We start from the raw sequence: 54,009 nt of genomic DNA on the forward strand, positions 1-54,009 counted from the left end.
GAGGAAAATATTTCAGCAGTTACTTCTGTGTCGGCAAGCTTCATAGAGCCAAGTAAATCCCTTGTCCGGACAAAGTAAACATCGCTTGTCAGCCCGCATTCAATTTCTGAGGCTGTAGCTGAAAATAACCTGTTGTCCACTTCGAGTTTAATTGATGCAATATCCTTCAAGGTAACAAAATCATTTGAGTTCATAAGATTCCTCCGGGTATCTTCAGATAAGAGTTACTCCCAGCGTTTTTTCCATTTCTCTAAGGGCAAAATTATGTGCGTCGTGATCAAAACTGGCTACAGCCTCAACCGGAACCGTTACCCTGTAGCTCAGCATGCGGGCCAGAGCAGCAGTGTATAAAATACAAATATTTGTTACGCAACCAACCAGTTCTACATCTGAAACACCATGATCTCTAAGTGTCAAATCAAGGTCAGTGCCAAAAAAAGCGCTATACCTTCTTTTATGTATTATTTGTTCATTGTCAAGTGGAAGCAGTTCAGAGACTATTTCATCTCCCCCGGATCCTTTCAAACTGTGTGGGGGAAACATCTCAAACTCACGATCATCATTAAGGTGGCGATCGCATATGTATATTACTAATTTATTTTCTGAACGGTATATATCAATTCTTTCCTTGACAGCAGGGACAAGTATATCAGCAACCGGGCCTATATATAAAGCTCCTCCAGGATCAATAAAATCATAAATCATATCAATTACCAACAGTGCTTTCATCTGTCTACCTCCTTCGCATCAATCACTAATTGTCAGCCCTATTTTTCGCTATTCTACAAAAGCATTTATAATCCTGCCCATATGGCTTCCGGTACTCGCTTACTTGTATTCATAGAAAGCTTTACCTGTCTTTTTTAACAAAATAAAACCGGATCTTTAAATGACCCGGTTTAAATTTAACTCATCCTTGTGGAGGCACCCTATATCCATTTTCTTTCTGCGGACTGGGCAGTTGATCATAATTTCTCCTGCTTATAAACTACAATCCCACTGATCGCCTCATGCTTCCTTCACCAAAACTCAGTTCCACAGTTTCGGTAAGTACATCTGCGTAACTGAAAGAAAGCCTTTGATAATAATTGTTCTCATCTACTCTTACAATAAAGATTGAAGGGTAGATACTTTCTAACACACCTTCTTTTTCATACGTCTTACGACGACCGCGGTTGGCGCGAAGCTTGATCTTTTCACCAAGGTGTGATTCCAGCTTTTTGCGGATTTCAAATAGGACATCTTTAGCCACCATTTAAAACCACCTTATAAGTATTCTAATCGTAATTATAACATAATTTCAGACAATTAGTCAAGAAAGACCAAGTTAAAGGACGTAAGCAAAAGAAGGCGGGTAATAAACCGTGGATCAGAATGGAAATAAGCCTCAATAGGCCATACTATCCCTTATTTGGTAAACCGATCTGCAACCGTAGTGGCTCCAAATGAATCTGGCTTGATACAGGCCTGGTAGCCGCTGCCGATGACAATCCCAACAACTTCTTTGATTATATCTCTGGTTTCACCCTTTTCTCCGACATCCAGGTGAATTTCAACATTAAGATGAAGATCACTGTTCTGGGCTAACTTTTCTGTCAGGCGGGTCGCCACTTCCAGGCTTAAGAAAGTTTCATAGTAAATACGCTGCCTCAGGCTTTCCATATAGCGTGTTTTCTGTTTATGATAATAAAAACGTCCACCTTTACCAATACGGTGAACGACCACAGCAGTAACAAATATGACACAGTCATTTAAAAAGGAATGTGAATCGGTTCCGATGATCAATTTGTAGGAGTCATCAGGGTATTCATTGGTATATTTTACTAATTCAGCAAATAAATCTTCAAACTCAATCTGCCCTCTGGACGGGCTGGTAAAAAGCATTAAGGTAACGACCTTTCAGCTTAATTTGCTAAGAACATTATAAGTGATTCTGGATAGCAATGCAAACTGTTCAACCGACAGCTGTTCCGGCCTGATTCCGGGATCTATTGCTGCTTCACTCAATAGAAGATGAATCTGTTCTTTTGAGAGCGGCATATTTTCTTTAAGACTGTTAAGGATTGTTTTTCGACGCTGCTGAAAAGCAGCTTGTACTATTTGCCAGAATAGCTTTTCTTCACCTGCATTTACTGTGTGAATTTTCGGATGTAAATTAATTACAGCCGAACTTACTTTTGGTTTCGGCCAAAAAACATTCTTTGAAATGTCAAAAAGATACCGCCCTTCGGCATAATAACTGCATATTACAGAGAGACTGCCATAATTTTTCTCTCCCGGTTTTGCCAAAAGCCTATCTGCAACCTCTTTCTGAAACATCAATATTGCATTTGAAAAAGGAAATGACGCCCTGAAAAGATTATACATAAAGGGTCCGGAAATATTATATGGCAGGTTGGAAATTAGCTTAACAGTTGCCGGTATATTAAATAGCTTAAAAAAATCTGTCCAGTTTATTTTGAGAACATCCTTTTCTATAATGCGAACATTATCCTCATGTCCGTAGAAATCATCCAGTAGATTTACAAGCCCACTATCTATCTCAATCACAAAGAGATCTGCTCCCACACCGGCAATTGCACCGGTAAGAGCACCTGCACCGGGACCGACCTCAATAATTGTATCATCTGCAGATATGTCGGCAGCATCAACAATTTTTCGTACAACATTGGAATCAATCAAGAAATTTTGCCCATACTGCCGCAGAGGGTGTAATCCATATCGGTCAAAAAGCATTACGATTTCTCGCGGTGAAGTAACATTTGGCTTTTGAGACATGCCTATACTCCTCCTGAATCCTGCTGAACTGATTTTTATTCTACATTCTAAGCTTTGCTAGAGTCAAATATATTATTAATTATCGCAATTGCTTTAAAATTACTATTTGGGATTGATTAATCTCAAAAATATGATGACAAATCAGCTTAAATGCTTTATAATATATTTTACAATAGTAATAATTCACCTGTTTAAGCAATTTCAGTTCCGAAAGGAGGGCAGTAATTCGCTTTAAACTTATTCCAAACCGTTATACTTGAAATTATTTTAAGGAGGCGTTATTTTTAATGGCAGACTTAAAAGAAATATTAGGCAACCTTACTACAAAAATTGAAGCAGCCGACCCGGCAAAAATGAAAGGGGTTAGTGCTGTATACCAGTTTGACCTTACTGGAGACTGTGGAGGAGTATTCCATGTCGCTGTAGATGATGGAAAACCAACCGTGGTTGAAGCTGCTCATGACAACCCGAATATAACCATTTCCATGGCCGCGGAAGACTTCAACAACATGCTGGACGGCAAGCTAAATGCTACTTCTGCATTTATGGCCGGTAAACTTAAAGTAAAAGGTGATATGTCTCTGGCAATGAAGCTTCAGAGCCTGCTTGGTTAAGTATCTGCTTCAGAAAGGATTGAATTCCGTGTTCAACCTGGAAGGCAAAGTTGCCCTTGTAACAGGGGGGTCCCGAGGCCTGGGCAGAGCAGATGCTCTTGCTTTAGCCAAAGCCGGAGCAGATGTGATCATTACAGATATCTTACTGGAAAGCGATCAATCTAATGATGTTAACCGGTTTGGACCTCTTGCCCAGGTGATGAAAAGCAAGGGCATAGTTTATACAGAACAGACTGCGAAAGATATTATAAAAATGAACCGCCGGGCAGCTGCCTTTAAAATGGATGTTACCAACCGGGAGCAGGTGGCTGAGGTTATATCCGGGGTTGTGGAAGAATTTGGTCGCATTGATATACTGGTCAACAATGCAGCTGCTCTGGATCATGTAGCTACCATTGAAAATCAGAGCGATGAGCTTTGGGAACGAGATTTGAAAATTAATCTAACCGGTGCATACAACTGTGCAAAAGCTGTCTGGCCATATATGAAATCACAGCAATGGGGCAGAATAATAAATATGGCTTCTGTTGCCGGCACGATGGGTGGCTTTGGCCAGGCCAGCTATTCTTCAACAAAAGCTGCTGTGCTTGGTTTAACAAAGAGCCTGGCCCTGGAGGGTGCACGATATAATATTACTGTCAATGCTATAGTTCCAGGCATTATTGGAACGGAAGCATGGAAAAGCGGTAACCCTAAAATGAATGAACGAATGATCGCCCGCACTGCTTTCCGAAAGCCGGGCGAGCCGGAAGATATTGCTCATGCCATAGTATTTCTGGCTACAGAAGAAGCCCGTTATATAACCGGCGTAGGCCTCAATGTTTCCGGAGGCATAGAGCTTTTTACTTTTTGAACTGGTAAAAACTAATTTTCTGTTTTTTAAAAACGCTTCTCTTTTTACTTTGAAAAGAAGAAGCGTTTTTATATGTTCATCATACTATGCCGTTTTCTTAAGTATTACCTAATCCCGATCCACCAGATTATCAGAAAAAAGACGTATAGCATTTAAATATACTTGCCCGGCAAGTTTATCAAGATCTTGATGCAGTTCCAGTGCAACCCTTTCATAAGTGAGAAGTATGTATGCAGGTTCGTTACGCTGACTGCGATAAGCCTGTGGTGGCAAATACGGTGCATCTGTTTCAAGCAATAACCTGTCCGGGGGAATATGTTTCAATAGATCACGAAGTTCGTGTGAACGAGGATATGTAACCGGGCCGGCAATAGATATATAAAAACCCAAACCGAGAAATTCCTCAGCCTGCTTGATACTGCCTGAAAAGCAGTGCATAACTCCCACTTTATCAGGCAGGTACTCTTCTTTCAAAATTTGCAAGGTCTCAGGATGAGCTTCACGGCTATGAATAATTAAAGGTTTATTCACCCTACAGGCTAAACGAACATGATCCCGAAAAACCTCTTCCTGTTTTTCCCGGGGTGAAAGATTACGGTAAAAATCCAGGCCCGTTTCACCAATAGCTAAAACTATATCTGAACGAGCCATCACTTCCAGTCTCTCAAACCACCCGTAAGCTGCCCTTGTTGCACTGTGTGGGTGTATACCAACTGAAGCGCTGATAAATGGGTATTTCTTGCTTAGTTCAACTGACTTCATCGAACTGGTTTCATCAGCTCCGGCATTAAGTATTGCTACTATTCCGGCACCTCTGGCTCGATCAATTACCTGGTCCAGATCATTTTTGTACTGGGGGAAATCCAGGTGGGCATGTGAATCAATGAGAACAGTCAAATCAGCTAACCCTGCTTCCGGGACTGATCGGTTTTTCAACAGCGGTTAACGCAAGCCGGCCTTCCTGGTCGGTAGCAGCTAAAAGCATACCCTGGGAAAGGACACCGCGTAGTTTAACCGGCTTAAGGTTTGCCACAAAAAGCACCTGTTTCTCGATCAGTTCATCGGGTTTATAGTGTTCGGCTATTCCAGCCACAACCTGCCGCCGTTCACTTTCCCCCAGAGAAACTTCTATTTTCAGCAGTTTATCAGACTTTGGAATTTTTTCTGCAGCTATTATTGTCGCTACACGCAAATCAACTGTCTGAAATTGATCGAGGCTGATCAAACCTTCATCCTTTTCAACAGTATCTGAAGATGCTTCTACATCTTGTGTTTGTCCACCCTGCATTTCCCTGATTTCTGCCTGTAAGTTGAGGCGGGGGAATAAGTCTTCGCCCCTCTCTACGATAGTACCCGGCTGCATAAGTCCCCAACTCATCAAACTTTCCCAGCTCTGCAATTCCTTTTTATCTCTCACTCCGAGCTGACTCCAGATCAATTCCGGAGATCTCGGTAAAAATGGCTGTAACATAGCAGCAATGAAACGGATACTTTCAATCAGATTATATATAACGGTGCCAAGACGCCCCTGTTTCGCTGGATCTTTAGCCAATTCCCATGGCATGTTCTCATCGATATATTTATTGCTGCGTCGGACTAATTTCCAGAGTTCAGCTAAAGCATCACTGGTTTTAAGTTGATCCATAAATACTTCCATAACTTTAGGAGTCTCCAGTGCCAGATTTTTTAATTCTCTGTCGCTGGTTTCATTATCAATTTCCGGAGAAGGAAGTTCTCCATCGAAGTATCGTTCTGCCATTGTCAGAGTCCTGCTGACCAGATTGCCCAGATCATTTGCCAGATCACTATTAATTCGTGTAATAAACGATTCAAGACTGAAAATACCATCCTGTCCGAAAGGAATTTCTCTTAAAAGAAAATAACGCAGAGCATCAGAGCTGTAACGCTCTGCCAATACAAGAGGGTCAACCACATTGCCTTTTGATTTTGACATTTTCCCATCCTGTAGCATCAACCAACCATGGCCAAAAACTGTTTTTGGCAAAGGTTGATCGAGGGCCATTAGGAAAATAGGCCAATATATAGTATGAAATCGCAAAATATCTTTTCCGATTAACTGAACATCAGCAGGCCAAAAAGTTTCGTAAATACTACCCTCTTCACCAAAACCTAAAGCAGTAATATAATTACTCAGAGCATCAAGCCACACATAGATTACATGAGATGGATCAAAAGGAACAGGAATGCCCCAGTTAAAAGAAGTTCTCGATACACAGAGATCCTCTAATCCCGGTTTAAGAAAATTGTTGATCATCTCGTTTTTTCTTGATGCAGGCAGGATAAATTCAGGATTATTTTCTATATGCTCCATCAGTCGATCGGCGTATTTAGACATCCTGAAAAAGTATGCCTCTTCAGCAATCAGTTCAACATCACGGCCACAATCAGGACATTTACATTCAACTAACTGCCGTTCTGTCCAGTATGCTTCACAGGGTGTACAATACCATCCTTCATACCTCCCCTTGTAAATATCACCCTTTTCATAGAAATGGGTAAATATACGGGCAACTTTTTCCTTATGTCGTTCTTCTGTAGTCCTTATAAAGTCATCATAGGATATATCAAGCTCTTTCCATAAACCCTTTATCCAGGCCACAATTTCGTCAACAAAAGCCATGGGGGGTTTTCCTGCTGCATCAGCCTGGCGCTGTATTTTCTGCCCGTGTTCATCGGTTCCTGTAAGAAACCAAACCTTATAACCTGTCAGGCGCTTAAACCGGGCCATCGCATCAGCAGCAACCGTGGTATAGGAATTCCCTACATGAAGTTTGTTACTCGGATAATAGATGGGGGTTGTTATATAAAATGTTTTATTTCCCGCCAATTTCCGGCCTCCTCCACTGCCATAAGATGTCGTTATTATATCAGAGCATAAATTACTGTCAAGGTAATCAGAAATTGGGAATACTTCCATGTAATATTTTTGTAAAGCTGAATATATTGGGAAAAAAACTATTGACTTGCCATGTCAATTACTGGTATAATATCCAAACCAGCCTTGCTCCATTATGAAGAAAAGGAGGAAATGATTTGAAATCAACAGGGATTGTAAGAAAAGTTGATGAACTTGGCCGGGTAGTTATTCCTATTGAATTACGACGTACACTGGGGATAGAAGTCAAAGATGCTCTTGAAATTTACGTAGATGCTGAAAAAATTATCCTTAAAAAATATGAACCTGCCTGCTTATTCTGTGGAAATGCCGATAATGTTAAACACTTCGGAAATCGTATCGTTTGCCGGGAGTGTATTGACAAATTAGCAAAAGATTAATATTTTTGTTAAATCCTAAGGGGCACGGTCTTACCGTGCCCCAGTCATTATGGCATATCAACCTCTTCGACCGGAAATTCTCTTATATAGCCCGACTCAGATAATTTTACTATAACAGTTTGTTTTCTATGGTTTATATCCTTTACTTCCCCTTCTCCATCAGGGGTTAGTACAAGTGATCCCTGCTTGGGGAGTTCTGCACGGGCATCTTCATACGAACTTGCTTCATAACGAAGGCAACACATTAACCTACCGCAAACTCCCGATATTTTTGTAGGGTTTAGTGATAAATTCTGTCCTTTTGCCATTCGAATCGACACCGGTTCAAAATCTTCGAGAAATGTACTGCAGCAAAAAGCCCGCCCACAGGGGCCAATACCACCTTTTATCTTGGCTTCATCCCGAACTCCAATTTGCCTCAACTCAATACGGGTTTTAAATATTGAAGCTAAATCTTTTACCAGTTCTCTGAAATCTACCCGCTCTTCAGAAGTAAAATAAAAAATGATCTTATTACGATCAAAAGTATATTCAACAGTGACAAGCTTCATATCCAGTCCGTGTTCTTTAATTTTTTGCTGACACTTTTCGAAAGCAGCAGCTTCCTTCTCAACATTCTCCTCCGCCTGACGGCAATCAGCTTCGGAAGCAACTCTAATCACTTTTTTCAGGGGTAATACCAATTCTACTTCAGGCACTTCCCTGACATCCAAAACAACATTTCCTATTTCCTGACCCCTTGCAGTTTCAACAATAACCCGATCACCCTGCGTTAATCTATCTGATCCAGGCTCGAAATAATAAACCTTTCCGGCTGGTTTAAACCTAATCCCGACTACTGTTGGCATCTGCTTAACCTCCCCTGAGTAATAATAAGCATTTTTTCTATCAATAAGCGACGATTAACATTGGTTTCTGCAAGTTGATTGGCGGTTTCGTTAATCAATAGTATGGTCTCTTCCAAAATATCCGGAGTCAGATTATCCAGCCCCGATGATGTTTGATCCGGATTTGCTGTAAATCTTTCATTTTTAATAAACAGCCTGACTATGCTATCGCGAAATATCATACATAAAAGCTCTAAAAAAGATATAAGATCCTCTCTCTCTGCCAGGGTGGCAGCCCAAGAGATTAGCTGGCGGACTGAATCGCGTCCTGAGGCCAGGTTCGAAACAAGTGTTTTTGCCTCTTCAAACCGATTTGCAAAATCTTCATTGTGGGCAAGATTCAATGCATAGCCCGGTATACCGCCTGAGATACCGGCCATTAAATAAGCGTGCTCTTCTGAAACATTAGTTCTGTCCTGCAATAACTCTATTATTTCAGTTCTGCTCAACGGCTGCAAGGTATATCGTTGGCACCTTGATAAAATGGTATCAATTATCTTCCCGGGCTGTTCAGATAGCAAAATAAAATATAACCTATCCGGCGGTTCCTCGAGTATCTTCAGCATCGATGATGAAGCTTCAGCTGTCATGGTTTCTGCCTGTTCAATCAGACAAACCTTATTTCCGCCAAGCAGAAAAAATTTTTCACGAAGATTTCTAATCTGATCAATCTTTATATTACGTCCATCAGGTTTAACAATAAAATATTCAGGATGATTCCCACTAAGAAAACGACGACAGGGATCACATACCTGGCATGATTCAACTCCATCACGGTCTTTACAGAACAAGGCCTGGGCAAGCGCACTGCCCCAACTTTTCTTTCCAATTCCTGCCTGCCCGGTTATTAATATTGCATGGCTTACTTGGTGTAAATCTAGATTTTTTGACAATAATTCACGAGCTTCTGGTTGCCCTATTAATAAAGTTGAATTCATTTAAACTTCCTTTGTTAACCTTTTATTTGTCAATTCTTTCACATAACCGCCGATCAGTTTTTCCTGATCCTCAATTCCCTTAGAGGCATTGATAACGATAAAGCGATGTGGTTCCATCCGGGCCAATTCCAGATATCCATCCCTTACTCTATGGTAATAAGCCAGATCATTTTGCTCCATTCTGTCATTATTATTACCTCTTCTGGAAAAAGCTTCGGAAACCGGCAAATCGAGCAAAAAGGTCAGGTCTGGAGAAATTCCCCTTGTTACCTTGTGATTTAATTCACGGATCCAAGAAATATCAGCGCCTCCACCATATCCCTGGTAAGCAAGAGTAGAATCAGTATAGCGATCACAAATAACCAGTTTGCCGGCCAACAAAGCAGGAATTATAATCTGATCGGCTAATTCAGACCGTGCGGTCATATAGAGGAGTAGCTCACACTGCAGTGAAAGAGGGTAATCATTCTGTAATAGTATTTTCCTGATGTCTTCTCCGGCGGGAGTTCCACCCGGTTCACGAACTGAAACAAATGGGATATTTTGCCATGAAAGAAATTGCTGCAACCTGCTAACCTGGGTTGATTTTCCGCAGCCGTCAATTCCTTCAAGAGTTATTAAGTATCCTCGCGAGATAAACACCCTTTCATCTAGCTATTTGTTCTTTTATCCGATAATCCAATTATCTTCAGTTTACCAAAAAAATGCAGACTTATACAGTCTGCAGTAGTAAGTAGATGAAAACAGATTTTAAAAACTGTAGTTAGGAGCTTCCTTGGTAATTTGAACTCCGTGCGGATGACTCTCTTTTAATCCGGCGCCGGATATCTTGATAAATCTTGTTTTCTGCTGTAACTCATCAATATTGGCCACACCACAATATCCCATCCCGGCCCGCAGACCACCAGCCATTTGAAAAACCATATCACCAACAGTGCCTCTAAATGGAACTCTACCTTCAATCCCTTCCGGAACCAATTTCTGCTCATATTCCTGAAAGTAGCGATCACGGGATCCCTCTTTCATCGCTCCCAATGAACCCATACCCCTGTAAACTTTATAACTGCGACCCTGGAATATCTCAAATTCACCGGGGCTTTCTTCAGTTCCAGCCAGCAAGCTTCCAATCATGACTGTCGAAGCTCCAGCTGCCAGGGCTTTAGTAATATCTCCCGAATATTTAATTCCACCATCCGCTGTAACCGGTATTTCAAACTCCCTGCTCGCCCGGGCTGCTTCAAAAACCGCAGTTATTTGAGGAACTCCGATACCGGCAATTATCCTGGTTGTACAAATTGAACCCGGACCGACTCCTACCTTAATTGCATCTGCTCCGGCTTTGATCAGATCCCTTGCTCCATCAGCAGTAGCAATATTACCCCCCATAAGATCTATATCAGGAAAGAGCCTTTTAATCTCTTTTACCGTATCAAGAACCGGCTGGGAATGACCATGAGCAGAATCGACGACGATAAGATTAACTCCCGCTTCAGCAAGTACCTCGGCCCTGGCGACAGCATCCCTGCCAACCCCAACTGCTGCTGCTGCCAGCAATCTTCCGTTGCGGTCTTTGGATGCCCGTGGAAATTGAATAGTTTTCTCAATATCTTTGATTGTGATCAATCCTTTTAAATTAAATTGATCATCAACGATAGGTAATTTTTCTATTTTATGGTGCCGCAAAATTTCCTGTGCTTCTTTGAGGGTTGTTCCTTCAGGAGCTGTTACCAGTTTATCATGTGTCATTACTTCTCCAATCGGTCTTGAATAATCTTCTTCAAAACGCAGATCGCGATTGGTTATAATACCGACCAACTTTTCACCAACAGTTACAGGTACGCCTGAAATTCTGTATCTCTCCATTAATGCTGCAGCATCATTAAGAATATGTTCTGGGGTTAAACGGAAGGGGTTAGTGATTACCCCATGCTCGGAACGTTTAACTTTATCCACCTCTTCAGCCTGTTTCTCCATGGGCATATTACGGTGAATTACGCCTATACCTCCTTCGCGGGCAATGGCAATAGCCATTCTGGACTCAGTAACCGTATCCATACCTGCTGACATCAATGGCAAGTTCAGTTTTATATTTCGGCTTAAATGAGTTGATATATCAACATCCCGAGGTAAGATTTTTGACCGGGAGGGAACCAGGAGAACATCATCAAAAGTAAGACCTTCCCACGCGAATTTGTCAGCTTGCAAGTTATTCTCCCCCCGTATTTTAATCAGGTTGTTAATTTCAATGATCATAACAAACCACTTACCCAGTGTCAATAATGTATGTGTGGAGTTACAGCAGGATAAGCCTTATTTTAAAGCGAATTCATTTATGAGTATCTAAACTGGAAGAGGTGAATGCATGCCGTATATCGAGATAAATTCGGTACGCTGCTATTACAGCCAAAGAAATGGAACGGGAACGCCGATACTTTTTTGCCATGGCTCAGGTGGAGGACATCACCACTGGCTTTTCCAACTGAAGAATTTACCTGACTCATTAGAGCCTATAGCAGTTGATCTGCCCGGTCATGGTCGCTCGGAAGGCCCACCGGCAAGTAATATTGAAACATACAGAGACTGGCTGCACCAATTTACAGAAAGCTTGAAACTCAAAGATTTTCTGTTAGCCGGCCATTCAATGGGCGGAGCTATTGCTATGGCTTATGCGATGAAATACCCTGATCACGTTTTGGGGCTTGTACTTATCGGCACCGGGTGCCGTTTAAAGGTATTACCTGAATTGCTCAGTTCTCTTAAAAAAGAAACTATGCCAGCTGATTTTATTCAATATCTATACGGGGAGAATGCGTCGGATGAACTGCTCAACCGTGCCAGAGAAGAATTAACTGCTACTAATCCTGTTTTATTATATTCTGATTTATCAGCCTGCAATAATTTTAACATCACTGACAAACTAGCCCTAATAATGCAGCCATCATTGGTAATCTGTGGCAGTAAAGACTTACTGACTCCGGTTAAATACAGCAGATTTCTTAGCGATAAACTGCCCCGGGGAGAAATTGATATAATTACTGACGCGGGACATATGGCAATGATTGAAAAACCCGATGAAGTTAACAATTCAATTGTTCTTTTTCATAATAAATTGCACAATTCGGGGGAATATTAATATGAGCAAAAAACAAAGCTTTTTTAACCTGGATGTCACTTTGGAGCATGCCGTTAAACAGTTTAGCAGGAATGTTCCCGATAAAATGGCTGAACAGGCTGATGTCCCTTATGACCAACATGACTCAATTCATACAGTCCGTTTTATCGATTCAGATTACCTGGTTCAATATCCATCAGGAAATGTAACCTTGAAAAACGGCGAACCCGCTTCCACATATGTTGCAATAATAATTCTACACTATATGATCACAGCAAACGGTCAGAAGCTGACCGGACGTTGGATTGCATACAGGCATTTACCAGGCGGTGATATATATATCGATCCTTTTAACAACAAGGCTGTGAAACCTTTTCTCAGGACTTTCGGAGAAATTCCCGATGAATATGAAAAGTCTGCTCTTGCCATGGGAGGGACCAGGCTCTCAATGAGCGGCATCAGTATAATGATTCCTGTATTGCCGAGAGTGCCTATATGCTTTCAATTATGGCCGGGTGATGATGAAATGCCTGCATCTGCAAATATTCTTTTTGACGAAACAGCTTCCGGTTATCTTCCAACCGAAGATTATGCCCACCTGCCGGCAATGGTAGTTGGAGCGATGAAAAATTATATGAAGACTTAAAATGTTTTTTTACATTTCCCTGCGCCCTTCAAGAGCTCTGCTAAGCGTTAAATCATCTGCATATTCAATATCCCCACCAACCGGCAAGCCAAAAGCAATTCTTGTAACTCTTATTTCCAGTGGTTTCAAAAGCCTTGCCAGGTAACCTGCAGTTGCATCTCCCTCTACATTTGGATTGGTGGCAATAATAACTTCATTAATACCTTCTTCTTCTATTCTGTTCACTAATCTATCCAGCTTAAGTTCTTCCGGGCCAATACCGTCCAAGGGAGAGAGGGCACCATGTAATACATGATAGAGCCCCCTGTACTGACCGGTTCGTTCAAGGACTAATACATCCCGTGGTTCCTGTAACACACAGATCAAACTTTTATCACGTTTCGAATCCTGGCAATAAGCGCATCCTTCTTTTTCGGACAAACACCCGCAAACTTCACAAAAGGTGAGCTTATCTTTTGCGTCAACCATCGCCCTGGCTATAGTAACTACTTCTTCCCTTGAACAGCCAAGTAAGAAAAAAGCCAATCTTTGAGCTGTTTTTGGTCCGACTCCCGGGAAACGGCATAATACCTCGATCAGTCTCTTGAGCGCATTTGGAAAAGCCATTGACTGTTTCAACTGCCTTTCTGATAATTACATCAAGCCGGGAGGAAGACCAAGACCGCCAGCCATTTTCTGCATCTCTTGTGCAACCATTTCATCAACTCGATGAAATGCTTCATTGACCGCTGCAATGATCAAATCTTCAAGCATTTCACGGTTCTCCTCAGATATAACTTCCGGATCTATCTGAATTGACACCAGATTTTTCTGGCCGTTGGCAATAACCTTTATCGCACCACCACCGCTAGTACTCTCAACAGTTCTTTTTGCAATTTCTTCCTGAAGCCTGCTCATATCCGCCTGGGCTTTTTGCAGTTGTTTCATCATTTTGGCCATACCACCATTGGACATTATTCTCCAACTCCTTTCAATCGGAATCTATTAATTCACCACCAAATAGTTTTACAGCATCTTCAGCGCTTGTTGATTTTTTTACAGCCTCTGATACCTTCCTGTCAGAAATCTTTTCGCTAATATCTTTTTCAGCTGTATTCTCTGTTTCCTCTGTCAATATTGCTTTAATATGAACAGATTTACGGCAGAACGCAGAGAGCGCATCTTCAACCAATTTACGATGAGCATCACCCATTATTCGCTCCCGGTGAATAGCATATTCAGGTTTATATGACAGAGAAATCAAATGTCCTTTAAAATCTTCTATTTCTGCCGGTTCCAACCAGGCCGCAGTACTCTTCTGTTTTCTTTTTAATTGATGAACTATTTCGGGCCAGGCCTCTCTCAATTTATTAAGATTTTCGGTAAGATCAGGAGTAGCTGTTTTTTCAGTTGAATTTTCATTTGAGATATAAGCAACCTCAGGTATTTTGCCAAGGTCAGTATCCGAAGAACTTACCGGGGGCTCCTCTGAAAGTTTGGTACTTTCCATTTTGTCCCGGGATGAAACTTGCTCCACTCTCCCATGTAGAAGCCTGATTAGCCGGATCAGGGCAACTTCAAGAATATACTGCGGAAAATGAGCATGCCGAAGTTCTCCTCCTACCATATGAAGCATCTCTATAACATCTAAAATCGATTGGCGGGACAATCGTTTTTTATTAACGTGAATAATATCTTCGAACCCATACATACTTACGACTGTTTTTTTATCTTCTTTTTCATCTGCCAAAAGCATCCTGCTAAATACAAAAATTAAATCGCGAATAAGCAGCTGTAGATCACGGCCGCTGTATACAATATTTTCAAGAGACTCCAAGCCGGTATCCAGATTGTCGTTTACCAAAGATTCAACCAGAGTCCTGATTGTTTCAACCCTGGTGGAACCGGTAACGGCACGAACATGATCAGCGGTAATTCGTTCTTCTCCGTATGCAGCAGATTGTTCAAGGATTCCCAATGCATCCCTAAGTGAACCATCCGCCAATCGTGATATCAATATCAGGGCATCATCTTCGGCTTTCCATTTTTCCAATTCAAGAATCTGTAATAGCCTTGTCTTAATTTGCTCAAGTGATAAAAGGTGAAAATCAAACCGCTGACAACGTGATACAATTGTCGAAGGTAGGCGTGACGGATCAGTGGTAGCCAGAATAAAAACCACGTTTTGAGGAGGTTCTTCGAGGGTTTTTAAAAAAGCATTACAAGCCTCGGGTGTAAGCATATGGGCTTCATCTATAATATATACTTTATAGCGGCATTCTCCGCTGGCAAAGCGCGTTCTTTCTCTTAATTCACGTATTTCATCAATCCCCCGGTTTGAAGCTGCATCCATTTCAATTACATCTATCGAAACACCGGCTAAAATGTTTTTACAGGTTACACACTGCCCACAGGGTTCTGCCACCGGATACTTTTCACAGTTCATGGCGCGTGATAATATTTTCGCTGCAGTAGTCTTACCCGTGCCCCTGGGACCACAGAAAAGGTATGCATGGGCCAGGTTATCCCTCCTGAGAGCATTGCTCAATGTCCGGGTTATATGTTCCTGGCCAGTCATCTCTGCAAATGTCATCGGTCTTTGTCGCCTGTACAAGCTTAGATATGGCACCTTATCCACACCTCAGATCTTAATTGGTTCCCGGTTATGTTAAAACTTTTTCTTAGCAGTATATGCCCTAAGATGAAAGCATTGCGATTCAATCGAAAGATGCCCAGAGTTTCGGGTAACAGGGATAGCTGAAGCTTTATCATAATATTAAAGGCCGTGCACCTGCCTTTGACCGGCAACCCCAGGCGCCTTCCAGGCAGTTAGCTCCAACCCGGCGCTCCCGTGGCACCCGCAAATACTCACTTACCGCTGCTTCCTTCCGGACCTGACGGGGTTCATAAGCTTGCGCCGCACGGGACCAGGCCTTCGACACCACTTACCCGGTGCTGACCCTAAAGCTGCACGACCGGGGGCAGGAATTCAACCCCGCTATAGCGGATTGCGGGTTCAGGGCACCGCTACCTCCCCGTCTAGCACGGCCAAACCAAAAAAATTGGCGGAGAGAGAGGGATTCGAACCCTCGAGACAGGGTTTTGCCCCATCTACTCGCTTTCCAGGCGAGCGCCTTCGACCAACTCAGCCATCTCTCCACGCCGGACGAAATACTCAACTGTCATATTATACAATGAAAAAGCCACCCATTCAACTGTTACAATTTAACATAAAATGCTTTTACAGAGGTGGCTTAACCAATTAGATAAATATGCAGTTAGCTATTTTACGGGTTATAGCAGGCAACCCACTGTCCGTTTCCAAGATCGGTTCTTTCCGGTTCAACCTCACGGCATATGGGCAATACCCGACTACAGCGGGTATGGAAATAGCATCCACCCGGTGGATTTACCGGGCTTGGCACATCACCTTCGAGGATTATTCTCTTTCTTTGCCGTTCGACAACAGGATCGGCAATCGGAACTGCAGAAAGGAGAGCCTTCGTGTAGGGGTGCTGTGGGGTTTTATATAGGTTATCACTGGTCAGCAGTTCAACTATTTTGCCAAGGTACATAACCGCTACCCGGTCAGAAATATATTTAATCATGGACAAATCATGGGCAATAATCAGATAAGTTAAACCCAGTTCGTCCTGCAGCTTTTCAAGCATATTAATAATCTGAGCCTGGATGGAAACATCTACTGCTGATATTGGTTCGTCACAAACAATTAAATCAGGCTCAACTGCAAGTGCCCTGGCTATTCCAATACGCTGTCTCTGACCGCCACTGAATTCGTGAGGGTAACGGTTTATATGTTCGGGGTTCAAACCAACCAGTTCAAGAAGCTGCTGTGTTCTTTCAAGTCTTTCGGATTTACTGCCTGCAAGATGGTGGATATCAATTGGCTCTCCCACTATATCGCCTACGGTCATTCTTGGATTTAGTGAAGAGTAAGGATCCTGAAAGATCATCTGCATCTGACGCCGGTAAATAGCCCATTTATTAGTATCAGCTTTAACCAAATCTTCACCTTTATACAGTACACTACCTGAAGTCGGCTTGTAAAGTCCAATTAAAGTCCTGCCAACAGTTGTTTTTCCACATCCGCTCTCTCCGACTAAACCAAGAGTTTCTCCATGGTAAATATCAAATGAAACTCCGTCGACAGCCTTGACTGTGAGCGGTTTCCCGATCATACCCGATGTTTTTACAAAATGTTTTTTTAGATTTACTGTTTCAATCATTTTTTGCCCGGTTAATATGGCTGTCACTTTTCAACAACCTCCCTGGAATACCGATCTACTTTTGGAGCCTGGGGATGTTCAAGCCAGCAGCGGACCTTGTTTGGGCCAAAAGGTTCGGGCATCTCGATATTGCAGATCTCCATTGCGTAGTCACAGCGTGGAGAAAAAGGACAGCAATTAAAACTCTGCAAAAGATCCGGAGGTTGACCCCAGATGGGAACGAGTTTCTTTGATCGATCCATATCAAGCCGGGGAAGTGAACGAAGAAGCCCCCACGTATAAGGGTGAGTAGGTGTTTTCAGCACTTCGTCAACTGTTCCGGTTTCAACAATCTGACCGGCATACATAACCATAACGCGATCTGCTATCCCTGCTACAACGCCCAAATCATGGGTAATCAGGATCAAAGACATATTTAAACGCTCTTTAATCTCTTTGATCACCTCCAGAATCTGAGCCTGAATAGTAACATCCAGTGCAGTTGTCGGTTCATCGGCAATAAGAAGTTTGGGATCACAGGTAAGGGCCATGGCAATCATCACCCTTTGCCTTAACCCTCCACTCAGTTCGTGGGGGTACTGCCTTAACCTGGTTTCAGGAGCCGGAATACCGACAAGACTTAATAGAGCTAGAGCATGTTTTTCTGCAGCACTGCTGCTCATAGAAACATGCTGTCTCAGGCTTTCTATGATCTGGGTTTTCACAGTCAGCACAGGATTAAGGGATGTCATCGGGTCCTGGAAAATCATGCTGATTGTATTACCCCTGATTGAGCGCATCTGCCGCTCGGATAAGTCAAGGATTTCACGACCGTCAAACATTACTTTTCCATTCGTTATTTTTCCCGGCGGTTCAGGGATCAGTCGCATGATCGATTGTGCTGTAACACTCTTTCCACAACCTGATTCACCGACTATCGCTAAAACTTCACCGGTATCAAGCTCAAAGCTGACTCCGCGAACTGCCTCAACAACTCCGGCATAAGTTTTGAACTGAACATGCAAGTTATCTACCTCTAGTAGTTTACCCACAGCCATATCCTCCTATTTACGCATACGCGGATCAAGAGCATCGCGTAAACCGTCACCAAGAAAATTAAAAGCCAGCAGAGTCAAACAAATTGCTAACGCCGGGAACAAGAGCAGGTGAGGAAAAGAACGAAGTGATGTTAAGGCGTCTGAAGCCAGCATTCCCCAGCTGGCTCGTGGCGCTGAAACACCAAGACCGATAAAACTTAAAAATGCTTCGGTAAAGATGGCTTCCGGGATTGACAAAGTTGCAGTAACAATTATCGGACCCATAGCATTGGGTATCAGGTGCCGGAACAATATTTTCCATTTTGGAGCACCAATTGTCTGGGCGGCAAGGGCAAATTCCTGTTCTTTTAAAGATAAGATTTGACCCCGGACTATTCTGGCCATGGGTAACCAGAAGACGAGACCGAGTGCGATGAAGATACTGTAGAGTCCGGCACCACCTCCGGTTGCCGGGAATAGTTCCCTGAAGAGAACCATGAGCATAATGACCCAGAGTAGAAATGGTATGCTGTACAATATATCGACAATTCTCATCATTACATTATCCACTTTCCCACCAAGGTAACCGGATATCCCCCCATAGATTACCCCGATAAAAAATGTAGTTATGGAAGCAACAAATCCAACGGCAAGGGAAATCCTCGCTCCGTGCATTACCCTGACCAGCTGATCTCTACCAAGTGTATCTGTACCAAACCAGTGTTCAGCGCTCGGCCCCTGGTTTCTGCGATCAAAATCCTGGTCGGAATAAGTATATTGGGATAAGAAAGGCCCGATCAATGCCACGATCAAGAGCAGAACAATAAATGCCAGACTGACAATGGCAACCGGGTTTTGCTTCAAGCGCCGCCAGGCGTCCTGCCAGTAGGTAATACTGGGGCGCACCATTTCAGCTTGAACAGTTTTTTCTGCAACAGGCCTGAATAATTCTACAGGGTACTGCATAGCTTACTCCTTCCCACCCAGAAGTTTAATCCGTGGATCAATCATTGTATAAGCAAAATCAACGAACATATTCAACCCGATTAAAAGAATGCTGTAAAATATGGTCAACCCGAGAATAACTGTATAATCCCTGTTGTATATGCTTGTTACAAAGTGTTTGCCCAAACCTGGGATGGCAAATATGTTTTCAACAATAAAGCTACCGGTTAAAATTGCTGCCAGCAAGGGCCCGGAATAGGTTATTACCGGGATGATCGCGTTTTTTACTGCATGAATCCAGATGATACGCCAGCGGGGAAGTCCCTTGGCCAAAGCTGTTCTCATATAATCCTGGTTCAGGACATCGAGCATGCTGGAGCGGGTCAGGCGGGCGATAAAAGCAGTAGGCAGTCCGGCAAGTGCCATGGCCGGCATGATTATATGTTGTGGGGTACCCCACATTGCTGCCGGAAGCAAGCCCCATTTAAAAGCTAAAAAGTACATTAATAAAGTACCTAAAATAAAACTGGGAACAGATATTCCGATGGTTGAGAAAAACATGGTGATATAATCGGGAATCCTGCCCTGGTAAAGCGCGGCAAGAATACCGGCGCCCACTCCGACGATTATTGCAATGGTAAAGGTAAGCAAACCGAGCTGCATTGATATCGGGAACCGTTCGGCAATAATTCCGTTTACAGTCTGGCCGCGGTATTTAAAAGAAGGACCGAGATCACCTCTCACAACATGGCTGAGATAATCAACATACTGAATATGAAGCGGTTGATCCAACTTGTAACGGGCTTCAATATTCGCCTTTATGGCCGGAGGAATTGCTTTTTCTGTTTGGAAAGGTCCACCTGGAATAGCATGCATAAAAACAAAGGTAACAGTTATAACAATCCAAACAGCAAAAATCGCTGATAATATTCGTCGAATAAGGTAGCCAAGCATCGGTGCAGGCACCTCCAGAGGTAAATAAGAGGTATACCGAGGAGAATTAACGGCCCCTGGTATACCTCTTTAAGCTTATTTCAAATGGGTTTATTTCTCAATATAAGCAGTCTTAAAGTCCAAACCGCCTACGGCTGCTTTGCTGTAACCTTTCACATAATCTTTAATCATAATCGGTAATGTATAGTAATAGATTGGTGCTATTGGCATCTCTTCCATCAGGATGTCCTCAAGCTGGTGCATCATTTCCATGCGGGCAACTTCGTCATCAAGCATCCGCACCTCGGTTAAAATGCGATCGTAATCTGCATTGCTCCAGCGGGAGTTGTTGTTACCACCACCAGTTACCCACATATCGAGGAAGGTGTAGGGGTCGAGGTAATCACCAATCCAGCCGGCGCGGGCGATCATGAAGTCACCCTCGTCACGGGTATTCAAATAAACCCCCCATTCCTGGTTAGTCAGGGTTACATTTTCAATGCCCAGGTTCTGCTTCCACATTTCCTGAATGGCCTCAGCTATTAATTTATGCATTTCAGAGGTGTTGTATAGAATTTCCACTGAGGGGAATCCAACCCCATCCGGATAGCCCGCATCAGCAAGCAGCTGTTTGGCTGTTTCCGGATCATAAGTGAAATAATCGCCACCGTTTTCACGGAAGTCACTGCCGTCAGCTTCGGGAATTCCACTCGGCACATATGCATATGCTGGAAGCTGGCCACCCTGGGTTACATTGGTAACCAGAGCATCCCGATCGATCGCCAGGGTTAAAGCTTTCCGGACCCTGACATCATCAAGCGGCGGCTTTTCAACCTGGAAGATGTAGTAGTAGGTACCGAAATAGGGGAAAATATAAAGCTCACCGGTTTGCTGTAGACGTGGTATTTCAGGTCCGGGTACGGTATGGGTAACATCAATTTCACCGGTTTCATACATAGTCAGTTCGGTGCTCTCATTCTCGACCATTGTGAAGACCAGGCGGTCCAGAATAACGGCATCTGCATCATAGTAATTTTCATTGGGTACAAAATCCATCTGACCCTGGGCCCAGCTTTCGAGTTTAAATGGCCCATTACCAATGATTGTATCAGCGCTTAGATGCCATCCTTCCGGGTCCGCTTCTATGGCCGGTTGATACAATGGATAGTATGTTTTAAATGCTACCAGTGACATGAAAAACGGTGTTGGCGCTTCAAGGGTAACCTGAAGGGTTTTCTCATCAAGCGCTTCGACCATTACGCCATCTACACTGCCTGTTCCGGTATTATATGCTTCAGCTCCTTTAATATAGTAGAGCATGTAAGCATAATCAGCAGCCAGTTCAGGATCAAGAGCACGCTTCCAGGAAAGCTCAAAATCTTCGGCTGTCAGCTGTTCGCCATTCGACCAAACCAGACCATCGCGAAGATGGAAGGTGTAAATCAGATCATCCTCACTGACTTCGACAGATTCGGCAAGGGCCAGTTCAGGTAAGCTGTCATTATTTAACCTTGCCAACCCTTCATAGATCTGAAGCATTATGGTTGCTTCCGGAACTCCGGTAGAAAGATGTGGATCCATTGTTTCCGGCTCAGTTCCCACATTATGCACAAGGACCATTTCCTCGCCAGGTGCGTCTCCGCCATCTCCACCATCCCCGCCGGTATCACCGCCGCACCCGGATGTTAACAAAACCACACTTAGCAATAGAGCGATCAGTAAAAATGAAAAACGTTTCAAATCAAGAACCCCCCTAAAATTTGAATTGCAAAACCTTTCAAGTTTAGCAATGCCGTCCCCGCATCACCTCCATATAAGCGAATCCAGCAAATACAGTAAAGAGGTTCAATCAGCTAGATTATCCTCCTTTTGTGATCATTATGCAATATTATTTCAAAAGACAAATATTAATTACATTTTTAAGTAAAGTAAAGGGATTGCGGATATAACCGCAATCCCTTTATCCATAGTGCTTGTTGGCGGAGAGAGTGGGATTTGAACCCACGGTGCCTTTCGACACACACGATTTCGAGTCGTGCGCCTTCAGCCGGACTCGGCCATCTCTCCACAATAGTCAGTTAGCAACACATAAAATATTATATCAGTTAAGACATCTTTGTAAACCCGCAGACGTTATCAAACATAATAAGATAATCATTCTCTTTTTTCACGGAAAAACTCCTTTAAAAGCCCGGAACACTCTTCCTCCATGACCCCACCGGTGACTTCCATGGTATGATTCAGTCGGTCATCCTGCACAATATTCAGAAGAGTCCCTGCTGCTCCTCCTTTTGGATCATGAGCACCGAATACCAGTCGATCAATACGGGCTAATACCAATGCTCCAGCACACATGGGACATGGTTCCAGGGTAACATATACCGTACAACCCGGCAGCCGCCAACCAGCAAGCATATTGCCTGCCTGGCGTATCACCAGAACCTCGGCGTGAGCTGTAGCGTCATTCAGTTCTTCTCTTCTGTTACGGTCTGCTGCAAGTATTTTACCATCCTGGACGATGACAGCTCCAATCGGCACTTCTCCACAACGACCAGCAAGTATTGCCTGATCAACTGCCTGGCTCATGTAAAGTTCGTCTTTTGTCAACTTAAATCACCACTATCACCTATTATAGCATTCCACAAAGAGAGTGATCAAAAAAGCCCTTTTATTAAAGGGCTTTCCTGGCAAGATGATACTTAAAGATAAAATTTTTAACGTTCAAAACGCAGATCATTAATAACATTTCTGAAATCTGCGTCAGTCACCCTTTCCAGGTTGATCTCAATCCCATCCCATGTGTCGATGATGTTGACAAATTCATTGTCGATAAAAATCACCTGGGCAATTCGTTCCCATTCTGCCAGTCCGCGATGATAGAGCTCAAGGTAAGTATTTGCTTCACCTGAAACCAGTCGATACTGGGTTCTGAACCAATAACCTTCAGATGGAACAGCAAGATTCACCATCTCGTTTGGCAGAAACTGAAAATATACTTCATTATCTGCACTCGTCCCCTTCCAGGAACCGACAAGATCGCCGGTAACAGTGCCTCCTGCAGAAGGTACATCACCGCTGCGGAATAAGAACCAGTAACCGGCACCGGCGCCGACAACAAGGAGCAGGACAAGGATTATTACAGGTATTACCCAACGGTTACCCTTCTTTACCGAAGCTTTTTTGTAGGTTTCACTCTGACGGGGAGCTAAAACCTTTTTCTCCCGATCACTTTTAACCGATCCTGTTTGTTCAGCCTTAACGGCAGCGGGTGCCGGGGCATCTTCCAGCATTGATTCACAATATCTACATTTTATAGCCCTCGAAGGGATATCTTCTAAGCAAAACGGACAGGTTTTAAAATCAGCCATTCTCCAACCTCCTGAACCTAATATAACAAAACTATTATCCTGATCAAACTATAGATTACATTATAACATAATCTGATTAATGGCAACCAACTATTGCATTTATGATTTTATTAAGTTATAATTCATAACGATAAGCCCGTTGCTTTAAATCAAAGAGCGGGCTTGTAATTTCAGAAAGGTCTTTTCTAAGGAGGAACCTGCATGCCTAAACTCAAGACCTTATTTATCCTGATCCTGATTCTCGTGCTTTCTTCTTTACTAATCGGTTGTGGGCTGCTTGCATCCGACAGCAGTGAGCCGGGAAATCAATCAGGAGTGCAAAATGGAGACCTGCCCGGATGGCTATTACTGGCCCATCGTTCTGTTGAAGGAGCCGGAAGTGATATTGATGATCCTCTGAACCCGAAGGATCCCGAAGTTGAGGATAATGGAGAAGAACCTGAAGCAACACCGGAAGATTCAGGCACATCACCCACACCGACTCCCGCCCCGGCAACGCCGGCACCGGCAACACCGGTTCCATCACCGACCCCCACTCCCGGTGGAAGCGGACGCTTAAGCCCATCGGAGCAGGCTGAAGTTAACCGTGCTCTTGCAGCGCTTGACAGCATTATTGCTGATTATAAAAATACAACAGATTTCACCGAAAGATCAGAACTGCAAAGTCAGTTTGATCAAATCGTCAGGGCGCTTAAAACCAAATATGATATTAATTATCCTAAAAAAATTGATGGATCCGGAGATAACATCAGTGACTGGTGGGAAGTAAATTAACTGCAGCAATTTAAAGGTCATCAATGAAATAAAAATGAATTAGAAAATGTTAAAGGCCTCATCACGATGCGATGAGGCCTATTCCTAGATATTTTTCCAGTACTAATTATTCATAACCATTCTGCCACCACCTATCTCTATAAAAAAGTGGCAGGCAGCCATATGCCCCGCTTTCATCTCCCCTGCAGAACGTAGTTCGGGAGCTTCAACACCGCATCTCTCGACTGCATAGGGGCAGCGGGTATGAAAACGGCAGCCTTCAGGTGGATCTATTGAAGATGGAACATCTCCCTTAAGCACAATCCGTTCTCTTTTTCGCCCCGGCCTGGGTACCGGTATGGCAGACAACAGCGCCCGGGTGTAAGGATGTTTGGGGTTATCAAAAAGTGAATATTTATCGGCTATTTCCACGATTTTGCCCAGGTACATGACCAGGATCCGGTCCGAGATATGACGGACTACCCCTAAGTCATGAGAAATGAATAGATAGGTCAACTGAAAATCTCTCTGCAGCTGCTTCAGGAGGTTTAAAATCTGCGCCCTGATCGAAACATCAAGAGCAGAAACTGCTTCATCACAGACAATTAGCCTTGGATTTAGCGATAGCGCCCGGGCTATTCCGATGCGCTGCCTCTGCCCGCCGCTGAATTCATGGGGATAGCGATCTGCATGATAAGCAGCTAAACCAACAGTTTCAAGCAGTTCAATCGCACGCTTCCTTCGTTCTTCCCGGGGAACTATATTTTGAATCTGCATCGCCTCTGAAAGAACCTGGGCCACCATCTGCCGCGGGTTGATCGATGCATAGGGATCCTGAAATATGATTTGCATATTTTTTCGCATGGCACGCATAGCTTTTTTATTCAGGGATGTAAGATCAATCCTATCAAAATATACCTTTCCGGAGGTTGGTTTTTCCAAGTACAGTATTGCCCTGCCGGCAGTAGATTTACCGCATCCTGATTCCCCCACGATACTTAATGTTTCGCCTTCAAATACTGTAAAAGATATATCATCTACAGCTTTCACCTGATTAACTGTCCGGCCGAGAAAGCCACCCTTGATCGGATAGTATAATACCAGGTTTTCGACTCTGAGCAGTTCATTAATCACCGGATCTGAGCACCTCCCTGCGGCCTTTCCAGTTACTGCTGTAAATCCAGCAGCGGACAAGGCGGTTGGATGTAAGATTTTCTAATCCAGGTAATTCCTTAATACATATTTCTTCAGCATAAGGACAGCGGGGAGCAAAACGGCACCCTGCAGGGAGCTCCGAAGGGCTGGGCACCGATCCCTTAATAGCTTCCAACTCATCCCGATCAATATCATGCCGTGGAAGCGAATTAAATAAACCAGCTGTGTAAGGATGCTTCGGATCATTAAAGAGCGAATCTACATCGGCGTACTCAACTATACTACCGCTGTACATAACAGCCACATAATTGCATGTTTCCGCAACAATCCCAAGATCATGGGTAATGATTATAACCGACATACCCAATTTATCCTGAAGCTCCTTGATCAACTCCAGGATCTGGGCCTGGATTGTTACATCCAAAGCTGTTGTAGGCTCATCTGCTATAAGCAGTTCAGGAACACAGGCCAGAGCCATGGCGATCATCACTCTCTGTCTCATACCACCTGACAGTTCAAAGGGATACTGATCAATTCTTTTTTCCGGAGTGGGGATGCCAACCAGTTTAAGCATCTCGACAGACTTAGATCTCGCTTCTTTGTTACCCATATTCTGGTGTACATGCAGTGCTTCCCTGATTTGCTCTCCCACCGTTAAAACCGGGTTCAGTGATGTCATCGGCTCCTGGAAAATCATAGAAATCTGGTTGCCCCTTATCGATAGCATTTCCTTTTCACTCTTATTTATTATATTCTCACCTTTGAAGAGTATTTCTCCCCTGATAATTCTACCGGGTTTTTCAACAAGCCTGAGAACTGACAGGGCCATTACGCTTTTCCCACATCCGGATTCCCCGACAACACCTAATGTTTCTCCTTTTGGTATATCGAGCGAAACACCGTCAATCGCTTTTATTTCACCTTCATCGGTAAAAAACGAAGTGCAGAGATTATTGATTTTTAAAATTGGCTCAACCCGGGACACTTAACACACCTCTTTTTAAATCTTAGTTGTATATTAATTAAGATCGATTCTTTTATTCAGATAACGATATGAAATATCAACGAGCATATTAACCAGGACGAATGTCAGGGCAAAAACCAGAACAATACCCTGTACAAGGGGGAAATCGCGAGCCCTGATGGCATCTATCGCCAGGCGTCCCATGCCATTTATAGCAAATACTGTCTCGGCAAGCACTGTTCCGGAGAGCAGCATACCAGCTTCAATTCCGATAACCGTGACTACCGGGATTAGGGCATTCTTCAGACCGTGTTTATAGATCACTACCCTCTCTTTGAGCCCCTTCGCCCGTGCTGTCCGGATATAATCCTGGTTGATCACATCCAACATACTCGACCTGGTCATCCGGGCAATGATAGCCGCGCCTCCCGTTCCAAGTGTTAAAACCGGCAGTATAGCCTGCTGCCAGGTTCCCCAACCAGAAGGTGGCACGAGAGCCAGCTCAATTGCAATATACTTGATCAACATCAAGCCCAGCCAAAAATTGGGCATGGATAATCCGAATAAGGCAACAACCATCAAAAGGGAATCAAGCAAGCTGTACTTACGGACAGCCGATATAACACCGGCGATCAGGCCGATAAAAATGCTTACTACCATGCTGTAAATGGCAAGCCTCATTGTGATCCAGAACCTGGCCTGTATCTCACCTGTTACAGGCCTGCTGCTCCGGATCGATTGCCCCAGATCACCCTGCAGTAGGTTGCCCATGTATCTTAAGTACTGGATCGGTATGGGATCATTTAAACCCAACCTCTCCCTGATTGCTTCCACCTGGGCTGCGGGGGCTGCTTCACCGGCTATGATCTGGGCCGGATCACCGGGGATAAGGTGCATCAGGGAAAAAACCAATATGGTTACGCCGATGACGACGGGGATTGTCTGGATAAGTCTCCGAACAAAAAATTGAAGCAAATATTACACCTCTTTTCTACGCTTTCATTTTAGGATCAAAAGCATCCCGTAATCCATCACCGAAGAGATTAAAGGCCAAAACAACTGTCACAATAGCCAACCCGGGAAATAGAGCCACATGTGGATGATCGAACATATAACTACGCCCCGAGCTTAGCATGGCTCCCCATTCAGGAGTAGGCGGTTGTGCGCCCAGACCGAGAAATGATAAGCCGCTGGCGATTAAAATAGCGATTGCAATTCGGATTGTAGCCTGAACAATAATTGGCGATAAGATATTTGGTAATATGTGTAAAACTATAATACGCAGATCGCTTGCGCCCAGAGCTCTTACAGCATCAATGTATTCCAATTTACTCACAGCCATGGTAGAGCCTCTTACAATCCGGGCAAACCCGGGGACAGAAAAAACACCAACAGCGAGAATCACGTTGAATATGCTCCCACCAAGAACTGACACAAGGGCAATTGCCAGTAATATACCCGGGAATGCAAGCAGTACATCAATGCAGCGCATTATTATGGAGTCATATATCTTTCCGTAGTAACCGGAAATAATACCCAGGGGAACGCCTATCACCGCTCCGACCAGAACTGATAGAAATCCAATATAGAGGGTAATGGATGTTCCGTGGACAAGTCGGGTAAAAATATCCCGCCCGTTGTGATCCGTTCCAAGCCAGTGTGTTGATGACGGGCTGAGCAGTTTGGTAGAATAGTCAACTCTGAAAGGGTCGTACACAGTTAAAGAAGGACCGATTATGGCAACAACTATTAACAGCAGAATTAGATATCCACCGATTAGAGCTGCTTTATTCCTGCTTAATTTTTTATAAATCACCTTCCAGCCTGAATTACTTTTCAGATCAGAATTAGAGGCTGCAGGGTTTTCGGTTGACAGGCTGCGCATAAAATTTATTATTCCCTTCTGAAATGATCAGATCCGGGCCTTTAAATCTTTAAATATGTCTATATTTCTATACAATTAAATCATAATATGCTTTCTATACTTTCCAAAAGATGTTACTCTATAGTATAATCAATTATGCTGCATTTTTGTAGGTTAAATTTTTTTAAATCAAATTTACATTAAATTACATAAAATGCGGCACATAAAAAGTAAACCTTAAAGGGGGAAGAAAAGATGAGAATTGCTCGTGTTTTTGGGATTGTATTACTCCTGGTATTGGTGCCCTTTCTGGTGGTAGCCTGTGGACCTGCAGACGATGTAGGTGAAGGGGAACCAATTCCTGAGGGTGGCGGAGACCTGATTATTGCTACTCTATCAGACGCCGTCTCTATGGACCCGCATGGTTCCAACGATGTTCCTTCAAGCAACATAGCCTATAACATCTATGAATCACTGGTTTATTTTGATATGAACAGTGAACTGCAGCCTTTACTGGCAACAGAGTGGGAAGCTTTAGACGACACAACATGGGAATTTACCCTGCGCGAAGGGGTTAAATTCCACGATGATACTGACTTTACCGCTGAAGCTGTAAAAGCTACCTTTGACCGTCTGCTGGATCCCGACATCGCATCACCCAGGCTCTTCCTGTTTGGAATGATCGAAGAGGTAATTGTAGTTGATGACTATACTGTTCAATTTGTAACCCAATTCCCGTTTGCCCCGCTGCCGGCTCACCTTGCTCATAACGGAGGCGCTATTATCAGTCCGGCAGCAATCGAAAAAGATTATGCTGAAATGGCAGCAGGAAATGAACCGGGGACTTACCTGTCACAAAATCCCGTAGGTACCGGCTTTTTCCGGTTTGAGAACTGGACACCGGGTAGCGAATTAACCCTGGTCCGCTATGAAAATTACTGGGGTGAACCTGCTCAACTGGAAAGTGTTACATTCAAGGTTGTTCCTGAAAACCTGACCCGCCTGTCCGAACTGGAAACCGGCTTTGCTCATATTGCCGATCCGATTCAACCCAGTGATTTAAGCCGTGTAGAAAATATGCCAAATGCACATATCTATACGCAGTCAAGCACCTCATTGGCTTATATAGGCTTCCAGTGTGAGAAAGAACCTTTCAATGATGTTCGGGTACGTCAGGCAATTTCCATGGCAATCAACAAAGATGATATTATTGAAGGGGTTTACGAAGGAACAGCTATTCCTGCAGTTGGTCCTATTGCTCCAGGGGTTTTCGGATACGATCCTTCCGTGAGCACAATTCCTTATGATGTTGACCAGGCTCGTGAATTGCTGGTTGAAGCAGGTTATGCAGATGGATTTTCAACCTCAATCTGGACCAATGATAACCCTGCCCGTATCCAAATTGCCGAATATGTGCAGTCTAAGCTGAGTGAGTTAAATATTGATGTAAGTATCGAAGTAGTTGAGTGGGGAGCCTACTTGGATGGCACAGCAGAAGGTAACCATGAGATGTTTATCCTCGGTTGGTCAACTCCCACACTAGATGCAGATTATGCAACTTATGCACTATTCCATTCCAGCAATATTGGCGCTCCCGGCAACCGTTCATACTTCAGCGATCCCGAAGTAGATGAATTGCTGGATCTGGGTCGCCAGGAATCAGATCCCGATCTGCGTCTTCAGTACTATCGGGAAGTACAGGAAAAACTGGTTGAATTAGCTCCCATGCTTTATCTCTTACACATTGAAGATTTGGTCGGTGTAAGTGACAGTGTCAAGAATTTTGAAATGACTTCAGCCAGAATATTCCAGCTTCGCAATGTATATATTGAGCAATAAATGCTGATTATCAAGGGGGGCGGCAAAATGCCGCCTCCCTTTTTTATTTATTTTTTATCAACAAGGAAGGTTATTTTTTTTGTTTATTGAATGATTTTAATCAAGAAACTATATAACTATATTCCACGCTGTGATAAACCGAATGCGGACAATAACAGTCAGATCTTCGGAGGGTTATGGTATGAATGAAATCCATAAGATCCTGGCTAATGTAAGCAGAGTAATCATCGGCAAGGAAGATAAGATAAAAATCTTACTGGCCGCAATATTTTCCAACGGACATATCTTGATTGAAGATGTTCCCGGCACAGGAAAAACCACCCTTGCCAAGGCAATAGCCAAATCTCTGGGTTGTACTTTTAAACGAATACAATTCACCCCGGATCTAATGCCCTCGGATATTATCGGCTTATCGGTCTATGATAAACATAAAGACGATTTTATTTTTAAGCCCGGTCCTGTACTTAGCCAATTTATTCTTGCCGATGAGATAAATCGGACATCCCCTAAAACCCAGTCCGCTTTGCTGGAGGCAATGGCTGAAAAACAGGTAACTGTAGATGGATTTACCCACCTTCTGCCAGTACCGTTTATTGTGATCGCCACTCAGAATCCTATAGAATACGAAGGAACATATCCTCTTCCTGAAGCCCAGCTTGACAGATTTATGCTCTCCATATCAATCGGCTATCCTGATCCCCTGGATGAGCAAAAAATCTTAAAACTTCAACCCGGCAGCGACCTTCTTTTAGAAGTTGATACTGTTATACAGTCAAATGAGCTAATCAGTATTCAGGAAAAGGTTACAACCGTTCATATTTCTATGGCGGTAGAAGAATATATTGTTAAACTGACCCAGGCAACCCGTATTCATCCGGATATCTTACTGGGTATCAGCCCAAGGGGTTCTCAATATCTTTATAGCGCTGCCAGGGGCTTTGCCTTTTTGCATAATCGGGAGTACGTATTACCTGACGACATTAAAATGCTGGTTATTCCCGTTTTTTCGCATCGCCTGATTCTCAAGCCACAGGCACGTTTGAAAGGCAAAACCGCTTCAGATGTTTTGGGTGAGATTTTGGATAAAACCCAGGTGCCGGTGAGTTTCAATGTTACAGATTAAAAAACCGGTTTATATTTATGGAGTCATTTTATTGGGGATTATCGCTCTAATGGTTGGTGGCAAATTCCCCTATCTTTTTTTCTATATCTCGGTTTTAATCTTCCTCTTTCCTTACTTATGGCTCTCATTCAGCTTACGCAATTTAAGCGGATCAATCCGTGTATCTTCTACCCATGCCGAAGTCGGCCAATTTATTACTGTGACTTATGAAATAAAAAACTCACGTAACGGTAGATTTCCTTACCTGGAATTAACGGATATTATCGGACAAACTTTCCAGGTTCCCACTGAAAAGAAATTTGTCAGCCTCAATTCGGAAGAAACAATTATTGTCGAAAAAGAAGTTATATGTTCACGCAGAGGAAGATACGACCTTAAGGAATTTCAGGTAAAAACAGGGGATCCTTTTAACTTTTTTCAGTTAAGCAAACCGCTTGCTACAGGTGAAGAAATAAGGGTCTACCCAAAGTTAAAAATTCTCCAGGGCATAACGCCGAGCGCAAAACAGCATTTTGGCAACCTGGCTGTTCAGGAACTGTACTATGAGAGCTACAGCCAGATATCAGATTTGAGGGAGTGGCAGTACGGAGATAGTGTAAAAAAAATACACTGGAAACAATCTGCCAGACAAAACCGTCTTATTGTAAAAAATTTTGACCATAAGGGAGATGCAACATTAAATATTTTTATTGACATGCGGATAAAAAGCTTTCAACACGATAATAACTATCAATTAGAAGATTTAGCTATCGAAACTGCAGCCTCTGTATTATTCACCAGCCTGGGTAATAATATGCCTGTAGAGGTATTTTCCGAACTAATTTCAGCCGGCAGCCTGGTTGGTAGACATTACAACGATTACTGGGATATTATGGATACACTCATTACATTTTCTCCTAAAAGTAAGACAGATTTCAGTATATATTTAGTCAACCAGAGTTTTTATCTACCCCCCGGCAGTTGCCTTTTTCTCATTACACCTCTGATCAATTTACAGGATGCTGCAACCTTTATGAGCCTTAAACAAAAGGGATACATAATTAACCTATTCTTCCTTACTTTTAATGAATTAAGCAAGAGCGAAAGAACCATCCTTGATCGTTTAAACTGTACAGGCGTTAAAGTTTTTGTACTGAATCCATCGGAGGTCACCGAAGATGGCAGCCGAACAATTTGATATTGACCGTAAGATTCGCCTTACTATTATCTTTGTAATGAGCGCCGCTATGGCCACAGCGCTTATCCAGGGGTTAGGCTATATAGTTCCAGGGTTTTTTGCCCGATCATTATATGTCTTACTGTTTTTAGCACTATACACCGTAATCCATTATTTCCCTCTGGTCTCAATTATTTTTCCATTACTCCTCACAGCCGTGGTTACTATTTTCTTCTGGAATACACCTCTGCTAATTGCAAAAATTACACCTCTATTTATCATGCCGCAACCATCCGACTCTTTGTTCTGGCCTCTTGCCACAATTTTAGCCATAACTTTATTTCATTACCTGGTAGTATTCAAATTTAAAAATACCCTGATTCTTCTCATTGCCGGTCTGTTTGCTTTCATACCCCTCTGGTATCTTTATGTTGACTCAGCATATCCTTCTGCAATATTTTATACCACAAGCTGGCTTATGCTAATCAGCTATGAAAGAGGAGCAGGTATCTGGGTAAGAGCAGTAAAAAGCAAGAAGGAAGTAAAAGATTTATCGGAAATGCGACAAAGCTGGCTTACTTACACGAGCATAATTTTATCAGTTGCCATATTTACTACTTTGATTCTGCCTAAAGAGATAGCTCCATTACCGTTTCCCAGGCTGCATATCTGGGTTAACCAAAACTTAACTTTCCTGAAAAACCTTAGAACTACTGATGATCCGGATATCAGGGGAGATGGAGGCGATTTTGACCTTTTTACATTTGGGTTTGAGGAAGGAGCTATTCTGGGCGGTCCGCTTTATCAAGATGATAAAGTTATGCTGGAGGTAACAGGAAAAGGAGGTTTTTACCTCCAGGGTACATTTCGTGATTACTATACCGGACAGAACTGGATAAACAGCTCTGAATTTATTGAAGGAAGTGATTTCAATAAACCAAAAGAAATAATGGATAATTACCTTTCTGAAACCGAACTCACTATAAGACATATCCGTTTGAGAACCAGAACTGTTTTTTCAATCCCCTTTCCGGCTGAAATATCACAGCTGCCCGGCATAATGCTGAAAGACAGGCACGGCGGGATAGTAATGTCCCAAAGCATACCTCTATATTACGAATACAGTGTCAATGGACATTACCTCGCCTACAGAACGAATTTTTCCCTCTTAGAAGAAGAGAGCGGTATTCCGGAAACAATACACAATTATCTAAGGCTGCCTGTTAGTCTCCCGGAGAGAGTGCATAAACTGGCTTATGAGTTAACTGCAGACACAGACGGATACTATGCTAAAATAAAAGCGATCGAGACATACCTGCGCAATAATTATACATATACGACTGAATTACCAAGTTTGCCTGAGAATAGGGATTTCGTAGACTTTTTCTTGTTTGATCTTAAAGAAGGTTACTGTACTGCATTTGCTTCAGCTTTAGCTATTATGGGCAGAGCTGCCGGCATTCCAACCCGCTATGTTGTAGGATTTATTATACCTGAATCTCCTTCCACCGGGGGAAAATACCGGATTGCCGGCTCAAATGCACATGCCTGGGTTGAGGGATACATCCCAGGAATAGGTTGGCTGCCTTTCGAAGCCACACCGGGCTTCAGAACAACTGACGACCTCCCTTTAGCCAGGAATCAGCCATATCATGATTTCTCAATCGCACCAGATGGTGACTTCAGAATTGCAACCGCCCGGAGCCGCGAACTTCTCGACTTTGAGGATAATTACTATCCGGAATTTTCAACCATAGATAACAGTGTCGATTCGATTAGCTTTCTCAAAGGGTTGGTCCGGGTATTAATTGCCGCTACAGTTATTACCCTGCTTATTATCGGCATCTTTATCTACCGCCGTTATAAGTATGTAAAGAAAAAGATCCGGAATATGAAAAGCAAAGAACCCAGGCAAAAAATTGTAGCTTTCTATAACTTGTCTCTCCAACTGTTGGATAGGATCGTATTGGGTAAAATAGCCGGAGAGACTCCCCTGGAATACAGCCGCAGAATAAAGCGAGATGTTCATTCCTGGACTCTAAATTTCGCGACTATATCCGAAGAGGTTAGTGTTGCATTATACAGCAAAGATGAGGTGTCAGAAGATCTGGCTCACCAGGCAGAAATGTTTTTCTTCCATATCTTTGATCGGTACCTGGCCCAGGTCGGAAAGGTCACTGCCTTTATAGAAATTCTGATCCAGGGCAGGTACTTTACCAGTTATTAACCTGAAATAGTTGATCATTTTAAAAATCTGGATGCATAAATGACGAAGCAGGATGCTGCAAGTGGCACGACTCATTCATCCTGACAATTATAAAACCCTGCCCTCGTTTATATTCAATCATATGAACCGAACAGGGATCCATCTTGATCTTCCAAAAAGACTCAGGACCCGCATTCATGACATGCAGGATAATAAGTTTAATTATAACCCGGTGACTAACAATACCGATAATCTTACCCTGATTAGATTCAGCCAATCTCTCAAATTCAGGGAATGCCCTTTCCAGCACTTCTTTCATGGGCTCTATCCCCGGAATATCGTGCTGATGTGGTGTTTCCCGCCATTTTCGTATTTCTTCCGGATAAAGTTTGGCAAGTTCCCTGTATGGCTTACCTTCCCAGGGTCCGAAGCTCATATCGGTAAGTGCCTCCCGGGGCTGTGGTTTTATATCTCTGCTGTTACAGATTGCCTCTGCAGTCTGCATCGCCCGGGAAAGCGGTGAACTGTAAATCGCACTAAACTCCAAATCGATTAACATTTCTGCTGTGGCCGCGGCCTGAAGCAAACCATGATCATTTAAGGGAACATCACTTCGTCCCCTGAATATTTCTTCCTTATTCCAAACGGTCTCGCCATGCCTGATTAGAACAATTCCTGTATCCATAGAATAGTAATCCCCCTGAATTAAATTAATTACTGAAATAAAATAATCATTCCTAACATTAATTAGTTTATTTAAATAAAACTTGCCCTGATCCTTTATAATAAAAATATTTCCAGCTATGCCCGATGGAACAAAAAAGGTTATTTAATGATCAGAAAGAATAGGTTACATAATCTTAATCCTCTGGAAGTGATGAATAATGAAAAACATCTCTATTTGCCTGTTACTGATATTATCAATATTTCTTTTCACAACATCGTGTACTGAAACAGACAGTCAACTTCCCGAAGTTTCCCCGGAAGAAGTTGCGGATAATGATGAAGCAGTAGACTTTGACAACAGCCAGGTAGAAGAACCGGAATTTACATTCCCCGAACCGAGTGCAGTAGAAAACAACTATCATTTAGAAGAGGCTTTCCCTGGTCTATTTTTTACACGACCGCTGGATCTACAGAATGCAGGTGATGGAAGCGGTCGCTTATTCGTGGTAGAACAGGCAGGGATGATCTATGTTGTTGAAGGCCCGGCTTACTCCGAAAAAGAGGTTTTTCTGGATATCCGTGACCTGGTTGATGACAGTGGCAATGAAATGGGTCTTCTTGGTCTTGCTTTTCACCCCCAATATATAGAAAATGGTTATTTTTATATAAACTATACCGACAGATCAGGTACGGTAATAGCCAGATTTAATGCTTCCGGTAATATCGCAGAACCAGCCAGTAGAAAAACTATTATGAGTTTCAGCCAACCATACCGAAACCACAACGGAGGTCAGTTATCCTTCGGCCCGGATGGTTATCTCTATATTTCTACCGGTGATGGAGGAAGTGGGGGAGATCCCCAGGGACATGGCCAAAACCTTCAGACCATTCATGGCAATATCCTGCGGATTGATGTTAACAGTGAAAGATCTGAAGATAATTATACAATACCTCCCGACAATCCTTTTACAAACAGTGATGAGGGTGCCCTCGAAGAAATATACGCTTACGGATTGCGTAATCCATGGCGCTTCAGCTTTGATCCGATGACCGGGAATCTCTGGGCAGCAGATGTTGGCCAGAATAGAGTTGAAGAGATAAACATAATTGATGAAGACCTAAAGATCTATTTGACAGCATTTGACGGAAAAGTTTACAGGCTAAAAAAGAATTAGAACCGGAAATTCTGTCCGGTTCCAATTTGGTGCGCCCGGCAGGATTTGAACCTGCGACCTGCTGATTCGAAGTCAGTCACTCTATCCGGGCTGAGCTACGGGCGCATATATTAAGTCTGGATTTATTAAATTATCAGTTAATATCTGTCCTCGCCACGCGAAAACCGAGGCGATATATCTTATCATGAGGAGAGCGATAAAACCGGCAGGCTACACGGCAATCATTTGCCCCAAAAATCCAGCTACCCCCGCGCATAACCCGGACATGGCCGGTTAACGCACCAACGGGATTGACTACTTCTTGATCCGGATACAGATCGTAGTAATCATGGCACCATTCCCAAACGTTTCCACTCATGTCGTAAATCCCGAGTTCGTTTGGCATTTTCTGCCCTACCGGCTGGGTTGACTTTCCTTCATATAAAGTGGCACCATGCCTGGAATAATCAACTTGCAGTGAAGACCCGGTATATTTCCATTCATCTCCCGAATTATTGAAATACCATGCAACCTCATCTATATCATCGCTTCCGGCGTAGAGGAATCTTGGTGGTGTGGGCAGGGCTTCGTGACCACCCGAAGCTGCATACTCCCACTCTGCATCAGTAAGCAAACGATAACCTTCCACTTTAGTTATGTCAGTCGTCACTTCACCATTTACATCAAGTAATTCACCATCTTGACTGTAGGCTGGTTTTAACTTTTCCTGTTCACTTAACCAGTTGCAGTAGGCCACTGCATCCCACCAGTTGACATGGATTACCGGCCGATCCTCCCGACCCCAACCGTGATCATAGGCAGGGTTTCTTTCTGTTGACCGGCAAAAATCATCATATTCATTAAATGTTACAGGATATTTGCCAACCCAATAATCATAAGTAAAAGTAACAGCATGCACCGGTTTCGTGCCATCCCAGAGATCCCCGATCTCGTCACCCATCTTAAAGCTGCCGGCTTTGACCAGAATCATATCAGGGGCGACATGTTTATCGCTGCTGCAGCCGATCAAGGCAATTTTAAACAGAAGAATGGTGATCAGAACAATCGTTTTTAAAATAAAAGTGCGCTGCTGCCGGTAATCCATCCAGTTCCTCCAAAGGCAAAGAACAAATTAAAAGTAAACTACTGCATAAGCTATTCCCCACTGACCTGGAGATACCAGTCCAGTATTTCCTCTCCGGTCATAAAGATAACTCCCTGGTGCTGCTTCGCATATTCAAAGACCTGTCTGAAATACTTGATACGGTGAGCAACACCCGATACATAAGGATGAACAGAAATGCACATTATTTTTGGCAGAACAATACTTTCAGCGTATAGAGTATCAAATTGATCACGGGCTCTTTCAAAAAGTTCATGTGATGGCCGCTGTTGGATTAAATGCAGCACTATGTCATTCAGTTCAAGAGTATAAGGAAGAGCATATAACCTTCCAGATTTAGTATTTAATTTATAGGGTAGATCATCATTCACCCAGTCCGCAACATATTCAATACCTTCCTCAGCCAGGATATCCAGGGTATATTCAGTCTCGGAAAGACCCGGGCCCATCCACCCCCGCATCGGTTTATTGGATGCTTTTTCAAGCAGTTCACGGGTCATCCTGATTGACTTTCTTTCATCTGGTTCCTTGCTCATAACCTGCTGAAGATAGTTGTGCCCCAACAGTTCCCATTTACTCTCCACAAACTTTCCAACCATTTTAGGGTGGGTTTCACAAAGTACACCGTTAATGCTTGCCGTTGCGCGAATTCCAAGTTCGTCAAGAACATCTTTGATACGCCAAATCCCTACACGCAACCCGTATTCAAACCAGCTGTAGTTAGCCACATCTGGGACGACCGGAATACCCTGGGGGTAAGGTAGTAAAGTCCGGGGAAGAGGGGCGTTAAAATCCCATACTTCCACGTTTACTACAGGCCAGATTACCATTCGCGCCTCTCCGGGCAGTTTGATCGCAGGTCTTTCATTTATCGGTTGATATTCAACTCTGCTGCTGGTATACTCAGGCAATTGGGTTCCCTCCTCGGATGTTCAGATATACCTTTAATATTATAACCGTTACAAAAAGACCAGTCCATATCCCACAATGTTAATACAGTAATAGTTCGGGAGTCATCAAAGCCTGGTTACGGTGTCGGGAGGGAAAACTCGGGAATATTCCCTTAAAAGATGAAATCAACTTAAAGGTTTGCAAATGTACCAGGAAGCTCTTTTATCTACATGGATTACTTTTACCTCGGAAAAACAGTTCTTCATCTCTGTAACACAATCTCGCATCTCTGGTTCAGCATGCTTAATAAAATGGAAGTAATCGCCGCCTTCCAGCCATTCAATGACTGTTACTGGCAAAGATCTTTTATCGTTATAGTCATATATTACAACCCAGTGTTCGGCGACGCGACTCATTTCAGCATACATCTTTCTTCGTTCCTCAGACTTCAATCCATGGGCCACATAAGAAGCAACAGCAATATCAAAACTTTTATCCTCTACAGGCAATGTTTCCAAAACGTCGGCCTGAATAAAATTAATGTTGATATTTTCCGGTTTAGCCATGGCTATATCGAGCATTTTCTTTGCCGGATCAATTCCGGTCACAGTCAAACCCATTTCATACAGGACTGAACATAACGCACCTGTTCCACAGCCAATGTCAATAATTGTTCTGAAGGATGCTATATCCAGATCTTTCTCTACCCCCTTCAGAACCTCGGAATATCGCTTTTTCTGTATATTATAAAATAATCCATAGGCGGGTGCTATCAAATTAAATAAGAAAGTACTATTGCTTTTAGCCAATTGCATACACCTCTTATAATAATCTTAACAATTTATGCAGAATCAAGCCAGTAGGCGCTGTTGTTGGATAGAGTTTCGAATGTTCACTTTCAGAAACCATTATTTTGGTGCGCCCGACAGTTAATACCTCTGACCTATCGATTTGTAATCCTGAATGAGAACATGGCTAATAGACTTCTGCGCACTCTTTTTATTAATATTTAGTTAATTATTCTAGCCCATGTCTGCTTGCTTTACAAGCAGGGTAGAAATAAAAGTAGCTTATTAAAATGTAAATATCTGTAGCGGTGTGATCCTTTTCATGAGGAGGTGCTTCCATTGGTTGAAAAGAAAGCTTTCCAGGTACCTATTGATGTAAAGAGTGATCAAATAAATAGAAAAAAAATCCCACGCAGGAAAAAACACCGTGTGATAATGATAATTATTCTGATCTTTTTCCTATCATTTTTGATCACCGGTGGCGCTGCTGCAACAGTGGTAGTCAGCTATATTAATGAGGCTCCGTACATCGATCACTCACTATTAGAAACCCCGGAAACTTCATATCTTTACGATATCAATGGCGAAGAGATTACCCGGTTACATGGCGACCAGAACCGTATTACGGTTAAACTGGAAGAAGTACCTGAACATGTTCTACAGGCATTTATCGCTATTGAAGATGAGCGCTTCTATCAACATTTCGGTTTTGACATCATCGGTAGCATCAGGGCTGCCTACATCAATCTAAAAGCCGGATCCATTGTGCAAGGTGCAAGTACCATATCTCAACAGCTGGCTCAAAATGCTTTTTTAACTACTGAAACCAGCTATAAACGTAAAATTCAGGAGATCTGGCTGGCTATTCAGCTAGAGAAAGTTTACAGTAAAGAAGAGATCATGGAGCTTTACATAAACCGGATCTACTTTGGCAACACAGCCTATGGGATCGAGGCTGCCGCTCAAACTTATTTCGGAAAGAGTGTTATGGAATTAAACATAGCGGAGTCGGCAATGCTGGCCGGCGCAGTGCGATCGCCAAATTACTACAACCCTATCGATAACAAAGCTGCCGCTGAAGAACGTATGCGTAGTGTTTTGGTCAATATGGTCAGGCTTGGTTTTATTTCAGAATCTCTGTATGGACGAATAATTGAACAAGGACTCAATTATACAGAGTCAGATAGCGCCAATTACCCATATCCCTACTTTGTCGATTATGTTGTTCATAACGAGTTGATAAAGATTCTGACTACAATACCTTCAATCGGAACCCGTGAGGAAGCTTACAAGACTATATATAATGGCGGCTTACATGTCTATACCACCCTGGATCCACTAATTCAAAGCCATGTGGAAAACGTTTTGGAGCAGACCGTTCTTTACCCTACAACAATCTATGTCGATATTGCAAAGGCAAGGGAAGCAATATCCAAACTGCTTCCGGACGAGGAACTGTCAAGCAGCCAGTTAGAGGAACTTATAAATGAAGAAAACGGCATACCACAGCCCCAGTCAGCAGTAGTCGTTGCTGATCCAGGTACCGGTCAAATAAAAGCTCTGGGCGGGGGGCGTGAATACAGCAAGGGTACAAACGAGGTACTACGCTTTATCAGCCTACGCCAACCCGGTTCTGCAATTAAGCCGATTATCACTTACAGCCCTGCCTTCGAGGAGGGAATCCTGGCCGGAGCCAGCTCAACTCTGGATGATTCTCCTTATATCGGTCCACGGGGGGACTGGTTTCCGGAAAATTTTGACTACCAGTTCCGTGGAATGATCCCGGTCAGAAAGGCTTTGATCTATTCATATAATTTACCGGCGGTTCGCGCTTTCGAAGCGCTTGGCACCCGAACCGGCGCAGCATACGCAGAAAAGATGGGTATTTCAACCATAACCCCGGAAGAGATAGACAACTTAAGCCTGACCCTTGGAGGCTTTCATATAGGAGTCAGCACTGTTGCTATGGCCCAGGCTTACGGAGTCCTGGCTAACCAGGGGTTAAAAGTTGACCTGCACACTGTTGAAAAAATTATAGACCGGCAGGGAAATATAATATATGAATTTAAACCTGAGCCGGAAAAGATTTTAAGCCCTCAAACTGCATTCCTGATCAACGACATCCTGCAGGAATTCGTGACCGATTATCTCGGCCGGGAGCTGCGAATCGATCGACAGATTGCCGCCAAAACCGGCACTACTAATGATTGGAGAGATGTTTATCTTGTTGCTTATACACCCAACCTGGTTACCTCTTTCTGGATGGGTTATGATGAGCCGAGGATAGGCAGAATTGAACAGGGTTGGCGATACTCAACCAGATTTTTACGTGAAGTTTTTTTGGAAGTTTTTAAAACACTGGAAATAAAGGAATTCGAACAACCGGACGGGATCGTCAAAATGTCGGTCTGCAATAAATCAGGGTTGAAGCCAAATAGTGACTGCAATGCAGCCGGAACCATAATCCGCGATTACTTCATAGCCAACCTGGCGCCCACAGCAACCTGCAATATGCATGAAAACGGTTATTATAATCGTCCACCATATATTACAACAGATCAACGTTGGTCAGGTAAAGGCGGACCTGGAAGAGGGCCCAAAGATGCCATAGAAATGCTTTCCGAGGAAGATGCCATGGCGAACACTGGCTTTTTTGTCCAACAAACTACAGGGCTTGCCCAAGTGCCTGATGTACGAGGGGAAAATCTACAAATTGCTGAGACACAGATCAATCGGGCAAACCTAAGAGTGGGTAATATTGAAAAGCAATATAGCACTGAAGTTTCTGCTAACCGTGTGATCCGGCAATCGCCCAAACCCGGAACAATAGTGAACAGGGATAGTAAAGTTCACCTGATCGTTTCTAAAGGCCCTCAGTAACTGACATACTATATATTACCACAAAATAATAGCCTTAGCTTTAACAACATCGCCATTCAGACATAAATTATGTAGTAACGCATGATCACTCAAACATTTAAAAATCTTTCTTACTACTACCTAATGACGGGAACTGTGCTTATAGACTTCTGCGCAGCTAACAGAATATCATTTAAAAAGAAGATTATGTATTCAATAAGTGAAATATCCGTGATACCTCGCTGCTGTGGTTAGTAATCAGCCCTGGATAAGGGTTGATCCGATCACTATCAAAAACGACTGCTGATGAGTTAAATAGTATTAATAAAAGGAGTGTTATCTATGTCAATCAAGGGTTATTTTGAAAATCTTAGATATGAACGGGAAAAACAACAAAGAAAAGAAAGCGCAATTAAGATTCTGTCCGGGTTGGCAATTGGAGCTCTGATCGGCGGAGTTGTAGGTGTCCTCTATGCACCAAAGGCCGGCAAAGAGACAAGGCATGAAATTGCCGAAAAGGTCAAAGAAACTGCCGCTGCCACCAGGGAGAAAGTAAAAGAGACAGTTAAGGAAGTAAAAGAAAAAGTAGATGACCTGAAAGACAAAAGGGTAGCCGTTGTTGATAAAACAACCGATTCCAAAAACGCAGTTAAGGAATCGGGAGAAGTATTAACAGCTGCCAAGAGAGATGGCAAGAATAAGATTTAATAATCATCTAGATAAATATATACAGGTAGGTGGATGAGAAAATGAATGTCAATTTAACTTTATATGACCTAGGCCTACTCATATTATTTGTGTTGGTGGTGGTGGCGGTGATTTATTTTATTATCATCGCCAGAAAGTTTAATGACCTGATCGGAAAAGTGCATAAGACTTTAGAAACAAATGAAGTTAATATCAATAAAACGCTTGCTATATTGCCCGAAATGCTTGAAAAAACTGATGACATCGCATCCAATATGCAGTTAGGCGCCCGGGAGTTTGGAACCTCAGCTCCAACTATTTTACATAATTTCAGCGCTATGTCTGACTCGTTAAAAGATAGCGCTAATCTGGTCGTTAGCTCGGTGGATCTGATTGGGACAGGAATCAGTGAAACGGTCTACAACGTAAAAAATAGGTCAGGTGATGTAGTCAGCTACATCAAGACCATCATGGATGCTTTGCACTATCTGGTTAACTATTTAACGACCAAATAAACTGAATTACCTGTAGAGAAGAGGCCTGTCACTATCCGTCATAACGTCATAAAAGGATGAGATATGCATGGATACATTGGAGAAAGACTATGAGGCGGGGTTTTAGAAAAATGTAATCCCCCCTGCCTATCGCTATATCAGCCAACTCACGGGCACTATCCGGATAATAAACGCAACCCGATCAACTACCAGAACCTAACGAAAGTGCTGAAGGCGATACTGCCGCGGAATTTTACAAGAAACGAGGCCCAGCGCTACTTTGCCCCATTTTTTACCCTGGCTGAAAACCGCGATTATTGAAACCACACCATCTACGGTCTGGCAATGCTCGGCTTAAGGGATTTCTCCCGAGGCTACAGGCTTCAAAAAACGGTTGCCGAGATGGCTATCGTGGCTGATAGTTTCTACATCAAACCGCTGAGACGTATCCTTCAGATAGTTGACCGATACTATATCCTCGGCCTTAATCGCCATGGGATAAGGCTCTTTGCCTGACAAGCAAAAAGAAGCTTCAGACAAACTTCAAGTCATAAGTTTTGGCAATGTACAACAAGGAATTTAAATTCCACACACAATACGCACATTAAAAGGGTCTTAGGATTTATTGTTAACCCTACGACCCTTATTTTATCGTGGTGCGCCCGGCAGGATTTGAACCTGCGATCTCCTGATTTTGTTATTAAATATTTAACGCATAATTAAATCTTAGCGATACCTCAGAGACTCTCTGATTCAGTTAGCTAATGTTGATATCGCTCAGCCTAATATGAGTATATCTTTTTACCGCTTACTATAGGTATGTTATTATTCTTAAGCGTTTTAAGGGCATCGGCAATCTTTTCCACACGTATCATGATAATTGCATTGTGGGCCGGCTTATCAATAAAAGAGTAAAGATACTCAATATTAATACCAGCATCGTTTAAGCATGCTAAAATACCTGCCAGCCCTCCCGGTTTGTCCGGTACCTCGACTGCAATCACTTCGGTTACAGTGGCCATAATCCCATATTCTTTCAATGTACTTAAAGCCTTCTCAGGCTGGTTCACTATTAACCTCAAAATGCCAAAGTCAGATGTATCTGCAATTGATAACCCACGTATGTTTATTTTTGCCTCTTCAAGTACCTTTGAAACTTTAACCAGTCGACCTGATTTATTTTCTAAAAAGATAGATATCTGCTTAATCATCCTCTAATCTCTCCCTTACTTAAGTAAACGTTTATCAATTACGCGCTGGGCTTTACCTTCGCTGCGGGGAATATTTTTTGGTTCAACGAGTTTTACATCTGCTGAAACACCCAGCATATTTTCTATCTCCACATGTATTTTATTTTCAAGAGATTCAAGCCCTCGTATATAATCCGAAAACATTTGCTCAGATACTTCAACTAATACCTGTAGCGTATCGAGTGAGCCAACCCTGTCTACAACCAATTGATAGTGTGGTTCAGTTTCACCCATCTCTAAAAGAATACTTTCTATTTGAGATGGAAATACATTAACTCCGCGAATGATAAGCATGTCATCACTACGACCACTGACTTTTGTCATCCTGCTATGAGTCCTTCCACAGGAACATAGCTTACTGTTCAAGTTTGTAATATCGCGAGTCCGGTAACGAATCATCGGCAATGCTTCCTTACTGATAGTAGTAATGACAAGTTCCCCGGTAGCCCCTTCCGGTAAAACTTCACCTGTAGAAGGATCGATAATTTCAGGGATAAAATGATCTTCGCTTAGATGTAACCCACTTTTTGCAATACATTCATAGGATACACCGGGTCCAATTATCTCACTTAAGCCATAAATATCAAAGGCATCAATTTGCAATTTTTCCTCAATTACCCGACGCATATTTTCTGACCATGGTTCAGCGCCAAAAACACCTGAACTCAATTTTAGATCACTCGGTTTAAGATCCATTTCAGCAATTGTTTCAGCTATAAATAACGCATAGGATGGTGTGCAGGCGAGCAGAGTTGTTCCAAGATCCTTCATCATCTTAACCTGCCGTTTCGTTTGCCCACCTGAAATAGGAACCACCGTAGCCCCAATCTTTTCTGCTCCATAGTGGACGCCAAGTCCTCCGGTAAAGAGACCATACCCATAAGCAATGTGTACCACCGATTCGCTGGTTGCGCCTCCGGCAGTAAGAGTGCGGGCCATCAATTCAGCCCATGTTTCAAGATCGTTTCTAGTGTACCCAACTACCGTGGGTATTCCTGTTGTTCCTGAGGAAGAGTGAATACGTACCACTTCGTTTAAATCAACTGTAAAAAGGCCATAAGGAAAATTATCTCTCAGGTCGTCTTTAACTGTAAAGGGAAGTTTTTTTAGATCTTCCAGGGAACGAATGTCCCCTGGCTCAACACCTGCTGTTTGGAAACTTTTTCTATAATAGGGAACCAACTGATAAACTCTTTCTATTGTCTGTTTTAACCTCAGAAATTGTAAAACCTGCAACTTCTCGCGATCCATTTCTTCGTATTTACGGTTCCACATTTACTGTTTTTCCTCCAATCTCGAGATACCAATTCAGAAATTATATTGAAGAGCTTGTCGGCTGTCATAAAATCATTTTAGAAGGTTTGGCAAAAACAACGCAATAGCAGGGAACTGGGTTAATATTGCTATACATAAGATAATAGCTAAGAGATAAAACCCAACGCCCCGAAAGATTTCCATTACCGGTGTTGATCGATCGACACCGGCAACAACATATACATTAGCCCCTACTGGTGGTGTTATCACTCCCATTCCCAAGGCTAAAACAATAATCACCCCGAACCATATAGGATCAAAGCCGAGCGAGACAGCAACCGGAAAAAATATTGGTACGGTTAATAAAATAAGAGCCAAAGCATCTATAAAACAGCCGAGAATAAGGTAAATGACTAGAATAATTGCAAGAACTGCTACGGGGGGGAGGGAAAGCTCCACAGCCCATCGGGCAAGTCCTCCAGGAAGTCCTGTAATTGCCATAAACCGCCCGTAAATCGCGGCAGCAGCTACAAGAAACATAATCATCGCTGATATGCGCACTGAGTCTGTTAATGAGTTGACGAAGCCTCGCCAGTTAAGCTGACGTCTGAACAAAGCAACTGCTAAAGTTGCAAAAGCTCCAACTGCTCCAGCCTCAGTCGGGGTAAATAATCCTGCAAATAACCCCCCCATAACTGCAATAAAGATAATAACAACTTCGATTCCCCCGTTTATGATAGACCTGAATTTATCAATCCAGGGTACCGTTGGCCCGGGTGGAGCTAATTCCGGATTACGCAATGCCAAACCATAAGCAACCAGCATAAAAAGTCCCATCAGCAAAAAACCCGGTAATACCCCCGCCAGAAATAGTTTTGTAATAGATTGCTCTGCCGCTATTCCATAAAGAATAAAAATAACACTGGGCGGTATCATAACACCCAGAATCGCTGCGGAGGCAATGGTTGCAGTTGAATAAGAACGGTTGTAACCGTATTTGTTCATTTCAGGAAGCGCAACAGCACTCATTGTCGCTGCCGTGGCTGTAGTTGAGCCACAGATCGCTCCAAAAGCAGTGCAGGCACCTATAGTAGCAAGAGCAAGCCCTGCTTTTAAATTACCCATTACCTTGTAGGTAGCATCATAGATCCGCGAACTTAAACCGGAATGAAAAGCTATATAGCCCATCCAGACAAAAAGGGGTATTACTATCAGCGAATAAGATGCAAAAGTATTATAAATGGTCTGTACTGCCATTGAGAACATAGCCTTAGTTGATGTAAGATAAGCAAAACCAGACATCCCCACCACCAGCATAACAAAGGCCACGGGCATGCGTGCAAAAAGAAGCAAGAAAACTAAGGCGATGGATATTAATCCTATTTGAAATGAAGTCATCTGTCCTGACTCCCTCTTATTACTATAATTGCTGCTTTAGTAAGGTTTAATAAAAGTACCAGGGCAAGCATAGTAAAACTGAAAGCAACCAGAAAAACAGAAGGCGCAATAGGTATTAGAAGATTAGGTGTTGAATAACCCCTTTGCGACATCCTCGTGGCAAAAACAAATGTTTCCCAGGCCAGCATAGACGTAAATAAAAGAGTGATACAGTTCGTAAATAGATCTACCGCCGCCTGTATTCTTGGTGGAAACCGCTCTACCAGTACACCAACTGTAATATGCCCTTTCATCATCGCAGTATAAGCTATAGCCGTAGCCAGCAGTATCGCGCCGCACATTTCTACAATTTCAACCGACCCAGGTAACGGCTTCCACGGTATACGTATGATTACATTGGTAATGATGATCAGCATTGTAAATAAGAGAACAACTTGAGCAATTTGCGCTGTTCGAAAGCTTATAGCATGCACAAATCGCTCCAATTGGTTTATCAAGAACACCCACCCCCAGTTATTAAGAAGTTCCTGTTATATATTCAGGCCGAGGAAGGCGAATAATAATATGTTCCATAGCAAATAAACTCTCCAATCTCATTTATGCATCATTTACCATAGTCACCATACTCCGCTGAAAATTTGGTATCTAATTCTCGTACCAGATCAACAATTTCTTGTCCAGGTAACCCGAGATTATCAGTTTTTTCGATCCATGTCTGAACCATGGGTTCAAGTCGCATAATCCACCTTGCCTGCTCATCAGCATCCAATTCAAATACCTCATGTCCATATTCTTCCACAGCATACTTCTGTCCTTCGACTGTATAGTCGGCTCTAAGTTTGCCATACTCAATAACATATTTTTCATTAACTTCTTCAAAAATCTGCTGAACTGAAGGAGGTAGTGAATTCCAGGTATCCCAATTCATCACCTTCATGAAAATTATGTTATAGATAAAAGGAGTTTTTGTAATATAACTGGTTACTTCTGCCAGACGGAACCCTTGAAGAGTATCGGTCGGAGCAAGAATGCCATTTACAATCCCTGAATCCAAAGCCACATAGGATTCACTCATGGGCAAACCAACTGCAACAGCTCCTAAAGCTTCTACTGAGGGAACTGTTCCGCCAACAGCTCTGATTTGCTGTCCGGAAAGGTCATCCAATATTCTAACAGGTATATTGGTCATGAAATCCCCCGGTCCGGTCGCCCAGAAAAACATTACTTTTACATCTTCGTACTCTTTTTGCAGTAATTCATTTCTTTTCCAGGCTTCATACATTGTTAAAGATGCTACCAGCGCATTATCGTTATTATATCCGGGAAGTTCAAAAGCCTCTGTTAAAGGGAAAATCCCCGCAGTATAAGAGGGACAAGTTGTTCCCAGATCAGCTGCCCCTGCGGCAACACCTTCATATATTTCGACTGCTCCAAGAAGAGCTCCGCCGGGATGAAATTGAAAATTAATCGTATGCGGAGTCTCCGAAGCAACCCTATCCGAGATTTCTTTCGCCCAAACCTCATGCCCCTCGGTAACCTGGAAATCCATTGCAGGCCAGAAAGTCGCAAATTGTAAAGTAATTTGCTGAGCCGTTTCTTCCAGCTCCTCTTCAGTTTCAGGGACAGGTTCCGGTTCTGAAGATGTTTGACACCCGGTAATTGCAGGTACAATAAGAAAAGTTAAAATAAATAGTAATAAAATAAACGAATTTTTCATTATTTGTTCCTCCTGAATGAATTAATAAATGCGATCATATCAAGAATTACAAAATAAGCAGCAATACTTTCCCTCTCTAGATTAGCATCTCTGATTTCCACGCCCCCTTGCAATGGATCTATAATCTCGTCAGGGCAAAAAAAATACTCCGCCGGGAGTATGAAAAAATAAAAAGAAACCGGCCTATCGGCCGGTACCTGTTTTCAACTTACCCTGCCGTTCTACCATGCTACAGTGACTATTATTCGGCAAGGTTAAGAAAAATCCTTCTTAATATAAAATAAATAAAATAATTTCTTTTGCTACTTAACTATAAGCACGGAACAGTTTCTTGCTTCCTGAACCACTGCATTACTCACACTGCCGAGGAAAATTTTCTTCAGGCCACCAAACCCCCTGCTGCCAACTACAATTAAATCAAATCCTTCCTCATTAGCAACATTTATAATAGTATGAGATGGATGCCCTTCTTTAAAAATTTTACGCGCCTTAATGTTTTTTTCATTAAAAAATTTCTGAGCTTCCTCCAGTATTTCTTCTCTTTCTTTTTCATGCACTTCCATAGCTTTCTTGATACCTTCCAAAATCTCAGCTGTGATATATTCAGATGTCAGAGAAGATAAATCACTTTTATTGTCATATACATGTATGATGGCTACTTCTTCAACATTAAGTTCACTGGCTATAGAAGAAACCTTTTCCAAGGCTTTTTGGCTATGTTCAGATCCGTCCGTACAAACCAAAATTTTCATTTGCCATACCCCTTTTCATAATATTTCACAACCAGTTGTGACCTAAATTAATAATACCACCTTTAAACTGCAATCAGAATCAATATTTTATCAGTAAGTATATATAGTTTAACAAAAGGGATTTATAGCCAATGTCAATTCGAAAAAACCACACGAAACTGTCGAGTGCCAATTATGGGTATTTACCGATAGCATTATAGATCCTATAATTGTGACAGATGGTTCGGCCTGACCTGTTAGTGATAACGGCAAGTCCATTTGATAACTGGGAGTGAATATTATGGCTAAAAGTTATTCCCGCTTAGAAGTCATTGCTCGGTTACGTTTAGAAGTCCGCGACCGAAAACCAATCATCTCAGCAATTGTGGGCAACGGTATTGTCGCTAAGATGTGCGAAATAGGACAGGCGGATTTATTGGTGACCTACATTCTGGCTCGGTACCGTATGGCCGGTCACAGTTCGCTTGCCGGTTATCTACCGATAGGTGATAATAATGCACTGGTTATGGAACTGGGCGAACGTGAGATTATGCCCGCTGTAAAGGAAATACCGGTCATAGCCGGACTATTGGGATGCGATGTGACAAGGGATTTGAGCACTCTTATTAACCGGGTCAAAGCGATTGGCTTTTCAGGCATTCACAACGCACCGACAATTTCTTGTATTGATGGCACATTTAGGCAGGCTTTAGAAGAGACGGGTATTACCTTTGATCGCGAAGTAGAGATGATTCATCTTGCCCATGAAGAAGATATGTTTACACAGGTCTTTGTCAGTAACCCTGAGGAAGCGAAAAAAATGGCAGCGGCTGGAGCAGATCTGGTTATTGCCCATCTTGGGAACACTCTCGGGGGAAGTATTGGCTCGGAAACAGTTTTTTCTTTCAGTGAATCAGCTTCGCGCGTCCAGGAGATCATTGATACTGCGAGAGCTGTTAATCCTGAAATTTTTACAATGTGTCATGGTGGCAGCATTGTAGATCCTGCAGATTTTGCCTCCATCTTAGAACAAACAAGGGGTCTTGATGGGTATATCGGTGGCTCGAGTATAGAAAGGATTCCCGTAGAAAAGGCTATTCTAAAAACAGTAAAAGACTATAAACAGATCAACATACCATAAAAGTGTGGCCAGTTGTTTTTTGCGCTAACACTTCGGAAGGTTATTGTGTTTAGATGTTAACAAATTTGTTATTGCAAATTTATCAGACATAATAATATGAATTAATAATCAAAACATCTTAAAATGGTTATAGTTCAACCTCATCTAGCCAATCCGGAATAACTGTCTCTATCTTGAATTCTTCCCAAATCTTTTTAGAAAGAGCTGTTTGCGCATCCTCTTCACCATGGACGATATAAATAGTTTTCGGCTTATGTTTAATGCCTTTTAACCAATTCAGCAAATCTCTTTGATCAGCATGAGCTGAATATGCTCTGTTGTCTTCAATTCTGGCCTTAACTGTTATTTGTTTTCCAAACAATTCGACATTTTTATCCCCACTAATAATTTGACGACCCAGGGTACCTTCTGCCTGATAACCAACAAATAAAACTGTGGACTCAGGTCGCCAAAGGTTATGCAATAAATGATATTGTATCCTGCCTGCATCACACATGCCACTTGCTGAAATAATAATGGTATTACTATTTCTGTCGTTTAGTTTTATTGATTCAGCTTTTGTGCTGGAGTATTTTAGGTTAGGCATTTTCAACGGGTGGTGCCCTATTTTGATCAAGTGGTTTGTTTCCCGATCATAAAGTTCAATATTTTGTTTGAAAATTTCCGTAGCCTTAATAGCTAAAGGGCTGTCTAGATAGATCTCAATATTTGGATCCAGGCGCTCCTGGCTTTGTAAGATGCTTAAATCGTATAAGAGATCCTGTGTCCTTTCTACGGCAAAGGATGGAATGATCAGATTGCCACCCTCTTTCATAGTTTCGTCAATTATTTTTTTTAAATATTCCGGCCTGTCAGGCATTTCGGGATGTAAATGATCTCCGTAGGTTGATTCAAGCACCAGGTAGTCAGCTTCTTCAATAAAGGCAGGATCTCTAATAAAAGGTTGTCCCGGCCTACCCAGATCACCACTAAAGACCAGTTTTATTTTGCCATTTTTTTCTTCTATCCATATTTCAGCAATACAGGATCCCAGAATGTGCCCGGCTTCACGAAAAATAAATTTCACATCTGTTGCCACCTGTTTGGCTTCATCAAGATCCACAATACTGAATTGTTTAAGAGCGTTAGCTGCATCCTGAACATTATAGAGCGGCTCAATCAAAGATTGATTTGATTTTTCTAATTCATAGTTATTCTTGTTAGCTTCCCATTCCTGGATGTGACCGGAATCGGGCAGCATGACTTCACATAAGTCTTTTGTAGCTGTGCTACAATATATTTTACCTTTAAAGCCGGCTTTACAAAGTTTAGGGATTAAACCAGAGTGATCAATGTGAGCATGAGTCAAAATCAAGAATTCAACTGATTCAGGATTGATGGTGTACGCTGCTTTATTGCGATCTTCGAGCGCCGCTGAGCCCTGAAACATGCCACAGTCAATTGCAAAGGTTGTCTTTTCTGTTTCTATAACATAAAACGAACCGGTAACAGTTTGTGCTGCTCCTAAAAATTTTATTCGCATTTATAAACCTCCGCTTCATAATATCTGACTTAAATCATGTCTTTTAAATTTTTATCTATGAAATTTTAATACCTTTCGAGTAACTTGCTTTAATTCCTTCTAATTTAGAATCGTTGCATATAACAACAGCAAATTTTATTAAGTAAAAAAGGCCTACTTAGTTTACTTAATTGCTCCTCGAATTTACACAAGTATATAGACTTAACTATTGATAATTACAAAATTAATGCAGGGATACTTATGCTTGTGATGAAATGTTAGATTAATTATTGTCAATTTTATTATCAAACTAATTTTACTTTTAATATGATGGTTAGCTGGTAGTATAAATTATGTAATATCTGGTATTTTTTGTTGCTATTACCAGAATTAAAACCAAAGACGACGGATTAATATATACCGAGGAAGACCTTATTATTGGCTAGCTTTACCATAATAAATTAATCCAAGAGGTGTTTAAATGGCTAGACAATTTTTGGTAATAGGCGCTGGGTGGTTCGGTTCAAGTGTAGCTCAAAATCTTTATGCACTGGGGCATGAAGTAATGGTTATGGATAACGATGAAAAACAAGTAAAAATGATCAGTAATGAGGTTACCCATGCAATAGAGGGCGATGCTACAAGCGAAGAAAGCCTTAAAGCATTAGGTATTAAAGATTTTAATACTGTTATTTTAGCAATTGGTGATAATTTACAAGTCAGTATTATGGCTACAATAATGCTCATAGAACTGGAAGCAAAGTTTATTGTAGCCAAGGCACAATCAGAACTGCATGGAAAAGTACTCGAAAAACTTGGAGTTGATCATGTAGTTTTTCCAGAACGCGATATGGGTAAAAGATTGGCTCGAAATATAATTGCCCCTTCAATGATTGATTTAATTGAGCTTTCAGATAAATATAGCGTTGTTGAAGTAGCAGCGAAAAAAAACATGATAGGTAAAACACTCAAGGAGCTTGATTTACGCAAAAAACACGGGATTAATGTCATCGCTCTTCGAAGGGACAGTAATGAAGACCAGGTTCTATTACCACTGCCAGATGATATCATTCAGGAAGAAGATGTGATTGTAGCTATCGGTTCAAATGAAGCACATAAAAAAATGCAATGGATCTAAAACAGCTTGTTTAAACTTAACACTTAACAAAGGAGAACCTGGATAAAATACTACATAGGAAATGTTGATGTTAAAGCTTTAACCGCCGATGAATGAGAATGGCTATCTGGGCAAACAATATGACCGTGAATTGGAATGAGGAAACAGGTGATACAACACAACCTCTCCTAATAATGGTTTCGAAAATAAGATTACACGAAAAAAAGTTCCAGAGCTGTATAAAAACTCCAGAACCCGCGTCTTTTACACCAATATTTACATGATAACCCCCTAAACCCTTTAATCAAAGCCTTTTATGGCCATATTTTTTTGTTCTTTATGCATATATAAGTATAGTAATGTATAGCATTGTATGATATAATATAATCAATATAATAACTTTGATGGAGGCGCCTATGAACCTTAAACAGTCACGTCGGAAAGATGGCAGAGTTTATCTCTCAATCGAAAAAGGTTACCGCGACAAAACTACCGGCAAACCGAAGGCTAAAACGGTTAAATCTCTCGGCTACCTTGATGTTTTGGAAAAAGAATTCGATGATCC

At 42.4% G+C, this 54,009-nt stretch carries 53 protein-coding genes, 3 tRNA genes and 1 other RNA gene (1 of these 57 only partly in view); 16 read left to right on the plus strand and 41 right to left on the minus strand.

The features are described 5' to 3' along the window. The 5 genes from SCJ97_00935 to rsmA all read right to left on the minus strand — a co-directional run. On the minus strand, positions 1–194 hold the beginning of the coding sequence (locus SCJ97_00935) for a nicotinate phosphoribosyltransferase (GenBank protein ID MDW7738611.1). It extends 847 nt beyond the left edge of the window; only the first 194 of its 1,041 coding nucleotides appear in the window; its start codon is at positions 192–194; its stop codon lies off the left edge, out of view. A gap of 19 nt (positions 195–213) precedes the next feature. Further along, positions 214–729, minus strand: a complete 516-nt coding sequence (locus tag SCJ97_00940; protein MDW7738612.1) for an isochorismatase family cysteine hydrolase — start codon at positions 727–729, stop codon at positions 214–216. A 259-nt stretch (positions 730–988) separates the two neighbouring features. Further along, entirely contained in the window at positions 989–1,252 is a 264-nt protein-coding gene (locus SCJ97_00945) for a Veg family protein (GenBank protein MDW7738613.1), read from the minus strand. Between the two features lie 155 nt (positions 1,253–1,407). Continuing rightward, positions 1,408–1,884: a ribonuclease H-like YkuK family protein gene (locus SCJ97_00950; GenBank protein MDW7738614.1), complete on the minus strand. Its 477-nt coding sequence runs from the start codon at positions 1,882–1,884 to the stop codon at positions 1,408–1,410. 15 nt (positions 1,885–1,899) lie between these two features. Next, on the minus strand, positions 1,900–2,778 hold the full coding sequence (rsmA, locus tag SCJ97_00955; GenBank protein ID MDW7738615.1) for a 16S rRNA (adenine(1518)-N(6)/adenine(1519)-N(6))-dimethyltransferase RsmA: 879 nt from the start codon (positions 2,776–2,778) through the stop codon (positions 1,900–1,902). Positions 2,779–3,065: 287 nt separating this feature from the next. On the opposite strand from rsmA, the gene SCJ97_00960 reads away from it, so the two are divergent. Both SCJ97_00960 and SCJ97_00965 read left to right on the plus strand, forming a co-directional pair. After that, entirely contained in the window at positions 3,066–3,392 is a 327-nt protein-coding gene (locus tag SCJ97_00960) for an SCP2 sterol-binding domain-containing protein (protein MDW7738616.1), read from the plus strand. Beyond that, positions 3,385–4,245 carry an SDR family NAD(P)-dependent oxidoreductase gene (locus SCJ97_00965; protein MDW7738617.1) on the plus strand — a complete coding sequence of 287 codons (861 nt, stop codon included), beginning with the start codon at positions 3,385–3,387 and terminating at the stop codon, positions 4,243–4,245. The genes SCJ97_00960 and SCJ97_00965 overlap by 8 nt, the downstream gene beginning before the upstream one ends. 108 nt (positions 4,246–4,353) lie before the next feature. On the opposite strand, the gene SCJ97_00970 is transcribed toward SCJ97_00965, so the two are convergent. Next, positions 4,354–5,181, minus strand: coding sequence for a TatD family hydrolase (locus SCJ97_00970; GenBank protein MDW7738618.1), 828 nt, complete (start codon positions 5,179–5,181; stop codon positions 4,354–4,356). Continuing rightward, complete coding sequence (gene metG / locus SCJ97_00975; protein MDW7738619.1) at positions 5,144–7,093, minus strand: methionine--tRNA ligase; 1,950 nt, start codon at positions 7,091–7,093, stop codon at positions 5,144–5,146. Before metG ends, SCJ97_00970 begins: the two co-directional genes overlap by 38 nt. A gap of 206 nt (positions 7,094–7,299) precedes the next feature. On the opposite strand from metG, the gene SCJ97_00980 reads away from it, so the two are divergent. Continuing rightward, entirely contained in the window at positions 7,300–7,542 is a 243-nt protein-coding gene (locus tag SCJ97_00980; GenBank protein MDW7738620.1) for an AbrB/MazE/SpoVT family DNA-binding domain-containing protein, read from the plus strand. Between the two features lie 47 nt (positions 7,543–7,589). Here SCJ97_00980 and SCJ97_00985 read toward each other — a convergent pair whose 3' ends face one another. The 4 genes from SCJ97_00985 to guaB all read right to left on the minus strand — a co-directional run bounded on the left by SCJ97_00985 (position 7,590) and on the right by guaB (position 11,620). After that, positions 7,590–8,390, minus strand: coding sequence for a stage 0 sporulation family protein (locus tag SCJ97_00985; protein ID MDW7738621.1), 801 nt, complete (start codon positions 8,388–8,390; stop codon positions 7,590–7,592). Beyond that, entirely contained in the window at positions 8,378–9,367 is a 990-nt protein-coding gene (locus tag SCJ97_00990) for a hypothetical protein (GenBank protein MDW7738622.1), read from the minus strand. Before SCJ97_00990 ends, SCJ97_00985 begins: the two co-directional genes overlap by 13 nt. Beyond that, positions 9,368–10,009: a dTMP kinase gene (tmk, locus tag SCJ97_00995; protein MDW7738623.1), complete on the minus strand. Its 642-nt coding sequence runs from the start codon at positions 10,007–10,009 to the stop codon at positions 9,368–9,370. A 108-nt stretch (positions 10,010–10,117) separates the two neighbouring features. After that, positions 10,118–11,620: an IMP dehydrogenase gene (gene guaB / locus SCJ97_01000; protein MDW7738624.1), complete on the minus strand. Its 1,503-nt coding sequence runs from the start codon at positions 11,618–11,620 to the stop codon at positions 10,118–10,120. Positions 11,621–11,729: 109 nt separating this feature from the next. Between guaB and SCJ97_01005 the strand changes: the two genes are divergently transcribed. Together SCJ97_01005 and SCJ97_01010 are read left to right on the plus strand one after the other, a co-directional pair. Then, positions 11,730–12,500 carry an alpha/beta hydrolase gene (locus SCJ97_01005; GenBank protein ID MDW7738625.1) on the plus strand — a complete coding sequence of 257 codons (771 nt, stop codon included), beginning with the start codon at positions 11,730–11,732 and terminating at the stop codon, positions 12,498–12,500. A gap of 1 nt (position 12,501) precedes the next feature. Next, positions 12,502–13,125 (plus strand): DUF3786 domain-containing protein, encoded by a 624-nt coding sequence (locus SCJ97_01010; protein MDW7738626.1) that lies wholly within the window; start codon positions 12,502–12,504, stop codon positions 13,123–13,125. A 9-nt stretch (positions 13,126–13,134) separates the two neighbouring features. On the opposite strand, the gene recR is transcribed toward SCJ97_01010, so the two are convergent. From recR to SCJ97_01075, 13 genes are all read right to left on the minus strand, one after another. Further along, positions 13,135–13,731 carry a recombination mediator RecR gene (gene recR, locus SCJ97_01015; GenBank protein MDW7738627.1) on the minus strand — a complete coding sequence of 199 codons (597 nt, stop codon included), beginning with the start codon at positions 13,729–13,731 and terminating at the stop codon, positions 13,135–13,137. A gap of 27 nt (positions 13,732–13,758) precedes the next feature. Next, the gene (locus SCJ97_01020; GenBank protein MDW7738628.1) at positions 13,759–14,079 is read right to left on the minus strand and encodes a YbaB/EbfC family nucleoid-associated protein; all 321 of its coding nucleotides are present in this window, start codon (positions 14,077–14,079) and stop codon (positions 13,759–13,761) included. A 16-nt stretch (positions 14,080–14,095) separates the two neighbouring features. Further along, positions 14,096–15,742: a DNA polymerase III subunit gamma/tau gene (gene dnaX, locus SCJ97_01025; GenBank protein ID MDW7738629.1), complete on the minus strand. Its 1,647-nt coding sequence runs from the start codon at positions 15,740–15,742 to the stop codon at positions 14,096–14,098. 145 nt (positions 15,743–15,887) lie between these two features. Beyond that, positions 15,888–16,152: signal recognition particle sRNA large type (gene ffs, locus SCJ97_01030), an RNA gene on the minus strand. Positions 16,153–16,167: 15 nt separating this feature from the next. Continuing rightward, positions 16,168–16,263 (minus strand) — tRNA-Ser (locus tag SCJ97_01035). 128 nt (positions 16,264–16,391) lie between these two features. Further along, on the minus strand, positions 16,392–17,351 hold the full coding sequence (locus SCJ97_01040) for an ATP-binding cassette domain-containing protein (protein ID MDW7738630.1): 960 nt from the start codon (positions 17,349–17,351) through the stop codon (positions 16,392–16,394). A gap of 23 nt (positions 17,352–17,374) precedes the next feature. Continuing rightward, the gene (locus SCJ97_01045; protein ID MDW7738631.1) at positions 17,375–18,388 is read right to left on the minus strand and encodes an ABC transporter ATP-binding protein; all 1,014 of its coding nucleotides are present in this window, start codon (positions 18,386–18,388) and stop codon (positions 17,375–17,377) included. Between the two features lie 6 nt (positions 18,389–18,394). Then, positions 18,395–19,333 (minus strand): ABC transporter permease, encoded by a 939-nt coding sequence (locus tag SCJ97_01050; GenBank protein ID MDW7738632.1) that lies wholly within the window; start codon positions 19,331–19,333, stop codon positions 18,395–18,397. Between the two features lie 3 nt (positions 19,334–19,336). Continuing rightward, positions 19,337–20,266 carry an ABC transporter permease gene (locus SCJ97_01055; protein ID MDW7738633.1) on the minus strand — a complete coding sequence of 310 codons (930 nt, stop codon included), beginning with the start codon at positions 20,264–20,266 and terminating at the stop codon, positions 19,337–19,339. A gap of 90 nt (positions 20,267–20,356) precedes the next feature. Then, positions 20,357–21,985 (minus strand): peptide ABC transporter substrate-binding protein, encoded by a 1,629-nt coding sequence (locus SCJ97_01060; protein MDW7738634.1) that lies wholly within the window; start codon positions 21,983–21,985, stop codon positions 20,357–20,359. A 237-nt stretch (positions 21,986–22,222) separates the two neighbouring features. Continuing rightward, positions 22,223–22,312: transfer RNA gene (locus tag SCJ97_01065), tRNA-Ser, on the minus strand. 87 nt (positions 22,313–22,399) lie between these two features. Beyond that, positions 22,400–22,852 carry a tRNA adenosine(34) deaminase TadA gene (tadA, locus tag SCJ97_01070; protein ID MDW7738635.1) on the minus strand — a complete coding sequence of 151 codons (453 nt, stop codon included), beginning with the start codon at positions 22,850–22,852 and terminating at the stop codon, positions 22,400–22,402. 107 nt (positions 22,853–22,959) lie between these two features. Then, the gene (locus SCJ97_01075) at positions 22,960–23,613 is read right to left on the minus strand and encodes a hypothetical protein (GenBank protein MDW7738636.1); all 654 of its coding nucleotides are present in this window, start codon (positions 23,611–23,613) and stop codon (positions 22,960–22,962) included. A 201-nt stretch (positions 23,614–23,814) separates the two neighbouring features. Between SCJ97_01075 and SCJ97_01080 the strand changes: the two genes are divergently transcribed. Next, positions 23,815–24,387 carry a hypothetical protein gene (locus SCJ97_01080; GenBank protein ID MDW7738637.1) on the plus strand — a complete coding sequence of 191 codons (573 nt, stop codon included), beginning with the start codon at positions 23,815–23,817 and terminating at the stop codon, positions 24,385–24,387. 102 nt (positions 24,388–24,489) lie between these two features. Here the strand turns inward: SCJ97_01080 and SCJ97_01085 are convergent, their stop codons facing one another. The 4 genes from SCJ97_01085 to SCJ97_01100 are packed head-to-tail and all read right to left on the minus strand — an operon-like array spanning position 24,490 to position 28,370. Continuing rightward, a complete protein-coding gene (locus SCJ97_01085) occupies positions 24,490–25,500 on the minus strand; it encodes a dipeptide ABC transporter ATP-binding protein (protein MDW7738638.1) in 1,011 nt (336 codons plus the stop codon). Continuing rightward, positions 25,493–26,506: an ABC transporter ATP-binding protein gene (locus SCJ97_01090; protein ID MDW7738639.1), complete on the minus strand. Its 1,014-nt coding sequence runs from the start codon at positions 26,504–26,506 to the stop codon at positions 25,493–25,495. The genes SCJ97_01085 and SCJ97_01090 overlap by 8 nt, the downstream gene beginning before the upstream one ends. Positions 26,507–26,539: 33 nt before the next feature. Next, on the minus strand, positions 26,540–27,460 hold the full coding sequence (locus tag SCJ97_01095) for an ABC transporter permease (protein MDW7738640.1): 921 nt from the start codon (positions 27,458–27,460) through the stop codon (positions 26,540–26,542). Between the two features lie 16 nt (positions 27,461–27,476). Further along, positions 27,477–28,370: an ABC transporter permease gene (locus SCJ97_01100; GenBank protein ID MDW7738641.1), complete on the minus strand. Its 894-nt coding sequence runs from the start codon at positions 28,368–28,370 to the stop codon at positions 27,477–27,479. Between the two features lie 234 nt (positions 28,371–28,604). Between SCJ97_01100 and SCJ97_01105 the strand changes: the two genes are divergently transcribed. From SCJ97_01105 to SCJ97_01120, 4 genes are all read left to right on the plus strand, one after another. Next, on the plus strand, positions 28,605–30,188 hold the full coding sequence (locus SCJ97_01105; protein ID MDW7738642.1) for a glutathione ABC transporter substrate-binding protein: 1,584 nt from the start codon (positions 28,605–28,607) through the stop codon (positions 30,186–30,188). 181 nt (positions 30,189–30,369) lie between these two features. After that, on the plus strand, positions 30,370–31,311 hold the full coding sequence (locus SCJ97_01110) for a MoxR family ATPase (protein ID MDW7738643.1): 942 nt from the start codon (positions 30,370–30,372) through the stop codon (positions 31,309–31,311). After that, positions 31,298–32,488 carry a DUF58 domain-containing protein gene (locus SCJ97_01115; protein ID MDW7738644.1) on the plus strand — a complete coding sequence of 397 codons (1,191 nt, stop codon included), beginning with the start codon at positions 31,298–31,300 and terminating at the stop codon, positions 32,486–32,488. Before SCJ97_01110 ends, SCJ97_01115 begins: the two co-directional genes overlap by 14 nt. Beyond that, the gene (locus SCJ97_01120; protein MDW7738645.1) at positions 32,469–34,694 is read left to right on the plus strand and encodes a transglutaminase-like domain-containing protein; all 2,226 of its coding nucleotides are present in this window, start codon (positions 32,469–32,471) and stop codon (positions 34,692–34,694) included. Before SCJ97_01115 ends, SCJ97_01120 begins: the two co-directional genes overlap by 20 nt. Positions 34,695–34,713: 19 nt before the next feature. Here the strand turns inward: SCJ97_01120 and SCJ97_01125 are convergent, their stop codons facing one another. Further along, entirely contained in the window at positions 34,714–35,358 is a 645-nt protein-coding gene (locus SCJ97_01125) for a histidine phosphatase family protein (protein MDW7738646.1), read from the minus strand. 199 nt (positions 35,359–35,557) lie between these two features. Here SCJ97_01125 and SCJ97_01130 point away from each other — a divergent pair, with 199 nt between their 5' ends. Continuing rightward, positions 35,558–36,514, plus strand: a complete 957-nt coding sequence (locus SCJ97_01130) for a PQQ-dependent sugar dehydrogenase (GenBank protein ID MDW7738647.1) — start codon at positions 35,558–35,560, stop codon at positions 36,512–36,514. Positions 36,515–36,541: 27 nt separating this feature from the next. Here SCJ97_01130 and SCJ97_01135 read toward each other — a convergent pair. The 4 genes from SCJ97_01135 to SCJ97_01150 form a co-directional block, all read right to left on the minus strand. Next, positions 36,542–36,619, minus strand: a tRNA-Arg gene (locus SCJ97_01135). A gap of 28 nt (positions 36,620–36,647) precedes the next feature. Next, positions 36,648–37,598 carry an SUMF1/EgtB/PvdO family nonheme iron enzyme gene (locus SCJ97_01140; protein ID MDW7738648.1) on the minus strand — a complete coding sequence of 317 codons (951 nt, stop codon included), beginning with the start codon at positions 37,596–37,598 and terminating at the stop codon, positions 36,648–36,650. A 50-nt stretch (positions 37,599–37,648) separates the two neighbouring features. Beyond that, on the minus strand, positions 37,649–38,527 hold the full coding sequence (locus tag SCJ97_01145) for a polysaccharide deacetylase family protein (GenBank protein ID MDW7738649.1): 879 nt from the start codon (positions 38,525–38,527) through the stop codon (positions 37,649–37,651). Between the two features lie 165 nt (positions 38,528–38,692). Beyond that, the gene (locus tag SCJ97_01150) at positions 38,693–39,316 is read right to left on the minus strand and encodes a class I SAM-dependent methyltransferase (GenBank protein MDW7738650.1); all 624 of its coding nucleotides are present in this window, start codon (positions 39,314–39,316) and stop codon (positions 38,693–38,695) included. A 318-nt stretch (positions 39,317–39,634) separates the two neighbouring features. Between SCJ97_01150 and SCJ97_01155 the strand changes: the two genes are divergently transcribed. The 3 genes from SCJ97_01155 to SCJ97_01165 all read left to right on the plus strand — a co-directional run bounded on the left by SCJ97_01155 (position 39,635) and on the right by SCJ97_01165 (position 43,356). Next, positions 39,635–42,175, plus strand: a complete 2,541-nt coding sequence (locus tag SCJ97_01155) for a PBP1A family penicillin-binding protein (protein ID MDW7738651.1) — start codon at positions 39,635–39,637, stop codon at positions 42,173–42,175. A 321-nt stretch (positions 42,176–42,496) separates the two neighbouring features. Further along, on the plus strand, positions 42,497–42,862 hold the full coding sequence (locus SCJ97_01160; protein ID MDW7738652.1) for a YtxH domain-containing protein: 366 nt from the start codon (positions 42,497–42,499) through the stop codon (positions 42,860–42,862). Between the two features lie 107 nt (positions 42,863–42,969). After that, complete coding sequence (locus SCJ97_01165; GenBank protein ID MDW7738653.1) at positions 42,970–43,356, plus strand: hypothetical protein; 387 nt, start codon at positions 42,970–42,972, stop codon at positions 43,354–43,356. 333 nt (positions 43,357–43,689) lie between these two features. On the opposite strand, the gene SCJ97_01170 is transcribed toward SCJ97_01165, so the two are convergent. From SCJ97_01170 to SCJ97_01200, 7 genes are all read right to left on the minus strand, one after another. Next, positions 43,690–43,854 (minus strand): hypothetical protein, encoded by a 165-nt coding sequence (locus tag SCJ97_01170; protein ID MDW7738654.1) that lies wholly within the window; start codon positions 43,852–43,854, stop codon positions 43,690–43,692. A 263-nt stretch (positions 43,855–44,117) separates the two neighbouring features. Beyond that, a complete protein-coding gene (locus tag SCJ97_01175; GenBank protein ID MDW7738655.1) occupies positions 44,118–44,546 on the minus strand; it encodes an ACT domain-containing protein in 429 nt (142 codons plus the stop codon). 15 nt (positions 44,547–44,561) lie between these two features. Then, the gene (locus SCJ97_01180; GenBank protein ID MDW7738656.1) at positions 44,562–45,860 is read right to left on the minus strand and encodes a phenylacetate--CoA ligase; all 1,299 of its coding nucleotides are present in this window, start codon (positions 45,858–45,860) and stop codon (positions 44,562–44,564) included. Between the two features lie 72 nt (positions 45,861–45,932). Continuing rightward, entirely contained in the window at positions 45,933–47,237 is a 1,305-nt protein-coding gene (locus SCJ97_01185) for a TRAP transporter large permease (GenBank protein MDW7738657.1), read from the minus strand. Further along, on the minus strand, positions 47,234–47,653 hold the full coding sequence (locus SCJ97_01190; protein ID MDW7738658.1) for a TRAP transporter small permease: 420 nt from the start codon (positions 47,651–47,653) through the stop codon (positions 47,234–47,236). Before SCJ97_01190 ends, SCJ97_01185 begins: the two co-directional genes overlap by 4 nt. A 188-nt stretch (positions 47,654–47,841) precedes the next feature. Beyond that, a complete protein-coding gene (locus SCJ97_01195) occupies positions 47,842–48,954 on the minus strand; it encodes a TRAP transporter substrate-binding protein (protein ID MDW7738659.1) in 1,113 nt (370 codons plus the stop codon). Between the two features lie 302 nt (positions 48,955–49,256). Next, complete coding sequence (locus SCJ97_01200; GenBank protein MDW7738660.1) at positions 49,257–49,706, minus strand: universal stress protein; 450 nt, start codon at positions 49,704–49,706, stop codon at positions 49,257–49,259. A gap of 280 nt (positions 49,707–49,986) precedes the next feature. Here SCJ97_01200 and SCJ97_01205 point away from each other — a divergent pair, with 280 nt between their 5' ends. Further along, entirely contained in the window at positions 49,987–50,826 is an 840-nt protein-coding gene (locus tag SCJ97_01205; protein ID MDW7738661.1) for a phosphoenolpyruvate hydrolase family protein, read from the plus strand. A 127-nt stretch (positions 50,827–50,953) separates the two neighbouring features. On the opposite strand, the gene SCJ97_01210 is transcribed toward SCJ97_01205, so the two are convergent. Beyond that, a complete protein-coding gene (locus SCJ97_01210; GenBank protein MDW7738662.1) occupies positions 50,954–52,348 on the minus strand; it encodes an MBL fold metallo-hydrolase in 1,395 nt (464 codons plus the stop codon). A gap of 460 nt (positions 52,349–52,808) precedes the next feature. Between SCJ97_01210 and SCJ97_01215 the strand changes: the two genes are divergently transcribed. Beyond that, on the plus strand, positions 52,809–53,465 hold the full coding sequence (locus SCJ97_01215; protein MDW7738663.1) for a TrkA family potassium uptake protein: 657 nt from the start codon (positions 52,809–52,811) through the stop codon (positions 53,463–53,465). The last annotated feature ends 544 nt before the right edge of the window (positions 53,466–54,009 follow it).

It is taken from the genome of Bacillota bacterium (assembly GCA_033549065.1).
In the GTDB taxonomy this organism is placed as follows: domain Bacteria; phylum Bacillota; class Dethiobacteria; order DTU022; family DTU022; genus JAWSUE01.

Coding starts and splice junctions, on each gene's coding strand:
- SCJ97_00940 (MDW7738612.1), bottom strand. CDS start 729: ATGAAAGCACTGTTGGTAATTGATATGATTTATGATTTTATTGATCCT.
- SCJ97_00950 (MDW7738614.1), bottom strand. CDS start 1,884: ATGCTTTTTACCAGCCCGTCCAGAGGGCAGATTGAGTTTGAAGATTTA.
- rsmA (MDW7738615.1), bottom strand. CDS start 2,778: ATGTCTCAAAAGCCAAATGTTACTTCACCGCGAGAAATCGTAATGCTT.
- SCJ97_00960 (MDW7738616.1), top strand. CDS start 3,066: ATGGCAGACTTAAAAGAAATATTAGGCAACCTTACTACAAAAATTGAA.
- SCJ97_00985 (MDW7738621.1), bottom strand. CDS start 8,390: ATGCCAACAGTAGTCGGGATTAGGTTTAAACCAGCCGGAAAGGTTTAT.
- SCJ97_00990 (MDW7738622.1), bottom strand. CDS start 9,367: ATGAATTCAACTTTATTAATAGGGCAACCAGAAGCTCGTGAATTATTG.
- guaB (MDW7738624.1), bottom strand. CDS start 11,620: ATGATCATTGAAATTAACAACCTGATTAAAATACGGGGGGAGAATAAC.
- SCJ97_01005 (MDW7738625.1), top strand. CDS start 11,730: ATGCCGTATATCGAGATAAATTCGGTACGCTGCTATTACAGCCAAAGA.
- SCJ97_01010 (MDW7738626.1), top strand. CDS start 12,502: ATGAGCAAAAAACAAAGCTTTTTTAACCTGGATGTCACTTTGGAGCAT.
- recR (MDW7738627.1), bottom strand. CDS start 13,731: ATGGCTTTTCCAAATGCGCTCAAGAGACTGATCGAGGTATTATGCCGT.
- SCJ97_01020 (MDW7738628.1), bottom strand. CDS start 14,079: ATGTCCAATGGTGGTATGGCCAAAATGATGAAACAACTGCAAAAAGCC.
- SCJ97_01040 (MDW7738630.1), bottom strand. CDS start 17,351: ATGATTGAAACAGTAAATCTAAAAAAACATTTTGTAAAAACATCGGGT.
- SCJ97_01045 (MDW7738631.1), bottom strand. CDS start 18,388: ATGGCTGTGGGTAAACTACTAGAGGTAGATAACTTGCATGTTCAGTTC.
- SCJ97_01050 (MDW7738632.1), bottom strand. CDS start 19,333: ATGCAGTACCCTGTAGAATTATTCAGGCCTGTTGCAGAAAAAACTGTT.
- SCJ97_01055 (MDW7738633.1), bottom strand. CDS start 20,266: ATGCTTGGCTACCTTATTCGACGAATATTATCAGCGATTTTTGCTGTT.
- SCJ97_01075 (MDW7738636.1), bottom strand. CDS start 23,613: ATGGCTGATTTTAAAACCTGTCCGTTTTGCTTAGAAGATATCCCTTCG.
- SCJ97_01080 (MDW7738637.1), top strand. CDS start 23,815: ATGCCTAAACTCAAGACCTTATTTATCCTGATCCTGATTCTCGTGCTT.
- SCJ97_01100 (MDW7738641.1), bottom strand. CDS start 28,370: ATGCGCAGCCTGTCAACCGAAAACCCTGCAGCCTCTAATTCTGATCTG.
- SCJ97_01105 (MDW7738642.1), top strand. CDS start 28,605: ATGAGAATTGCTCGTGTTTTTGGGATTGTATTACTCCTGGTATTGGTG.
- SCJ97_01110 (MDW7738643.1), top strand. CDS start 30,370: ATGAATGAAATCCATAAGATCCTGGCTAATGTAAGCAGAGTAATCATC.
- SCJ97_01115 (MDW7738644.1), top strand. CDS start 31,298: ATGTTACAGATTAAAAAACCGGTTTATATTTATGGAGTCATTTTATTG.
- SCJ97_01120 (MDW7738645.1), top strand. CDS start 32,469: ATGGCAGCCGAACAATTTGATATTGACCGTAAGATTCGCCTTACTATT.
- SCJ97_01125 (MDW7738646.1), bottom strand. CDS start 35,358: ATGGATACAGGAATTGTTCTAATCAGGCATGGCGAGACCGTTTGGAAT.
- SCJ97_01130 (MDW7738647.1), top strand. CDS start 35,558: ATGAAAAACATCTCTATTTGCCTGTTACTGATATTATCAATATTTCTT.
- SCJ97_01140 (MDW7738648.1), bottom strand. CDS start 37,598: ATGGATTACCGGCAGCAGCGCACTTTTATTTTAAAAACGATTGTTCTG.
- SCJ97_01160 (MDW7738652.1), top strand. CDS start 42,497: ATGTCAATCAAGGGTTATTTTGAAAATCTTAGATATGAACGGGAAAAA.
- SCJ97_01175 (MDW7738655.1), bottom strand. CDS start 44,546: ATGATTAAGCAGATATCTATCTTTTTAGAAAATAAATCAGGTCGACTG.
- SCJ97_01180 (MDW7738656.1), bottom strand. CDS start 45,860: ATGTGGAACCGTAAATACGAAGAAATGGATCGCGAGAAGTTGCAGGTT.
- SCJ97_01185 (MDW7738657.1), bottom strand. CDS start 47,237: ATGACTTCATTTCAAATAGGATTAATATCCATCGCCTTAGTTTTCTTG.
- SCJ97_01190 (MDW7738658.1), bottom strand. CDS start 47,653: ATGCTGATCATCATTACCAATGTAATCATACGTATACCGTGGAAGCCG.
- SCJ97_01195 (MDW7738659.1), bottom strand. CDS start 48,954: ATGAAAAATTCGTTTATTTTATTACTATTTATTTTAACTTTTCTTATT.
- SCJ97_01200 (MDW7738660.1), bottom strand. CDS start 49,706: ATGAAAATTTTGGTTTGTACGGACGGATCTGAACATAGCCAAAAAGCC.
- SCJ97_01205 (MDW7738661.1), top strand. CDS start 49,987: ATGGCTAAAAGTTATTCCCGCTTAGAAGTCATTGCTCGGTTACGTTTA.
- SCJ97_01210 (MDW7738662.1), bottom strand. CDS start 52,348: ATGCGAATAAAATTTTTAGGAGCAGCACAAACTGTTACCGGTTCGTTT.
- SCJ97_01215 (MDW7738663.1), top strand. CDS start 52,809: ATGGCTAGACAATTTTTGGTAATAGGCGCTGGGTGGTTCGGTTCAAGT.